Below are 53988 nucleotides of genomic sequence, written 5' to 3'. Positions count from 1 at the left end.
TTCGTGCTGCCAGACCTGTTCCTTGAATCCCGGTTGCGGCGCCGGCACCGTGCGGTAGCCGACCTTCTGCGCCTCATAGCGCTCGCCGGCATGGCCTGCCCAGACGACGTCGCGGATCGGCGCCAGGTAGCGCGATCCCTCGTCAAGCACCGGATGACTGACATTGATGTGATAGAAATACATATGAGGGGTCCGGTTGAAGCCGTGATTGACGACACGGTCCGAAAGCCGGATCTCGTTGCCGCCGACATCGGCCTCGATGCGCCGCAGCAGCTGCAGATCCTCGCCGAATACAGTCGATTGCTGGACGATGCCTTCGGCCCACAACACGCAGTGGTCGCCGTCCCAGGTCTCGCCGTAGCCGGTCAGCCGCGCCGGGATGGTGCTGACACGGCCATGCAGCGAGTGGCGCACCGTCTTCTTGGGCGGGTAGTTGTAGGTGTCGGCCGGTACCTCGTTCATGAACAATATATGGTCGAGGCCGCAGGTCAGCAGAAGGCCGGAAAACGACCGCGCCCAGGCCAGCCCCTCCTCGCCTTCGTATTCGTGCAGGCCGGGATGCCGAAAGCCGCTCGGCGAATGCCAGCCGATCGCCTGGCCCCTGAAGTCGCAATCGGCGATATCGAGCGCCCGGTCGACCAGTGCGGTGAAGCGCAGGCCGGAGCCGGTGCGGAATTCGAGCATACGGATGCCGCGCTCGACGCCGTCGCCAAGCGTCATCAGCCTCACGCCGGCGAATTGCGACAGCATGCCCGAGCGTTCCGAGACCTGCCGGCGCGACAGCGTCTTGCCGTAAAGCTCTACCATGTGACCGCCAGTTCTTTCACGTTGCTCCCGTCCATCACTTCGCTCTCGTCTCCTTCAGCAGGGCCGACATGTCGGCGCCGGTGATGATGCTTTCCACGGTCAGCAGATCGGTGCCGGCGACCGTCTGCTCGGCGACGATCTCGCCGCGGCGCATAACGATGATGCGATCGGCGACCTGGAAGACGTGATGGATGTTGTGGGTGATCAAAAGCACCGAGTGACCGGCATCGCGCACCTCCTTGACGAAGCGCAGTACGCCGTGTGTTTCCTCGACGCCGAGATTGTTGGTCGGCTCGTCGAGGATGATGACCTTGGCGGCGAACTGCATGGCGCGCGAGATGGCGATCGACTGACGCTCGCCGCCCGACAGCGTTGAGACCAGCGCATCGGCGTCGAGTTTCTTCGAGATGCCGACGCGCTTCAAAAGTGCCGAGGCGGCATCGCGCAATTGGGCGAGATCGAGCGGCGCGAACACGCCAAGCCATTTGAGATTGACCGGCTCGCGACCGAGGAAAAGATTGCGCGCGATGCTGAGATCGGGAGCCAACGAGGTGTCCTGGTGGATGGTCTCGATGCCGAGATCCATCGCGTCGCGCGTCGAGCGGATGGAGACCTTCTGGCCGCGCACATAGATGTCGCCGCGATCGACCGGAAAGACTCCGGAGATCGCCTTGATTAATGTCGATTTGCCGGCGCCGTTGTCGCCGAGCAAGGCCACCACTTCGCCCTCGTTGAGCGTGAAGGAGGCGCTCTTCAGGGCGCGGACGCTGCCGAAGGATTTTTGCAGGTTCTGCAGCCGAAGCACTTCCATGATCAGCTCCTGGCGGCGTTCTTCTGCAGCAAAGCGTGCAGGATGAGCATGGCAAGGATGATGACGCCGACGAAGATGTTGTAGGCGAGCCCTGGCACGCCGATCAGCACGATGCCGTTGCGGATGCTGCGCAGCATCAGCGCGCCGACGATGGTGCCGAAAATGGTGCCGCGCCCACCGGTCAGCGCCGTGCCGCCGACGACCACCATGGCGATCACTTCCAGCTCATAGCCGGTGCCGGCCACCGGCGATGCCGCCGAGATGCGGAAGGCGCTGATCATGCCGGCGAGACCGGCCAGCACCGAGGTCAGGATAAACAGCCAGATCTTGACCGCATCGGCCGGCACACCACGCGCTACGGCAGCGTTACGGTTCGAGCCGATAGCGCTGATCCAGTTGCCGAGCTTGGCGTAGCGCAGCACATAGACCGCCAGCAGAGACAGGCCGATGAACCACCACAGCGAGGTATAGAAACGGAACGTTCCGATACTAAAGCTGCCGGCCAGCAGCGTCACGAAGAAGCCTGGCTGGTCCCAGGACTTCAGCGGAAAGCCCTGGGTGATGTAGAGGGCCGCGCCTCGCACCACCAGCAGCATCGACAGCGTCACCAGGAAGGACGAAATGCCGATCTTGGTGACGATCAGTCCGTTGATCGCACCGATCGATATGCAGAGCACCAGTCCGGCCAGCAGCGCCACGCCGATATCGACCCCGCCGTTCTGCACCAGCAGCATGACCACGACCGGCGCCAGCCCGAATACGGCGCCGACCGAAAGGTCGAATTCGCCGGCCGTCAAAAGCAGCGTCATGCCGAGCGCGATGATGCCGAGCTCGGGCAGAAACGCCATCATGTTGGAGATGTTGAGCGGCGACAGGAAATTGGCGTCGGCGATCGCGAATACCGCCAGCAGGACAATCAGGATGACGAGCGAAGAGAACTGCGGCGAGCGCATCAGGCTCGACCTGCGTTTGGCACGCGGCATTTCCTCTTCTGCGGCAATTGTCATGACTGCTTCGACCATATCTCAGGGGGACGCCCGCCGCCTGCGCGGCGAGCGTCAGTTCCAATCACTTGTTGTAGAGTTTCAGGATCGGTTCGACGCTCGAGGCGTCGTAGAGGCTGAAGGTGCGGATGTCGTAGCCGATCGGTTCGCCAGCGGCGGCCAGCCCGAGCAGCGCCACCGGCATGAAGCCTTGCGCCGAGGGAAACTGCCAGGCAGCCGCGTTGATGAACCCAGACTTGACTGACTCGGCCGTTTCCTTCGAATTGCCCCAGCCGACGACCGGGATCTTGCCGGCCGGCACGCCGGCGCCGTCGAACACCCGCTTGACGCTGGCCGCAACGGAATCGCCGAGCGCGATGATTGCCGGCGGGTTGTTGGCGACCATGTAGTCGGTCATCTTGGCGATGATGCCGGCCGGATCGGTGCCGCAATCGACCACGTCATATTTGATGCCGAGCGGATCGAAGACGCTGGCAATGCCTTCGGTCTCGAGCTGCTGGTAGCTGGCGCCCGGCACTTCGACCGGCAGGAACACCTTGTCGCCTTGCTTCACCATCTTGTGGTCGACCAGATACTTCGCCCAGATGACACCGGCTTCCTTCAGGTCGGCGCCGACATAGGCCTGCCGGCCGGTCGCCGGATCGTCGGTGTTGAAGAACACGATCGGGATACCGGCAGCCTTTGCCGCCTTGACCTCCTCGGTCCACAGGCCGGGCTGCGCCGAGGTGGTGGCGATGCCGTCCGGCTTGGCGGCCAGTGCCGAGGTGAAGGCTTCCTTCTGCGCCGCCATGTCGCCGCCGCTGAACGAGATCTTGCAGGTCACCTTGAGCTGGTCGCACGCCTTGGTGGCACCGGCATTCCAGTCGATCCAGAAGGCGTCCGACGGGCCGCCATGCGACAACAGGTAGAACGTCTTCTGGGCATCCTGTGCCACCGCCGAGCCAGTGGTCACGCCGGCGAGCACGATCGCCGCAGCCGCGATTTTCAACGCGAGTTTCAACATTTCTCTTCCTCCCTTGTTTAGTAGCCGAACCGCTCCGTCACAGTCCGTTGGCGCGGAATTTCCCGTCGAGGAATTTCTTGGCGCGCGGCACGTCGTCTTCCGAAAGATGCTCGATGATGACCGGAATGTTCGGATGCTTTTCGGCCAGCCGCTTGAGATAGAGGTCGTAATTCAGCGAACCGAGGCCAGGCGCCGGCAGCTCGATCTCGCCGACGCCGCGGAAAGTGTGGCTCTCCAGCGCGTCCTCGTCGCCGATGTCGGCGTGCTTCTCCGACTTGTCGCCGCCAGAACGCTTGACGTCCTTGGCGTGGGCGATTTTGATCTTGTCGGTCAGCGTGTCGAACACCTGGTTCAGGATCTGGTCCATCCTGTCGATATTGTGCGTTTCGAAATAGTTGGTCGGGTCCATCAACAGGCCGAGGCCTGGGTGGTCGACCTGCGCGAACATTCTCACCGTCTCCTCGACCGAACCGACGACATTGTTGACATAGGTTTCGAGCAGGAACACCGCGCCGTGGTCATAGGCGGTCTGGGCAAGGTCGGCGATGACCTTGCGACATTCTTCAAAACCTTCCTCGGTCTTGTTCTTCGGGTGATGCACCCAGTCGGACTCGGTGTTGTAGGTACCGGTTTCCGAGATCACGTAAGGGGTGCCGAAATGGCGTGCGTTACGGATGATCTCCTTCAGATAGCCGACGCGCCGCTCGCGCTCGCCCAGGTCCGGATGGATGATGTTGGTGTAACCCGATACGCAGCAGATCGGCAGATTGTGGTCGCGAAACGTATCGCGGACGGTCTTGGCCTTGTCCCTGGTGATCTGTCCGGCCGACAGGTCGATGTCCCTAAAATGCAGGTCGAGCTGCACGGTGTTAAAATCGAGCGCACGGATCTTCTGTGCGGTTTCCTTGAGACCATACGGAAAATAACCCGTGAAAATACCTGCCTGCATCATGGTGTGAAGTCCTCCCTGTAAGTGGCTCAGTCAGTTGATATTTCGGAAAGTTTGACCGTCCGGCCCTTGTCGATGGAGCGGTAGCCGGCTTCGACCAGCGCCATGGTCTTGACGTTGTCGGCGACGGACAGCGCCGGCGGCTCGCCAGTCTTGACCGCGTGCTGGAGCTGCTCCATGACGCCGATAAAAGCATGCGGGAACCACTTCGTGTCCCAGCTGGGTGTCACCCATTCCCCACCGGTGGTCTCGGTCGAGGCATAGGTCAGCGTCGAGGCAGCGCCAGTCGGCCAGCCGATGGTGCCCTTGGCGACGCCCTTGGTGCCGTCGACGCGCCAGTTGATGTGCTGGTCGTCCTTGTAGCCCTCCTGGCGCGGCCCGGACCAGACATCCTCCAGCGATACGGCAAGTACACCGGATGGGAACTTGATCGTCGACACTGTGATGCCGTCCGAATGGTCGAACCGGGTGCGCGGGTCCTTGCGGGTCAGGGTGGTGATCTCTAGGGGATCGCCGAACAGGAAGCGTAGTACGTCGAGATGGTGGACGCTCATGTTGGCGAGCGTCAACCGGTCATAGTCCTCAAGGAAGCTCTGCCAGTGCGGGATCGCATGCATGTCGATCTGGGCAAAGACGATGTCGCCGAGCGCGCCGCTGTCGATGACCTGCTTCAAGACGCGCATCGACTGGTCGTAGCGCATGTTCTGGTTGACCGAGAGGATCTTGCCTGTCTTGGCCGCCTCGTCGCGCAGTTTGACGGCCTCTTCAAGGGACAGCGCCAATGGCTTCTGCGCCAGGATCGCCTTGATATGTGCCTGCTTCAGCGCATGGCGGATCAGCGCCGGCTGCTGGTCGGGCGGAAAGGCAAGGTCGATGATCTCGACGTTTTTATCCTCGATGAGCTGTTCCGGCGTGTCGTGGACGGCCGGGATATCCCAGCGTTTGGCGACCTTCTCGGCGCTGGCCTTGGTCCGCGAGGCAATCGCCACCACGGGGAAACCGGCTTCCTTGTAGGCGGCAAGGTGACATTCGGCCATGATCATACCCGCGCCGACGCAGCCGATCCTGTATTCCCTGGTGCGGACTTTAACGTCCGGCTCGAAGCCGTTGCCGACCATTTCTTGGCTTGCCATATGTTCCTCCCGAAGCTCGTTTCTTGCAGCCGCCGTCACCTTGCCAGCGCTCCCCCGCTTTGCCCGAAATAATGCACCCTGCCCGGCTCGCAGGATATCGCCACCATCGCGTCCGGCCTGATGTCCGGCTGGCCGCGCAACAGCGCCCGCAGACGCGCCTGCCCGGCGGCGAGCGTCACTACGGTGTAGCCGCCGAGCGGCTCGACCTCGAACACTCGCGCCGGGCGGCCCGCGCCCCCCTCCGACCAGGCCTTGACCTTGATGTCTTCCGGCCTGAGTCCGATCTCGACGGCATCGGCCGGCGCCGTCTTGTCCGCGATGCGGATCGTGCCTTCCGCCGCCTCCACGCCTTCAGCGCCGTGCACCGACTTCAGTATGTTCATCATCGGCGAGCCAAGCAGCCGCGCCACATAGGTGCTGGCCGGCCGGTCATAGATCTCGGCCGGCGCGCCGATCTGCCTGATCTTGCCGTTGTCCAGAATGGCCATTCGGTCGGCGACCGACATCGCTTCTTCTTGGTCGTGCGTGACATAGATCAGCGTCTTGCCGAGCTCGCGCTGGATGCGCTTCAGCTCGACCCGCGTCTCCTCGCGCAGCCGGGCGTCGAGCGCCGAAATCGGGTCGTCCATCAGATAGGCGGCGGGATCTCGTACCAGCGCGCGGGCAATCGCCACACGCTGCCGCTCGCCGCCTGAAAGCTGAGCTGGCGGCTTGTGCAGGATATGGCCGATATGCAGCTTGGCCGCGACGTCGGCGACGCGCTTTTCGATCTCGGCTTCGGCGACCCGGCGTTCGACCAGCGGAAAGCGGATGTTGTCGCGCGCGCTCATATGCGGAAACAGCGCCAGGTTCTGGAAGACCATCGCGACGTTGCGTTCGGCCGGCGACACCGCGTTGACCGGCTTGCCACCGATCAGGATCTCGCCCGTGTCCGGGGTTTCCAGCCCGAGCACCAGGCGCAGTACCGTCGACTTGCCGGAAAGCGGCGGGCCGAAGAAGCAGAAGAACTCATTGTCGTTGACAGTGAACGAGGCGTCATCGACGGCGAGCGTGTTGCCGTAGCGTTTGGTCACATTGCGGAAGACGATATCGGCCATGGTCTCAGCCCGCTCTCAAGGCAAGGCCGGTGGCGGCGTCGAAGACACGCACCGCCTCCACCGCAGGTGCGACGACGGCTGTCTGCCCGATCGCCAGCCCGACATCATTGTCGAACACCGCCTTAACCGCGGTTTCCCCGTCGCCAAGGTGGATGATGGTGCGCGCGCCGATCCGCTCGACGAAACTCACCGGCATCGACAGGCCACGGCCGCCTTCAGTCAGCGTCACCTGCTCCGGTCGAAAGCCATAAAACACCTCGCCGCGCATCCGGCGTGCGGCATCGGCGATCTCGACCGGCAGCGGCGGCGTCGCCCCCAGTGGGCCAAGATCGATGACTAGGCCACCGTCGCTTTCCGCCGGCCTGCCCTTGAGCAGGTTCATGCCCGGCGCGCCGATGAAGCGGGCGACGAAGACATTGGCCGGGTTGTTGTAGACTTCCAGTGGCGTGCCGACCTGCTGCAGCACGCCATGGTCCATCACCGCGATGCGATCGGCCATGGTCATCGCTTCGAGCTGATCGTGGGTGACATAGACCATGGTCTGCCGGAACTGCCGCTGCAGCTGCTTCAGTTCGGTCCGCATCACCGCCCGGAAGGCGGCATCGACATTGGAAAGCGGTTCGTCGAGCAGGAAGATCGCCGGCTCCATGATCGCCGAACGGCCGATCGCGACCCGCTGCAATATGTTGACCGACAGCCTGTCGGCCTTGCGGTCGAGCAGCGGCGTCAGTTGCAGCATCTCGGCAATGGCGCCGACACGGCGGTCGATATCGGCCTTTGCTGCGCCGCGCATTTTCGGCCCGTAGGCGAGGTTCTGCCGCACGCTCATATGAGTGAAGATCGCATAGTTCTGGAAGACGAAGCCGACGCCGCGCCGCCCCATCGGCACGCCGGCCATGTCGCGCTCGCCGAACAGGATCTTGCCGCTGGTCGGCTCTTCCATGCCGGCAATCATGTTCATCGTCGTCGACTTGCCGCAGCCGGACGGCCCGAGCAGCGCCATGAACTCGCCGTCGGCAATGGCCAGGTCCATCGTCTTCAGCGCGGTGAAGTCGCCGAATTTCTTGACCAGGTTCTGCAGATGGATGGTGCTCATGCCGTCACCTCGCGTACCTGGGCCATGCGTTTCATGGCAAACACCGCGGCAATGGACAGCACGATCAGTATGGCCAGCGCGATTGCCGCCACATAGCCCCAGATCAAGTCCTGGGTGGTGAGCTTGTAGATGTAGACGGAGATGGTTTCGGTAGCGACGCCGGGACCGCCGCCGGTCATGATGTAAAGCGTGTCGAAGATCTTGAAGTTCTCGATCACCCTGATCGCCAGCGCGATGACGATGATCGTCTTCATCTTCGGCAGCACGATGGTGACGAAGCGCTGCCACGGGTTGGCGCCGAGCAGCGTCGCCGCCTTGATCTGGTCCTCAGGCACGCCGACCAGGCCGGCAAGCAGGATCAGGAACATCAGCGGCGTCCACTGCCAGATGTCGGCGACCATGACGGCGATGAGTGCCAGCGTCGGGTCCGACAGCCAGGCGATGGTGACGGGAAAGCCTGAGATCGCCGACAGGATGTCGTTGACCGGGCCGCCTGATTGAAACAACATGAAGAACATGTAGCCGGCCACCGCCGGCACCACCATCATCGGCATCAAGAGGATCGAGTAGAAGATCCGTTTGCCCGGAAACTCGTCGGCAAACAGCGTCGCGAGCGCCAGCCCGAGCAGGACCTCCGTCGGCACGCAGACGATCATGACGATGGCCGTGCGCTTCAGCGCGCTCCAGAAGCGTGCGTCGACGGCAAGGTCGGTGTAATTGGCGAAACTGTTCCACATCGACCAGGCATTCCACCAACCGGTGCCCGACAGCGGCGACCAGTCGGTGAGGCTGATATAGAGCTGCATCAGGAGCGGGAAGACGGCGATGAACAGCACCAGGATCTGCGCCGGCAGGGTCAGCTGGAAGCCGAGCCGTGCGCCCTCGTCCGGCAACACCGACGCCGCTTTGGAGGCAAGCATGTCGCCCTCCGAAATCGTCGCTGCCACCGCGCTCATTGCTTGAGCGCCCCGAAGGTCAGCCCGCGCACCAGATGGCGCTGGATGGCGATGCCCATGATCACCGGCGGCACCGCGGCGATCAGGCCGAGAGCAGCCTTGGCGCCGTAGAGCTGTCCGGTCATCGAGGAGGACAGCGAGGCCATGTAGACAGGGACCGTCACCCATTCGCGCGTCGTCAAAAGCAACGCGATCAGATAGTCCGACCAGTTGAGGATGAAGACGAACAGCGCCGCACTGGCCAGCGGCGCGCGCATCATCGGCAGCGTGATGCGGGTGATGACGCGCCACCGCGAACAGCCCTCGACCAATGCCGCCTCCTCGATCTCGCGCGGCATGTCGTCGAAGAAGGTCTTCATCAGCCAGAAGGCGAAAGGCAGCGTGACGATGCCATAGATCAGCGACAGCCCCCACCAGCTGTCGGTGAAGTTGAGGAAAGCCCACATGATCATCACCGGGGTCATGACCGCCATCGGCGGAAACAGGCGAAGCTGGATCAGCGCCAGCGGCAGGTTCTGGCCAGAGCCGAAGCGCGACAGCCCGTAGGCCGCCGCGGTGCCCGCCGACATGGCGATTGCCGTGCCGAACGTGGCCGACAGCAGCGACGACAGGATCGGCTTGAGGGCGGTGCGGTCGAGCGCGACGATCAGATTGTTGGTCGATTCCCCGAAGACGAAGCGGAAATTGCTGAGCGTCGGGTTCTTCGGCCACCAGGTCAGGTCGGCGCCGGTCGCCGACCATTCGGCGATCGGCTTGAGCGCCATCGACACCATCCACAGGATCGGCACCAGCGTCACCGCCATCGCCGCAAGGATCGCGGCATAGCGGAATATCTCGAAAGGAACTGAACGCTTCATCTTGCGGCTTTGCTGGGTCCTTCGTTGGCGAGGGGAAGAGCGGCCGCTCCTCCCCTCCTTGGTAAGATCCTGCGAGGATCAGGCGATCGGATCGAGGACGGTCGGCCAGGCCTCCTTGTTGGTCTTGATGGCCTCGAGAAGCTTCTCCTCGCCGGTCCGGCGGGCAATCTTCTTCCACTCGGCCTCGGTGTCGGCCATCGCCTGCTCGGCTGTCTTGGCCTTGGTCAACGCGGCGACGAGGTTCTCGTCCAGCGCGTTGTGGAAGGCGGTGGCGCCGGGATAGTTGATGGTGGGCACGGTGCGGGCGACCGTCTCGCGCACCACGTCCATGTGGTAGGCGTGATAGGTCTGGCGAACCAGCGGATCGGAGAAATCCGACAGCCGGAACGGATCGAAATAGCCGCCCGGATTGGCGGTCATCCAGGCGTAGATGCGGCTTGAACCCAGCCATTGCAGGAACAGGTAGCAGGCTTCCGGGTTCTTGGCTTGCGAGGAAACCGACGCCGACAGGTTAAGCCACAGCACCGAACGGCTGACCAGTTTTCCGTCGATCTCGCGGCCGGGCGGCAGCATGGAGCCGATCTTTCCAGTGACAGCTGAATCCTTGTTGCCGGCATTGTCGAGAAATTTCGGCAGGTTGGAGAAGGCACAGGTCATGGCCGCACCGCCCTTGGCGAAATTGCCGTACTGCTCCGGCCAACCCCAGGAGATCGCATCCGGCGAATGATGCGAGAGCGACGCAATGTACTCGCTGGTCGCCGCGATACCTTGCTCCGAATTGATCAGCGGCTTGCCGGCATCGTCGAACAAGAACTGATTGGGCGAAGCCATTGAGACATAACGCTGATACCAATTGGTATAGCCCCAGCCCTGGTTGCGCAGATCGGTCGAGCCGAACAGGCCCTTGTCCGGGCGCTGGAAGAAGGCTGCGATCTCGTCATGCTGCTTCCACGTCTTCGGCGCCGCCAGTTCATACCCGTATTTGTCGGAGAAGGCCTTCTTCTCGGCTGCGTCGCCGAACAGATCGGTGCGGTAGACCCAGGTCTGGAAATCGCCATCCAGCGACACGCCGTAGGTCGAGCCGCGATACTGGTTGAGCAGCGACACGCCCTTGCCGCCGTTGACGTAGCCACGCTCGGGATCGTCCCATTCCGGCTTATATTGTGCAACGAAGTCGTCGAGCTTGAGGATGCCGCCGGTTTCGGCGAGGTCGCCAAGACGGTTCCATTCGACCGCGTAGATGTCGTAGGCTCCACCCTTGGTGGAGATGTCCTGCATCGTCTTGGTGAATTCCTGGCCGTTGGGCACACCGACGATCTCGAGCGGAATACCGGTTTCCTTCTCCCATAGATCCTTGATCGACGGCGCGCCCGCCGGAAACGGCTGCGTCAGCTGGCCGATCGAACCGTCGGACAGGCCGAGCACGATCTTCGTCGGCGCCTTGCCGGCGCCCTTCATCGCCTTGGCTGCCTCGATGGCGCGGCCCTCGGGTGTGTCGGCGCCATACTGATAGCGCTCCGAGCCGTCGAATCCCGTCGGGCCGCCGATCATGCCGGGCGCCAGGGCATCGGCCGCATAGGCACGGCTTGGGCGAATGAATTTCGGCGCGATACCTGCGGCGGCAACAAGGACTGCCGCCTTTCCACCGGACGCCAGCAAACGGCGCCGCGACACGCGGATCAAATTCGACATTGGAACTCCTCCCTCAGGGCCTTGTTCCTCCACGGCCCTTATGATGGATATTGACGGCACTACACGAACGCTGTCAACATCATAAATAATCAAGACACATCATAATATCTCAAGGGACGGGAAAAATGGCGTTTATCGAGGCTCTCGCACTGAAGCCGGTGCTTGAATTTGAGGGAACCAGGCTGCCCACCTCGCAGCTTTGGTCCGCTTCGGAATTTGGTCTAGCGCAGCGGCTTGCGGATCGGCCAAGGCCGGTTACATCATTTCCCATCAGAATCGCGAGCGGCGATGAGGCCGCTCTCCGACATCGGACCTATGAAATGCGTAATCTCGATGCGCCTTTGGCACATTTTGGAATGAGGTGATCGACAGTGCGGTCCACCCTGACAGACATAGCCCGGGAAGCTGGCGTTTCCGCCGCCACGGTCGACCGTGTGCTCAACAACCGCGCCGGGGTCAGGGCGCGCACTCGCGAGGTCGTGCTCGAAACGGCACAGCGGCTTGGCTATATCGCTGAAAATTCAAATCATCCGAGCTCGCTCAACGCGCTGCGCGGTGAGGTCATACGGCTCGATTTCGCCCTGCCCGCCGGCACCAATTCCTTCATCAAGATGCTGCACCGCCAGATCGAGGCGCAGGCGCAGTCGCGGCCTGACCTCGACGTCCGCGTCGCCACTATCGAAGGCTTCAATCCGGATCGGCTCGCCCGTCTGCTGCAGGAACTGCACGGGCAGACGCAAGGCGTCGGTGTGATCGCGCTCGACCATCCGACGGTGCGCGAGGCGATCCGCTCGCTTTCGGCCAGCGGCGTCAAGGTGGTCACCCTCGCTTCCGACATCCTGCATGTGCCGAGGGTTGCCTATATCGGCATCGACAACCGCGCCGCCGGCCGGCTCGCCGGCTACCTGCTCAACCGCTTCATGGGCGCAGGGTGTCCGGGCAAGGTCGCGCTGTTCGCCGGTTCGCTCTCCTACCGCGGCCACGAAGAGCGCGAGATGGGCTTCCGCCACATACTGACGGAAGAATCGCCCAATCTGCAGATCGTCGAGATGCGCGAAATGCTCGACGATCGGGAAAAAGCCTACTCTGAGGCCTCCGCCCTGCTGGACCGGCACCCGGACCTGGCCGCCATCTACAATGTCGGCGCTGGCAACACCGGCATCGCCCGCGCGCTGAAGGAACGTGGGCGCGCGCTGTCGACGGTCTTTCTCGGCCATGAGGTGACGGAAGGCACCAAGGAGCTTCTGCTCGACGGCACGCTCGACGCGGTCATCGACCAGAACCCGCGCGTCGAGGCCCGCGAGGCGCTCAACACCTTGACCCACGCGGTCAGGGGATTGCCTTACGAACTGCACCAGCCGAGGCTGCAAGTGATCTTCAGGGAGAGCATCCCGGAGATCTGAACCCAGGTGAATGGCTGGGTTTTGTGAATCTTGCCGGCGCGCTCATCGACGCCAAGATCGTCAGCGTCGTCTATTCCGGCCAGCCGCTGAACAACACGCCGCTCGACCGCTCGCGGCGACCGTCGGCTTCAGGATGTTGGAAGACCAGCTCACCGTTGGCGCGCAATATCCCAGCGTTGGCAAGATCACGCGCACCAACCGCAGCAAACCGGACGAACCGGCGCTCGTCGATGACGGCTTCGATCTGGTCAACGTCTTTGCCAACTGGCGCATCAACGGCCACGCCAAACTCGATTTCAGCGTCGACCTGGCGGCGGGGCGCGGCGGAACCGATGGCCGGCTAGAGCTTGCTCACCATCGCTTGCGCATCTTCGCCCAGACCGATGGCGATCCGGTCGCCGGAGGCAATGCCTGATATGTCGCAGACGACCAGCGGCATGCTGATTTCGTAGAGGAATTCGGCAACGATGGCGCCGACGGCAAGGATCGGGTCCGGCCGCTCCAGGATAATACCGGCCGGCGCCGTTCCTCTGCGGATCGCTTCGGCCAGAACCGAAGACGAGGACGACGACCCCCGCCCGCTCGGCATCACCAGGATCCTGCCGGCGATATTGCCGCCCAGGTCCGGATGCGAATGGTCGATGATGTCGCCCGTTTCGACGTCGATCCCGCCCCAGAAGCTGAGCGCCTGCGAAAGCACCAGCGCCGGGCCTTGTGCGGAGCCGGCAAGGTGGAATGTACCGGTTCTGGCCGGCGCCTTCATGGCGCGCCTCGCACGACGCGGCCGGCCGCGGCCGAGCGGACGCAGTCTTCCATGTCGCCGAAGGCCACCGAGACACCGATGTTGCCAGGTGCGTAATGCGCCCATTTGCCCGAATTGGTCATCACCACGCCGTCGAGACGCTCGAGGATCGACGTGACATAGGTGCAGGTGTCGGTGACCGGGACAAGGCCGAAGACTTCCATGCCGGCCAGTGCGCCTTCGTCCTGCAGTCGTGTCAGCGTGGCACGCCCTGTGTTGACATAGATCGGGACGCCCCTGCCCGGCGCAACTTCGCGCAGCAGCGGCAACAGGCGCATCCACTCTTCATGGGAGAAATGCGGCGTGCCTAACGACACGGCTGCAAGCTGCACGCCGTCGGGGACGCTCGACAGCCTGGCCAGCGCATGGCGGATATCAGCGCGAGAGATCCGGATTTTTTCCTCTGGCACCAGGCCGTGCAACGCCTCATCCAGCGTCGTCGCCTCCGGCGTAATGCCGACCGCATGAAACAGCGCCACAGCGCCCGTCGTTGCCGCCGCCGCCCCCAGCGCCTTCAGTTGGTCCTCGTCGCGCGGCTGCGGCAGGCCTGATATGACAGGAATGCGGTCGCCGCTCTTTTGCCCGACAAGTAGTCCGACACCCACGAACAGGGCGTCGCTGGGCTCGAGACCGCCAGTCAGCTCGAACAGGATCTGGCCTCGTCGATTTTCACTCAGATGCAGCCCCCAGGCCGGCGCGCGTCCGGTCATTGCGCAGCATAAATCGATGAAATCGCCATAGCGGTTGGTTCGCGCCCCGATCACCGAATTGGCAAAGACGATGGCATTGGACTCACCCCAGGCGATCTGCTCGCCGAACCTTGGCCGGAACCGAGTCTGATAGGGTGCGCAGGTGAAGGTCGCCTGGCAGCCGAGGTCCAGATGCGCCATCATCAGGCGTCGCGCCGGCGCTTCTTGCGACATCGGCATCTTCACCAATCTGGGATGGATGAGGTCGAACGAACCGACATTCAGCGTCGTCGGCACCCGAACGCGGCCGACGCCCTCGATCAGCCTTTCGACGAGATCGAGGCTGGCCTGGCCGTGATAGAGGCAGCCGTCGATATGGGCACCGGCAATATCCAACAACTTGCGCGCGCCGACCGCCTTCGCGAAGGCGACCAGGATCTTCATGGCGGCAGCCGCTGCCGAGCCTTGCTCGCCATGCAGCATCGACTGGTCACGGGCCGTCAATTCCAGCATCATCGGCAAATTCCCGAGCCCGCACTATGCCGATCAAGCACTCCCTGATTGCGGAGCGTCTGGCAAGACAGAGCTTCGGATCTCTTCTACTTCGCGGCGATCAGCAGACCAGACGTTCACAGCTCCTCGCAAAGCGAGAGAGACGCGAAGCACGGTCGGAGAGCGGGCGATCCACGGCGGAAACGGCGCTATTCCTTCTGGGACGGTCCGTCGGCCGTGCTGCGGTCGCCATCTGCAGAATGCGGCAGGATGCCGAAGTCGCGCGACTTGGTCCCATGCGCCGCCGTCAGGAAACCATCGGCTGTGAGACCTCGCCTCAAAAGCTCACGTACCGCGGCCGACCGGCTCGGCATGTGCTTTTCGAAGCGCCAGTTCTCCAATGCCGCCAGTTCATCGACAGTCAGCATGATCTGCAGTCGTTCCGGGCGTTCCAGTTCGGACATCTCGGCCTCCAGTCATACCAGCCTAGTTAGTATGTCCCTGATTTTGTGTAGAATTAGGTACATGAGCAGAGTACGTCAAGGCCTTCAGATGTGTGACTCATGCAGAAGTCTGATGAAGCGGATCAAGCATCAATTGGACAATCCACAAAATACGCTAACTATTTGACACGAAACGATTTTTCAATGGTCTTCGCTTGCCAATCACGAGCCCTGGGCGCATGGTAGAACACGAGGGACAAACCGCTCCTGAAAGGAAGGTTTTCCATGCGCTACGGATTTTCGGTTCGCCTGCACGAAGACGTCGGTTCCCGAGTTCGAGCTACATTGCGGTCCGGGATTGCCATCAATCTGACTGCTGTCGCCGAAGCCGTGCGACTGCAAAACCTCGCCGAGAATATTGCGCGCGAAGACATCGAATGGCTCGTCATGCAGGCAGCCCAGCTCCAAGGCGCAGCTATCGAGTTCGACGGCTTCGCGGAAGCCGATCTGGCGGAGTTTGCGTGCACTCAGCTGATGCAAAGCAGCCCCGCATTGGGCTGGGACGCCCTGGAAGGCGGGGGGGCCGTTTCGCCGGATCTTGGCCGTCAAACGCATTGAAGCGCGTGCTCCTGTGAGCCCAGCCATGCTGCCGCCACGTGCTCGGCAAAAAAGCCCGCCGCAATGGCGGGCTTTGGACTGCTGGAGGTCTGGTGGACGAAGGCCTCTCGGCCCGGTCCGACATTTCATTCCGATGTATTCGCCTTAGCGGCGCGCGATAAGCAGGCACAATTGGCGCAGATCGCTATCGTAAGTGCCTTCGCTACTCAGCACGTCGACGCAGCGCTTCTTCATCCTGGCCAACTTGTCGCTCGACATGTCTGCGACGACCTGGGGTAAGCTGGGATTGCTGGGATTGGACGGGCTGCCCGGGTTGGACAGATTGCTCGGATTGGTACCACCGATCCCGACACCGGCGCCGACATTGATGCCGCTGCCGACCCTGACCCCCGCGCCAGCCCCAACGCCGCTGCCGATACCTACCCCCGCGTCGGCGGCAATGCCGCTCGAACCGCCAACCGTTGCGCCGGCACCAGCGTTGATGCCGCTTCTGCCCCCAACCGACGCGCCGGCGCCTGCGGCGATGTCCCTGGAACCGCCAACCGTAGCACCGGCACCGGTGTTAATGCCGCTGCCGCCCACCAAGGCACCGAAGCCTGCCTTGATGCCGCCGCTGCCGCCAACCGTTGCGCCGGCACCGGCGTTGATGCCGCCGCGACCGCCAACCGTCGCGCCGAGGCCGGCATTGATGCCGCCGTTGCCGCCGATGGATGTTCCAACACCAACGGCAATTCCGTTCGCGGCATTCACGGGCATCGAGAGCATGAAAAGCGCTACGCTGCCCGCCACTGCACCGGTGATCGTTTTGATGTTGATGGTCATAACATTCTCCCTGCTGTAGTTTCGCTGAGCAACCCGCGAACTCGCCGGTTGCATTACGCCCTAAGTGCAAGGAAGAAGATCGGTTTCTTTACCGATCAACTTGCTGGTCCCATGGTGTATTTTCAAAGAACAGCCGCGTGAAATTTGTATTGAAATTTTCCGAAAGTTTGAAGCGATGCGAGAGTCGGCTGGTCGGCGCCGCAACAAACGAACGTCGCAACGGGTCGGCGGCCGAAAAGGCGAATTTCTAATCTGCAAACCACAACATCAAACCGACCCCTCGGCAATAGAACAATGGGCCGAGAATATCCGCGCTGCGCGGGTTGCTTCACCGTGCTGCGTCATTTTTGACCGATCTGGACTGTCTCTGCTGCCGACCGCGGACGAAAGTACAAAGCGCCGAACCGCGAGATCCAGCGATGGAATCAAATCCGCTCGAGTTCACGCTTTGCGTGGTCGCGCCTTGGATTTGGTTTCCTCCTTGGCGGCGGGCGCCGTCTTAGGCTGACGTGGTGATGGCTTCGGCCGGCTGGCGGTCTTCTCTTTCGTGGCGATTTCTGCGTCGATTTCGGCGGTAGCCTGATCCCAATGTTGCTGATGCGCCCCGTCGGGCCTGCCTGCCCGTTCCCAGATCGCGTGTGCACGCTGGCGAATCCGTTCCTGTCTGTCCCTCACCGTTGCCTCCGTCGGTTTATGCGTAAGCAACTTTGTTCTAGCTGAAATTTCGACCGGCGTCTTGATCCCCAGGCAACACCGTCATTGAACCTCTCTGTCACACAGGACGGCGACGCCGAGGAGCGCCGCCTTCTTGATGATCAGCCCTTCAAGGTCGGCGTCCGAGCGCTCGGTTCCGGTGCGTTCGCGCAACAGTGCAATCGCCGCCTTCATCGACAGCAGCCCATCGCCTCGTTCAGCAAGCAGTTTGTCGACGGCGGCGGCCACGTTGGCCCGCTCGACATGCGGCAGCATGGGAATGGCTCCTTTCCTTGTTTCGCGACGACAGCGGCTCCATCCCGATCGCTCGGGATGGAGCTCTTATTCGATAATTTAGACCGTGACCTTTCCAAATCCGGTTCGCGGTTTGGAACGCCGATCACTCGATGACGTGCACGATCTTGCGGGTGCCTGGGTCGACGAGCACGGTGCGATTGCCGACGACGACGTATCTGTACTTCACGTCGGGAACATCGATCGGTTGCAGCTCGACCGTATCTGGCACCGTGGAACCGATATTGAGCTCCACGCCCAGAAGATTGATCGACGCCAACGGGTGCTTATGGACGTATTCGCGGATGACCGTCTGCTGTTCGGGCGTGACAATCACCTGGTCCGCGGTGGCCACGCCGACGCCGGCGAGCAACACCAATCCCGCCGCAGCAGGAACAAGGTGGATTTTCATCGTCTACTCCTGTTGTTACGGGCCTCGCCCTTACAGTTGCGACGCGGCTTCCGGTCGAAGCGGCGAACCCTCTAGGCAAACGCCCACGCCACCTTGTTGTTCCGTAAGTGGCGGCTAATCGAATGGCGGTGAAGTGCCCGCGCGGTGCGGCGAATGAACTGCAAATGAGCTACGGTGGCCCGCGTCGCAAGACGCGGGCCGATCGGTTTCCCGATCAGCAGCGACACCGGAGGGGGATGATATCGGCTGCGTCTGAAACAACGTTTAGGACAAGCTAATGTTCCTGAGAGAGGGCAACAAACCTGCCGGTACAGCGCGACGTTACCGCCCATGGGCAAGCCCCTGTGGCCGCAAATGAAGCGGCTACTGCTTTGGCGGTTGTGGCGGCACCTCGCCGGGCTTGAGCACCGGGGTCTTGCCCTCGTCCGGCGGTGGCGCCGCCATGCCCTGATCGCCCGTTGGCGGCGGCTTCAGGACCCCACCGCATGGCTCGAGCGTGTCGGACAAATTGTTGCCGGCCGGCTTCTGCTGCTGGTTCTTCTGATCCTGCGGCTCGACCTTGCAGCGGTCGGATTGCGCCTGTTCGCCCGGCTGCGCGGCCGCCGGCGCCGCCAGCAGCGCACCTAGCATATACGGCAAGAAAATGAGCGGTCTCATGTCGAGCTCCTTTCGCGCCAGTATCTTCTGAATGTGAAGGCGGGCAGGCGCGATTGGTTCCGTCGTGCGGCAATGCGCCCAGACCGCAGCGGCCCGGAACCGGCTGCCAGACTTATGAGTTCAACCACTGAGCCAGTTCAGGGCTGCCGACATTATGGAGAACCAGCGATGGAACCGCGCAGGAAAGAACGAACCGACGACGAGACAGAGAGCCCGACCATCCAGCAACAGGACTGGGATGCCATCCGGAGTGGGAGAATCCTCCCAGACGGCGTGCCGCAAAACGGCGACATCCGTTACGACGTCGAGAAAGACGGCGAACTGCCGGAGGAGGACGACGACAACGCCTACCAGGACAGCGACGAGGCCTTGCCGGACGATACTGAGGAACGCGTTATTTCACGCGATCTCGCACGCGAAGGTGGTCCTTTCGACGAGGAATGAGCGACTGCCTTTCGCACTGCGCTCGCTATCCGGGTAGACGGTCGGATGAGCCTCTGCTTTCAATTCGGGAGGTCGAAGACCGGCTCCTGGCAGCGATAGACCAGACATTGACCATCACGCGTCTTGATATACGCGGAGCGCGGCACTTGCGGCCAGTCGCATTCATTGCCGAATTGGCGGACGTAACGGTCGTAGGTGTTCTGGCCGGTGGTCAGCACCACCGAGCGATGCCTCTGGATCAGAAGCTGCGTCTGTTCGCATGTCATCGCGCGGCTGTCCGGCCGGGCGTCGGCCGTCGCGGCAGACAGAAGCGCCCCGGCTGTAAGGACTGCCGCTTGTGTCAGGACTCTGCCAAGCATGAGACCATCTCCCGTGAAGCCTAACGCGCATCTTGGTTTCGCAAGCGCCGGATCGAGCCGCCCTCGCAAAGAAAAGATCGTACAGATTGCCAGGAAAAATGCAAAAGCCCGCCGCACCTTTCGGCGCGGCGGGCTTCAACTGAACGTCACTCTTAGTCAGGCTTGGGCGGCTTACTCCTCCTTCACCGGCCCGAACCGGCGCACGATCATTTCGAAGACGATATCCGAGATCCACATCGCCGATACGCCAATCAGAAAGGCCGCGGCCAGCGTCGTGGTGTCGTCGTCCGGCGAAGGAAAGGGCAGGCCGGCGGCGCGGAAATAATGCACGACCGGCAGCGTCAGATAGGCCGCCGCCAGCGCGCCGCAGATCGGCGAGGCCACCATTTCGCGGACCTTGTAGCGGTGACGTGACAAGGCCCGCAAAATGCCGCCGGACAGGCCGGCGACCAATACCGGCGCCTTGATGCCCAGAACGTCGAGCAGCTCATGCATCATGGCGTCCACCCGCACCATCTGGCGCCCTGCCCGTTGAAGGCGTTCATCTCGTCGAGCTCGGGCCGGGTCATGGCGGCGACGACCGGGGCGGATGGCCGGCGTGGCTGACTTTGGTCGCACCAGACTTGCCGCGGATTGCCGGCCGGCGCGGTTGTCGTGCAGCCGGCCAGCACCAGGCAGAGGATCAGCGCCTTGCCCATTTCTCAGCCTCCGCTCTTGCTGCCGCATCGATCATGCCGGCGGCCTTCCGCCCTTCGGCGGAAGCCTCGCGGTTCATTTCGAGGCGGTCCTCGGCGGCCGCGATTTTTGCCTCGACCTGTTTGACCGCCTCCTTCTTCGCCCGGTTGAAGCCGCCTGCAATGTAAAGGCCGATGCCGCCGGCCACAGCAGCGAATACCGTCATGACGACCTTGTTGCCGATGATGGTGCTGAGAATGGCGAGGAGCGCGGTCATCACAAATCCTCGGCGCGGCGGCGGCGCAGGAACTCGGTCAAGACGCCGTTGATCACAAGAAACCAGGGGAACCATTCCCCTGGGATGACCGGCGAAAGAACCTGCGGGTCGACATAGGTGACGATGCTCGCGATGATGCCGATAGCCGCCTGAAGCCGCGCCCAGACAATTGTTTCGCTGTCGCGGAAGAAGCTCTTGATCCGGGTCCACATGTCATTTCCTTCCGAATAGTTTGAGGATTGCTGATAATTTGAGGATGGTGGCGATCAGCGCTGCCCAGAAGCCGGGCTTGGCGGCAGGCACAGGAGGCCCAGGAGGCGCGTGCGTGGCGGCCGCTTGTGGAACGGGAATTGGGCTGGCTGGCTCTGGCGGAGTTGCAGGGACGACCGCCGACGACAGCGGGCCGGCAGACGGCCAAGGCGTGTCCTTGATGCGCGACCATTTGCGATAGGCCTCTGCGAGCCTGGTATCGTAGGCGTTCTTGCGATAGCCGGCGCCGTTGTAGCCCTTGGCGAAGCCTGCCCAGTCATGGTTGCGCAGATTGTCGTCGAGCTTGTTCGTCTTGATGAAGTTGATCGCGGCCTCAAGCTGGGCTTCCTCGTCGGCCATCATGGCTTCCACCATGGCCTGCACTGTCGCGAACCCGGCGGCGGCGTGGTTTTCGCCGAGAACCTGGCCAAGACCCCATGACGCGGATTTGAGCGCCGCGGTTTCGTCGATCGCACAAGCTGCCTTGAGCCGTGGGTAGCCATCCCTGGGATAGGGCTTCTCGCCCCACTTCGAATAGGCGAGGCCAGCGGCTACCGCTCTTGCCCGCTTGGCACCCGACAGGTTGCGATAGAAGACGTGCGGCTCGAACAGGATGACCGGCCGGCCAAGGGCGTCGAAGCCGTGCCCGCTCGTTTCAACATCGAGGAACGCGTGCATCTCGTCCTCGCCGACGCCGATCCGGGCGCCGAGTTTCGGCAAGTCCATATCATCGAGGCGCCTGGCGGCGCCCTTGAACAAACGGTCCATAGGTTTCCTTTCCGCCCTCGCGGGCAGAGTTTTGAGCTTGAAACGGCACGTGCGTGGCGGCAGAGCAGAATTGGGCGGCAGCGCGCGCCGATGTGGCAAGCAAGGTTGATGTTTTCGACCCGCCATGTGAAATGGCCGCGGGATGGTGCACATGTCTGATGACGAACAAACCGCTGCGGCGCGCTGGACGGTGAAGTCCGAACTCCGCGCCGTCGGTCGCGACAAGCCGCTGCTGCTGGTGCTGGCGGCGATCCTCTGCCTCTATTGTGCGTTTATCGCCGGACCGATCGTCTACGCGGTGCTGGCCATCAACGGCATTGCGAATTTCTTCAAATGAAGCCGGTTCCGGCGATCTCGCTCCGGTCCCGGTTCCTGCGTCCACCGCGCCCGAAATTGCTCGACCTGGATGAAATTGCTTAGCCGGGATGAAACCGTTCCCGTCTATCGTTCGTACCTGTAGCGGGTACGGGAGGACACGTGACGATAAGAATCAGGCTTCCAGGCGGGACTTTGAAGATCAAGAAAAGGGACGAGCTGCGGCGGCGCGAGCAGAAGCGCGAGGTGCCGGTTTGGCAGGTCGGCAATTATTTCGTCATCTGGTGCCCGAGCGGCATGTCCGATCGCCCATCGTCGCCCAACAAGTCCTCGCCCAGGAAATAGCCCGGGCACCCGACGATCCCGACCCGGCACTGATGCCTCGGTGCCGGATCAGGAACCGCCGTGCGCGCCAAACTTCCGAGACCGCTCGACAAATCCCAGAAAAAGTCAGCGGACAGGCGTTGACTCTTCCGCCACGGAAGGTTTTGATGCTGCATTGCACAATCAGGCGGGGGCCGATGGCAGTACGTATCAGAATGCCCGGCGGCACGCTGAAGGTGAAAGTGTACCGCGAATTGCGCGATCGCGAGCGCGCCCGCCGCATACCTGTCGTCAAGATCGGCCGGGTTTATTTCACCTGGTGGTCGAACCGCCAGCGACTCATTGACGACCAGTCGCCACGGTGAACGTCCCAATTCTTCCGACCTGGCATGCGCCTGGGAAGCCCGCTCAGCCTCCGCAGGCGAGCTCGCAAGATAAGTTGATGAGGCTGCTGTTGACTCTTCCGTGACGGAAGGTCTCTACTTACCGCATTGCACGAAAATTGCTGCGTTGCACAACGGGAGTTGGACCGATGGCAGTGCGTATCAGGTTGCCTGGCGGCACTCTGAAGATGAAGACCTATCGTGAGTTGCGAGCCCGGGAACGCGACCGCCGCGTGCCTGTGATGAAGATGGGTTCGCTTTATTTTGTCTGGTGGTCGAAACGCCAGGAACCTCACCAGAAGCCGCAGGACAGCAGACGGTAGCGGCTCCGCCGGCGACGGGTCCGCGTCAGCGATGAACCCTGAGAATTCCGAAATACAACTCCAGCTATAGGATTTCTGGTCGGCCGGGTGTGCCATTGTTGGTGCGCACAGCATCCAGAGCGGCCCTCGCAGAGCAATTCTTCCGACGTCTTTTCGGCGATTTTCAAACGGCGTCCAGACTGGCGGGCGCGGGTGTTTGCAACTTGCAAACCGTCGCCGCTTGTCGCAATAGCTAGGTCGTAAAGAGACGCATGGATGATGGAGGCTGACCTGTCTATTGCGAACAGCCAATTTCGGTTGTCGGCTCAGTTAGCCGACGAGCCACCAATCCGACGTGCAATTATTGATTCGGACCTCGAAGATATTGATTCGGACCTCGAAGACGCGGCGCGGACATTCTTCGAAGGGGTATCTGAACACCAACATTGGAAGCATTTCTTCGAGCGATCGCAGCTTTTCGCAGAGAGGGTGCGAAAGTCGCGCTTCGGCCGCAACTGATATGCCATTCGTTCCACCATTCCTCTACCGCCTAGCCGGCATCAACTCCGGCCCCGAAACGAAGCTAAGTTTGCGGAGCGTCCGCAGTTTGCGGCGAGGCAAGCATGCGATCGGCGAAGAATGCATCATCAACGGCGTCTTTTCCTTCGATCGCGCCGATGCAAAGATCACCGTTGGAAAAAGATCCTATATCGGCAAGAGCCACCTCGTGGCGGCTGAGAAGATCGAAATCGGAGATGACGTGATCATTAGTTGGGGTACCACAGTCGTCGATCACAACTCACACGCGACGGGTTGGCAAGACCGCAAGGAAGATGTCGCCGACTGGCATCAGGGAAAAAAGGACTGGTCAAAGATCACCATTGCGCCAGTGAAGATTGAAGACAGCGTCTTTATCGGCTTCAACGTCATTATTCTCAAGGGCGTAACGATCGGCAAGGGATCGGTCGTTGGTGCGGGGTCTGTCGTCACGAAAGACGTGCCGCCCTTTAGTATGGTCGGCGGTAATCCTGCAAAGCAAATCGGCGGCGCTGCTGCTAGATCATTGACTTGAGCACAGAGCTCCGGCCATGTAGGCCATGCTGCGCATCGCCGTCTTGGGTGCAAACCTTAGAAATTCGGTCCGCAGTCTGTGTTTTACCCATCCTTTTTTTTCGCCAGCCAAATGCTGTTCATAGGCGAGGTCGTGCGCAAAAACCTTTAGCCGTTCTACCTTTAGCCCGGACGTTTTGAGAAGGTTTTCAAACGTTTGGGTCGTGTAAAAGTTGATATGCCCATACGGCCCTGACATTCGAATGGCCTTGCTGAGATCTCGCGTATGCTCCAAAGGCACTTCAATATAGAGCTTCTTGCAGACCCGAGCTGCCTCCCTCAGAAACATCCGTTCGTGCTCGACGTGTTCGACGACGTGAATGGCAAGCCCGAGATCGAACGACTTGTCGGGATGAGGGATGTGATAGCCGTCGAATACGTCGATGCTGTCCAGTTTGGCGATTTTTCTTGCCTTGATGGCCTCGACGCCGCTCTTCGAAATCTCGACGGCGCCAAGCTTCTTACCGAGCCCCTTCCTGTTCAGCTTATCCAGCACCGCACCTTCGCCCGCCCCGATGTCAAGAATCCTGTCGAAGAATTGGCCTTGAATGACCGCTTCGATGTGCCCGACCGACTGGTTTGAAGCTATGTCCCGTTTTGCGGCTACTTTTCCATCGGCGTAATAGTCGTCATAGATGTCGATGATGCTGCCGGCATGCGCCATGAGACAATCCTCCAAGGATAGCCCCCGCCGACCTCATCCTGCCGTTGCCTGCGAATGGCGTCCAGCGTCGACTACGCCGCCTACCCAGACCTCAACGAGACCCTCAATGTCGCCGTCAGGAACCGGGATTTCGCGGCTGTGTGCCGGATCCTTCGGCTTTGCGACCATGATCATTGCGCCCACCACCAGCCATTCCTCGCCCTCCTCGAGCTCGGTGATGATTTCGCCCTTATGCTGAATAGCGAATGCCATTGCTTATCCCCTTTCCGCGACTTGTTCGATGAAGCGCAGCGCATTGCCGTCATGGCCGGCATCGTTGAAATGCAAGCCCTCTTGATAGTTTCCCGAATTGATGTAGTCGAAGCCGTCGATCGGGATGGTCAGCACATTGCGCGATCGATAGGTTTGACGGATTGCGCCAAGGGCGGCATCATAGCTCCGACCGCCCGTGTAGCTTGCATCCCATGCGGCTGACGGCCGCGTCGGCGGCATCACAAGGATACGCGGTGCAGCGGCCGCTTCCAGCGTGTTGATGATTGTTGCGATGTTTGCCGATATCGTGGCCGGCGGCGTGCCAAAGCTGTCATTGATGCCGAGCGCCAGGATGGGCACGATCTTGCCGCCGGCGTAGCCGCATTGAGCGGCGGCCGATGTAAGACGCGCGGTGTTGAATGACGAGAAGGCATAGCTGCCGTGTGCCGCGCGCAAGGTGCGCAGGCGCGGACGCGAGCCGGCCGCCTTGACGCCAAGCCTGATGAGCCCGGTAATCTCGACAGGACCGCCGACAGCCGTAAGAGTGTAATTGCCGCTTGCCGCCTGCCCGGTGAGCGACGGCCCCGAATACCTATCAAGCGCCAGGGCGCCGGCGCAGTTGACGGTTTTGTACGCCGCGCCGCCGTTGAAGACAAAGGCAAGCGATCCCTGAGCGGCGTCCTGAGTGTAGTGGACGTCGACCTGTTCATAGGTGCCGGTAAACGCCAAGGAAGCGCCGGCGGCGAGGATGATGCTCTCGCCGATCGGCCCGCGCGACCCTGTCGACACGCTCCCGGCGACGGTAACGCCATAGAAAGTCGGAAGGTAGGTAGAGCTTGGCCGCAAAGCAGTCATGCCCGGTTCATCGTCGGCAATGCCGATATTGGCAAAACGCGTAACCAGGTTGAACCAGTGTTTCGGCCCGTCGCTGGCAAGCGCCCAATGGCCGATGCTATCGGCGATCAGGCAGAGCACATCGTTGTTGGCGATGTGTTCGGCCATCGTCGCGCGAAAGCCGTCATAGAGATTTTGCAGCGACGGCCGGCGCGGAATGAAGAAGCGCTTACTGTTGACGGCCGGCTTGCCAGGTCCCCAAAAACCGTCGCCAGATGCGGGAATGGCCGTCAAGGCGAAATTTCCAGGCGGCACATAGGGATTGGGATGAGCGCTCGCCGCGGACGCAAACAGCGCGGTCGCATCGACGACGCCGTTAGGATCGGCGCCAGCCAGCAGGTTCATGCCGGTATTGCTAGCGCCGCCGGTCAAGGCCCGGTCGGCATCGGCGAGCAGACCGGTCTTGATCGTAAAGCGGACCTCGTACCGATGCTGGGCGGACGATGCTACGGTCGCGCCATTCGACAGCGCGCCTGATTTGATCCATGCCGGGATGCCTTGCGGGTTGACGTTGTTTTGAAATTTGTAGGCGCCACCGCTGATCGCCGGATATTTGCCGGCTGGGATTGGGATACCCAGCGGGATATGAACGACCCCGTTGACCAGCGTCACCGCATATGTGCTTAGGATGTTGACCACCAACCCGCCGAGATAGTCCACTACATGAATGAGCGCAGCGCCGGCGCCAGCGCCAGCGCCAACGTCCACCGCTGTAATATGGCCGTCGGCCGGCGCTGGCGTCTGCATGATGACGCTGTAGCTGCCCGGAACGTCCGACCCCGTGTTGACCAGCGTCGGCCAGCCGATTTCCTGGCTAACGCCGACAGCGGAAACGAGACCGTTTGCCGTGGTATAGGCAGCACGCGCCTTGACGGCGACTTCGCCGGTGAAGGTCGCCTTCCACTGCGGACCATTTACAGCGCCTATAGTCTTGGCAGTGTGCGAGGCCGGAACCGCCGCCGTGAACCACTCGACTTCGCCGTTCGGAATTGCCCCGGCAGTGTAGTACCAGCTACCAGCGCCAGTGCGCTGGACGCCCATGACGCTGCCGGCAGGCTTCAGGATCGAAAGCCCTGAAACAACAGACGACGGGCCGGCTGGAACGGACATTGTCTGCTCGGAAACCAGGCTAAGCGTCCCGTCGCCCTCGACGTGGGCAATAAGGATGTGGGCTGTTCCCGGCACGATGCCAAATCCAAGCTCCAAGGTCGACAGATATTCATCGACCGTCGACAGCGATCCAGGCCAGAAATAGACGCTGTCGTTCGTAATCACCGTGCCGCCGACGGAACCCGTGATCGGAACGGGTCCGACGATCCTTGAGCTGATCAGGCCAATTTCCGCCGTTGCCGCCCGGACGCCCGTATCAACTGCTACCGGTCCGGCCCCAACATTGAACAACCCCAAAGAACCTGTCGAAACTTCGGTCCAGAAATACTCACCGACATCGACATTCCTGCCCAGCACCGCCGCGGCGGCGGCGCCGGCCAGTCCTGCCGACGCCGCAAAGCTGAACGTCGGCGCCACTGTGTAGGAGCCCGGCGCCGTGATCAGTATCTGCGTCAGCACCCCGCCCGCCACCACGAAGCGGCCGGCAGCGCCCGACCCGGTGCCGCCGGTAAACGCCAGGTCGAACATGCCGTTGGCGCCGCCCGAGCCTGGCGTGATCGCTCCGTTGCCGGCAACGCCGAAGCCGATTGCGGCGGCAGTCGTCGGGAAAATGCCCTTGCCGTAAAGCGATGCGTCGCGTGCGGCCTGAGCGCTGATGACGGCCGCCGCGGCCGCGACGGAATCGGAATTGGTCGCAGCCCGGTCGGCAGTGGTTTGGCCGGCATTCGCGGCGGAAGCGGCGGCGCTGGCGGATGCCTGGCCGGCGCTGGCTTCGGCAGCATCCTTCAGCGCCTGGGTTTCATCGCGCAGCGCTTCGACCTCATCGACCATGTCCGCGATGTCGGGCGGAACGGATGCGGCGACGGTGATGGCATCGGCGCCGACGGCCGGCTCGTCGGCCGTGAACTCGAACACGCGGCCGGCATTGACCGATCCGATCTGGGTATGGACGGTGGTGCCCTTCTGCAGGGTGCGCGTAGTGCGGGCATCGGCGGCGCGGAACCATTCGCCTGCGCTCGCGGTGTAGATGCCGTTTTGCGTCGGGTCGGCCTGGTCCTTGACCAGCACGCGGTCGCCGACCTCGGCCGGCACGCCGTCGATCGCCTGCAGGCCATGCAGGAGGATGTCGGCCGTGGTCGCGAGGCGCACGGGTTCGCGTTCGCCGGTCAGGAGACGAACGGCGGCAGTTGCAGGTCGGGACATGAGGGCTTGCTCCATAAAAAAAGCCCCGCACAAGCGAGGCTGGAAGGGGTTCAGTGCTGTCGGTGGGAAACTTAGGCTACGCGGCCGGACACCGCCCTATCCGGCGCAGCCGGCGATTTTCCGGACAGAGAGCGGCAACGGGCTACAGCAATCCGCCAATGAGCCTTCTTGTGCCGCCCATTGCCGCCAGTCCGCAGGCCATGCCGGCGCAGTCGGCGACCCAGTCGAGGATATCCATATCGCGCGCGATCAGTTGGGCGCCCTGAAGAAGCTCGATCGCCGCGCCGGTGATGGCGAGGAGCAGGACCAGTCTCGTCTTGTGTTCCGGCCAGCCGAGGCTTCCAAGCGCCGCCAGCACCGCGAATGCCGCGGCGTGGTTGAGCTTGTCGTGGTGGAAGGTGAAGCCCAGGTCCAACTCCTGCAGGAAGCGCACCGGCGAAAGCGCGAGCAGGAGAACGCCGGCCAAGGTGAGCAGAAAAACGATCCTTGCCATGGTCGAAAAAGAGTCAGTGCGCAACAGGTCAATCCTTCGTCTGAAATGGGAGGCGATCCAGAAGGCACCACCGACTGGGATCGCTCTGCGGTTATCAGGCCATAAGCCAGCATCGTGACCACAATCAGACCGCTGGCCCGGTTGCGGCACGCTCTACTCGGGCCGTCCGGCCACAAAACCGATAGCGCGCATCACAGACCGCGGGGGGTTGCACCCCTTCAGACCAGAGGCAAATACCGCCTCTAGCCAAGCTTCGAACGGGAGTTCCCCAGTGGCAGATCAGCGGAAACCCTGTTTTAGAGAAGGTCTCGGATATTGACAGGTGTTCCCGGTGGCAGGTCTTTCACCTTCGCAATAAGTTGGCCCATTATGTGCCAATAGACTTCCAGGTCCGACAGCTCCTGGTTTTTGATTTCGTCCTTCCCGTTGAGAAACAGCGGTATCTTATAGCCGACGCACTGGTTAAAGGCTGGCTCGGCGCCGCCGGCCTCACGCCAATCTGAGTAGAGATTGGCGGCCAATGCTGCATCTTCGTCCTCGATGACATCGACTTCGTGGAAGGTCCGGATGTTGGCGGGCACCTGAAGAGCCTCGCCCATGCCCGGCTCGAACATCACGACACCAGGTTCCCCTTGTTCCAGCCTTTGGCTATCGACTGCAAGCGCCGTCCCCAGCCAATCATAACCAAAGCAGGTGATCCGGCCGGTGAATTCCGGAAAACCCAGGCAGACACGTGCGTTCCAACGTGCCACGTCCTGCGCCCGGATTATCCTGTACAAACCGTGCTTGAACGAAGCACCGCCGAAGCTGGTCAGCAACTCGGCTAACCCAGGCACTTTCGTATCCAGGGAGAAATTGCCGGTGTCCGCGGGCACCCTGCTATCCACCGGGAAGTTTTGGCGAAATGTCTCGAACATTGCGATCTCCAATCTACCAGCCCGATCAATCTGACGGTGCCTAACCTACTCTTGCGGAACGTGGAACGGTTTGATCGTAGCGGAAGGGAGACCTCGTTCATCAAACACATCGAAGACTCGCTCCGATAAGACGAGGTTAAAATTCTTGGCGATGCCGAAGTCATCGTGACCCGCTTTCCCGCTCACCTTCAGCCACACGAAAGATGGAAGCTCTACCTCGGGCTGCTGTTCGCGGAAATCTTCGGACGTTATGACTTCAACAGGGGCGAATGCCGCTCCGGTGAAGCCGATTTTTGATAATGCGTGCGCGGCCTCTTCCGTCACGAGAAAACATGGAAAGCTTGTTATAAGAACATCACCGATCCATCCCTCCATCTGGTACACAAGCTTGCTCACGATAGGAGGGTGGACACTGGTATCCATGATAGTGCCGTCACCCAATCCACCGGCCACATCGGGCAGAATGTCATAGTATCTCATCAGTCACCTATTGGTGGATCGAACAAATGTCCATACTTCTTGTCGATTTCAGTAACATAGTCAAGGACCTTCTGGCGGGTAGCGTGAGGGTTGTTCTTGTAGAAATATTCCCACTCGTTCCGAATTACCTTCTGGTGCAAATTTATGTCGAACTCTTTCCGGATTCCGCGAAGATTCTCGATTGAATGCAGCTCTTGCTCTGTAAAAAGCCCGGGATACCTTTTAAAAACTCCCTGCTCGACGCCATGATGCACTATGTAGTCGCTTTTGTTGAGACTAGGATTCGCGTCGAAAAAGGTTTTTCGATAGTCCTTGAATGGAGACCACCCAACCTTCGCCTCGGCATGTTTAACTTTGGACGTATCCCTAGCAAGCATCGCACCTAGTAACGCGGTATCAAAGGCACTATCGGACATTTCACCGGCTCGCGCCTTCCGGCGTGGGCTTGGTGGCGAGACCGAGCGCGCAAGCGCTTGCTGATGTCTAAGGGTTTCGGCATCTACACCATGAACAAGCGCCTCGCCGCCTTCGGCTAGGCCAGTTGGCAGCCTCGAAAATATTGGGAGTTTCTCTACCCATGGCTTGGCAATCTTCGCGGCAGCGCGTTCCAGGGCCACCGCCGCCAACCTATTGCCAGGAATTGCGCCCGCGGCATTGAGCAGTATTTCGTCGTAGTTGCCCTCCAGCGCTGCATTTCCAGCCTTCTCCAGTGCAAATGACGTCCCCAACGGCGTGAAGTCGGCCACCGAGATGCTGTCTTCGCCAAGCCCATCGGAGCCCACGAGTTTTTGCGCGAGAAGACGCCCTAGGCTCCCCCGCTCACTGTCGCCGGCTATCAATTTCCCGAGCCACTCTTGATTCGTCGGGAGGTAGTTGGTGAGTTCCGCGTTTGCTCCCGATCGTCCTGGCTCGACAGTGTTGGCCAAATCGAGCAGCATCATCGGGTCGACTACAGCTGCCCGGAACGACCTGTCCGCGATGCTGTTGTCCGTTTGGGATACGCTGGTCTGAAGCAGGTGGTTCAGTACCGCTTCGCGCGCGACTTGATTCGGTAGTGCGGCGAACACATTGCGCAGCTCTGCGGTCTGGTCTTGCGGCTGGGCCTTGAGTCTGCCGACAATGTCCTCAGCAACGGAGTTGGGTAGCGGCTGGGCGGTCTCAAAACCCAACTGTTGCTGGGCGGCGAGGGAGCCAATGATCGCCGCCTGATAGTCTCCCGGCGTCGACAGGTTGCTCCAGGCCGCATCAAGGTTCGCGAATGCCTCCCGGACATAGCCGCCGGGGTCGGCCCGCCTGGCCTTGAACGTCAGGTCCGCGGCGGTGGCGATAGCGTCGTGCCGCGCCTTGTCCTCTTCCGGCGCTGCACTGTCTGCCGCGGGGTCGGCGTCCTTGACCATGGCTCGCACGGCGTTGTTCGCAACGTCGCGCATGTCGTGGAAATGACGACTGACGTCGATGGTCCTGTTGAACGCCTCGAAGCGCCTGGCGCCCTCGGTGGCGCCATAGAGAGCGACGAACTGTTCCGACGTTGGGATCGGGCCGGAATAGGTTCCGGTGTCCCTGATGGCGACCGGCGCATTCTGCTCGGCTAGGCCAATGCTGATACGTGTGCCGATTTGCCGTGTCGCATCGGCAGCGTGGGCTCGCCGCACCAAGGCTGGCCGCTCTTCGGACGGAATGTCGTCCCGAAAAGCCTGCGCGACTCTTTCGTTCGGCGTAAGCTTGCCTACGCGGTCACGGGACGTAACCGGTGTGGCAGACCCACTCGCCCGAGGCCCACCCACAGCCTCGATGGTATCGTCCTTGGTCCTGCCGTCCGTTGAGACCGGCCCAGTCCCCAGCATCCCGGCAACGCGCTTCGGGTCTTGGGCGATCATCGCCTGGGCGAGCGCCTTTGCCGTGTTGGCGCGCCAGGCGGCCTCGGCCGCCTGCCGGGCCGCCGCGTTGCCCATCTTGCCGATCAGGTCGAGCCCGCTCTGCCTGATCGCCTCGAATGTTTCTATGTCGTTCGGGTCGCTTTGCGCGATCGAGCCGGTATAGATTTGCTCGACCTTGCTCCACTCGGTCTGTTCATAGCTCTGGCGCCGCGCGTGCTGCTGCGCGGCCATGCGCGCCGAGCCGGCCAGCCGCAACGCCTGCTTTTGCGCGAGGAAGTTGGCGCGTTCGCCCTCCGGCACTTTCGCCGCGGTGTCGTCGAAGATCTGGTCGAACAGGCCGGGCTTGACGACGCCGTCGCTGCGCGGATCGAGCTGGCCATACATGAAGTCGTGCAGGCCGCCGCCGTCGGCCGGCGCGGTCTGCACCGCCACGGCCTCGGCGTGCGCTATGCGTGCGTTCAGCTCGCGGCCGATAATGCCGGCGTCGAACGCATCCTGCTGCTGCTTCTGCTGCCGGAAGCGTTCGGCAATCGCCGACAACTCGTCGCCAAAGCCTTGCATGGCGGCGCCCACCGGCGAGCCGTTGGGATAGGAGGCCACAGTGCCGGTGTCGAGGCGGCGCTGGGCAAGCTGGAGCGGGATGGTGGCCATCAGTAGAGGCCTCCACCCGGCGCCGGCGGGAAGGCGCTTCTGCCGAACGTCACCGTCTTGGCCGGGTCGTAGAGGCCGGAGATGCCCGACACGAGGCTGCCGCCGGCCTTGAAGATCGAGGCGCCCACCGCCTGCTTGCCGGAAAAGCGCGCGATCGCCGCTTGCGTGGCGAGACCGTTCTGGCGCAGCTGCGAGCCGTACTGGATCGCCTTGAGGTCGAGCTGGCCCTGCCTGGCATTGGCCGTCAGCACCTCGGTCGGAGAACCAGAAATGGCGACGCCCGAAGTGCCGGCCTGGGCACGCGCCTGAGCCTGGAGGAGATCCTGTTTGTGGCGCTCCTGGCCCTGCTCGAAGACCGAGCTTTGGGCGTCGGCCCGCGCCTGCTGTTCATAGGCCTTGGCCTGGTAGTCGGCCATCTGCTTGGACTGCTGGCCTTCCGCCAGCGCGCCGCCGACGGAAAGCGCCGTACCGATAAGAGCTAGTGTGCACATGGTCAGCCTCGTTCGCCGGCGGGAATGAATTTGCTGTTGATGCCGTCGACCGGTGCGCCGATCGCGGGGCGCCGGTCGAGCACGCCGCCGGGGCTGAGGAAGGACAAAAGCAGTCGGTCCGCCTGGATCGCCGGACGGCTGAGACGCGATGGTGTGGTGGCGCGAGGACCGGCCATGGCGGTGCGCCGGATGGTGGTCAGGTTGACCTTCAGGTCGACGGCGCCGTCGGCATCGAAAAGGCCGTTGGCGGCGGTGACGGCTCGGCTCAAGGCATCGGCCGCGAACAGCTCCTGGCGCAGCTGCTCGATCAGCTCGTGAACGCTCTTCCAGCGCTCACCGAGGGAAGCCGCCTTTGTTCGGATCTCGGCGCCAAGCGCTTCAATGTCGACGCGGGCTTCGCTTCGGGCGGCGGCGATGCGGCGCTTGTCTGCTGCCGCGATGGTCTGCTCGATCAGCGCAATTGCATCGTTGCAGTCGTCAGGGGCGGCACGGGCTGCTGCCAAGTCGCCCTCGCCGAAAATCGCGCGATCCTCGGCCTGTTGCAGCTCCTGCTTGCGGGCGATCGCATCATTGAGGTCGGTATCGAGCAAGGCGATGACGGCCGCGAAATCGGCAGCCGTCCGCGCCTTGCCGAGTTGCTCGGCATGGGGGATTTGAGTCACGGTAGGTTCCTTGGTTGGGGAAGCGATGGAGGACAGAGAGGTGATCTCCCCCCTCGAGGGGGAGATGGCCGGTAGGCCAGAGGGGGTCGTCTCGCGTGGAGCGCCGGCGTCTTTATCTGCAATGGATTCGATAGGAGGCCGCGTCAGGACGAACCGCCCCCTTCGGTCGCCCTCGGCGACATCTCCCCTTCGAGAGGAGAGATCAGCAGTTCCTAAGGCTCGGCGTCGAACACCGGCGTCATCGCCCTGATCGTGCAGGGCGTCGGGCTGGTATGGCGAATGCGCACCCGCCCCTGCCCTTCCCAGCTATCGTCGATCGGCACCTCGACATTGCCGGTGAACAATTTCGCCATGCCGTCGGGTGCAATCACGGAGGGGATGCGAACCTGCTCCCAGCGGCCCCGGATGAACGACTGGACCTGAAGCCCGGTTGTGTCGGTTTCCAGCAGCGAAAGAATGAGCTTGGCCACCTTCTTGCGCCGGCCGACGATCGATCCGTCGCGGCCGCCGACATCGAGCTCCAGCGTGTTGGCTTCGGACTGGTAGCCGAGCCCGACCTGCCATTTGGCTGCCGTAGCTCCACCGGGCAGCGAAACCGCGCCAGCGGCCACAGCAAGGCCCATGTAGACCTTGCCATCGGCCAGGACGTCGACTGTTTCGCCGTTGAGATGATCAAGCCCTGAGACCGTGCCCACAGCGACGCCATCATAGGTGAGGCCGCAGTCGACTTCGAATGCATCGCCGATCCTGCCATACTCGAACGGCGCGGTCTTTATTTCGATATAGCGCCTGGTCACGCCGCCGATCGTGCGCTTGACGATCAGCCAGAGATCGTCGTTGCCGTCCTGGCCGGGCGTCACCACGGCGCTTTCGACAACGGCCCAGTTCGATCCTGCGAAGCTTCCGGCGATCTTGTGGACATGCATGCCGCGAACGTCTTGCGACGGCTGGTGCGTGTAGCCGCCGAGTTCGCCATTTCCGAGCGGGAACCACAGCAGTGGGTCGGGGTCGGTCTGGAAGGCGAGTTCAACGACGCCTTTCTTCGGAATGTGCTCGGAAATCTGCCCGACATCATCCGAGGTGAAGCGGCCGGTGGCGTTTTGCGTCAGCTCGGCAATCGATTTGCGGGAGCGGGTCACATAGAGGAACGACTGCCCGGCATCGACGGGACGCAGCGGGGCACAACCGAAAGTCCGGGACCGGCGGTTCTTGAACGAGGACGGCGTCAGCGCCTCGTCGATGCCGGAGCCCGACAGCGCCCTCACCCCGCCAAGCGTTCCGATGATCAGCGCACCGTCCGATTCCGCCACCCACGTAATGTCATTGGCCTGGCCGCCACCTGCCTGCACGAATTCCAGCGCGTCGGTGTCTTTCTCACCGGTGGCGAAGTTATCGAAATCGCCGGTTTGCGAGGCATAGACCGAGAATTTTCGGCTGAACGCCAGGCGCTCCTCGTAAAGCGAACCGCTCTGGACGTACTTGCCGGGCACGAACGTGCCGAGACGCCAGCGGATGATCGGGCTGAGATCGGGCAGAGCGTGCCCGTATAACTGGACCGTGACTACCGTCGTGCTGGGCCGGCCAACGACCTTGGCCCAGCGCCAGAAGCCATCCGCGCCAAGCAGACGAATGGCGCGACCGATATCGCTGGTCTGGAAGCCGATGCCGTCATTGATGCCGACGATCGAGGATGCCGAAAGATCGAACGGCGTTTGCGACGGCGCGTATTCGTGCAGGGCCAGTTCGGCGATAGCGGTTCCGTCGCTGCCGCCACCTGAAAACAGCAGCTGATAATATTCGTAGGCAACCGTGTTGTTGAAGCCGTCGAAGAAGCGGGTTTCCGACTTGGACCAGCCGGTCTCTCCGTCCCGGCTGTCGAGCGTCGTCCAGTCGGTGCCGTTGTGCGAGGCCTGGAATTGCCACTGGGTCGGCGATGCAGTGTCTGAGTGATCATTCGTGGCGGTAATCCAGTAGGCGTCGACCGTCTTGGTCCCGCCGCCGCCGAACTGGTAGCGCAGATACCCGCTCGGAAAACCCGCTATATTCTCTCCCTTCTGCTTGTCGCCATCGAACACCTGCCACACGTCGGATGAGCCGTTGCTGTTGCTGACCGTGCCGCTTGGCAGCGTATTCGAGGCCATGACCGGCATGGCGTTGCCGGTTGCGGCCGGTGTCAACGTCGTGGCGGTGGTGTTGATCTTGTCGTATGGGCCGTCGAGAAAGACGAAATCGGCGAGCGTCCAGGTCGTGTGCGCGGTGCGCGTCAGCACTTTGACCGGATGATCCTTGTGGGTGATCCACATCTGGTCTGCCGACTGGACGAATTGCAGGTCGAACAGATCGGCCTCGAGATAAGGCGAAACGACTTCGACCGTGCCGACACGCGCACCATAGGCATAGACGCGGATGTAGAGATCGCCGAATTCGAGCGCATAGGCCTGGTCGGCCGAGAAGATGAACGGGATCAGCCGTGTCGCCTTTGACGGAGCCTTCACCTCAGCGCAAAAATACGTGCCGCCGCGCTTCCTGATGCCGCCATGCGGCAGCGTGACGAAATTGGTGCATTTCGACAGCGCCGCCCGGTAAAGCTCGAGCGAGGCGCGAGCATGCAAGCGGGGAGAAATCTCACCGCGGATGAAAGCGTCCTGGACCGGATAGAGCGTGGTCATCGGCCGACGAACCTGTTGTCGCCGCGCTGGAGAGCCCAGGAGGATCTGCAAAATCTGCCCCCGCGCTGGATGGCATTGGCCGAGTAGGCGGCATCCAGCGCCCTCTCATAGGCGCTGCGGGCGACGTCGATCATGCCGGCCTTGTGGGTCAAGGGATGCGCGATCTTGACGGCGAGCGCCGCCACCATCACTTCGCTGAACAGCGCATTCCAGTCGTTCGGGTCGGTCAGGTTGGCGACATAGCGGATGATGCGCGGGCCGGCCTGATCGGAATAGATCAGCCCGGCCTCCTGCCGCCATGAGAGCGGAACGCCGTCCGGCTCGCCATTCCCCGTCAGCGGCAAGGGCCGCAGGCAATCGGCGGGAAGCTCATAGGCAAAGTTCAGCGTGCCAGCACCGCTGCCGGTGTCGAAGCCGGCGACCGAGGCTGCCAGGATGGCGAAGACAAAGGCATGTTTGGTCAATTCGGCCTCGCGGGTCAGGTCGAAATGCAGATTGAGCAGGCGCGCCGCCTTGGCGTCCTGGTCGAGGCTGTCGATCGGCGCCTCGTCGAGCACGGCGAGCGCCATGTTGGCGATGTCGAGCGGGGTGATGGCCATGGCTCAGGCCTCCGGCTGTGTGATTGGTCGGGGAAAACGGGACATGGTGCCTCCACGGCAAAAAGGCCGCTTCGAGGCGGCTGGGGATTTCTTGTGATTTGTGGCTTGGGCAGATGTTGCACGTCTCGTGCATGAGGCCGTCACGCCACCAACCGCCCATCAGGAAATGGCGTGGCAGACGCTTCGTCAGTCGTCTTTTCCCATCGAGCAAGGAAGACGGCAATGCTTGGGCTATTGCAGTTTCACGACACCGCCGCGCAACGCGGCGATGTCTTGCCTTGATTGTGTCAGCCGACGCGTGCGCTGGTCGCGATCCACTGCCCTGTTTCGGCTGACTTGACAAAGGCGCCTGATTTCACCCTTCCGGCACCTCCTGCCATGGCCAAGCCCTTGTCCAGGGCATTCTGAAGACTTGGTGTGTAGTAGGCGGTGTTTTCCAGACCGCTGAAGAAGTTTATGCGATGAACGTTCCCCTTCTTGCTCATGACAATGCCCGCTTTTCGGAGCACTTCCTGAACTGTCTTGTACTTCATGTTCATAGTTACCTCCCTTGCCGAGACAGGCAGCATCGCCCTTTCTTGTAACTGTTTGGTGCCGTCGATTGACCAGAGGGCAACATGAATGTTGTAGCGAACCCCAAATTCACATCACTCTGACGCAGCGCGGCGGGTGAACTTGGGATTCGCCACAGTGGCCGACCTGGCGTCCCGAAGGGGCGAGACGTCGGACGCCCGCCCCTTCGCCGATCAGGACTCGGTCGTCTTCAGCGCGATGAACGTCATGTGCTTGACGCTCGAGGCCGTGCGGTCCCAGTTTGCCGCCAGTGCCAACTCGACATCGGTGGCGAATTCGCCGGCCGAGGACGCGTCGAGAAAGCGGGTGCCCGGCACATGCGGCACGAAATGCCGGCGGCCGACCATTTCAGTGACGCCGCCGCCATGGCCCTGCCGCGGCTTGCGGTCGAACTCGAGCGGCCCGCCTTCGGTGTTTACCGGCAGCTCGTTCCACAGAATCGCCTTGTCCTTGAACATGAACGCGGTGTAGACGCCGCCGGCAACCGGAATGTCGTCATCGACGACGGCCCTCAGCCCCATGTAATAGGGGATCAGCGGCCCGCCCTGCTCGGACGACGGCACATAGTCGATGAGGTCGGCGAGTTTCAGCGCCTTCATCTGTTTCGAATGCATCCAGATCGTCTTGAACTTGTCGGCGCGGTCGCCCATCAGATAGGCGGCCTCGATGATGTCGGTGTCGACGATGGAGGCGCCGGTGACGCGCACCAGGTCGCCGGCGTCATTGGCGATGTTGTCGGCCAGCACGCCTTTCAGGATGCCGAGCAGCGTCAGCTTGTTGGCGCGCTGCCAGTAGTCGGTCTGGCGACGCACGATGAGCTTCTGCGGATCGTCACCGGCAAGGATCGAGGTCAGGTCCGGGATGCCCCAGGCCTGCGCACGCACATTGCGGGCCGCGACTTCGCGGCGCGCGCCGATCTTCTTCATCTCCATCGAGTCGGCCGGGTCGTCATTGACCGGCTCGGAGGGATCGTTGCCGAGGTCCTTCCAGCCGGGCATGTCGACCGAACGACCGCCCAGGCTGAGCTTCGAGGCGATCGACGGGTCGGAAAACAGGATCCCGGCCTGGTAAATCTCCAGCGACTGGACGTGCTCCTCGAACGAGTATTGCGCGTAGACGGACGGAACGATCGCGTCCGCGATACGGGTGTAGGCGTCTGCCATTTTTGTCTTCCTTCAGGTTTGGGGTCAAAGAGGGTTGTTGGGCATCCACAGGTCGGGGTTTTCGCCGGCCTCGCGTGCCAGCCGCCGGGCGCGGGCGGGGTCGCTTTTGACCAGGGCCGAGATGCCAGTCAGGTTGCGCTCGCCGGCGGCATTGCGCTTGAAGGGGTTGCCTCCGCTCAAGGCAGCATTGCCGTCGATCGTGTCTTCGCGGAACATCGCCTCGCCGATAGCGTGGAACGCCTTGGCGATCTGCGGGTCGGTCAAGGCGCCGTCCGGCAGAAGGATGCCCTTCGCCTTGTAGGCATTGACCAGGCCGAGCTTCTTCATCGCCCGGTTGGCGACCTCGAGCTTCTGGCGAAAGCCATCGCTCCCGGTCGGTCCCCAATCCCGCACGAGGTCGTCGTGCGTAGTCTCGACCGAGCGGGCAACGGCGATTTGCTGTGCCTTGGCCTGCTCGGCCATGTAGCCGACGAAGCGGTCGTGATAGGCCTGTGCAACCTTCGGGGTAGCACCTGCCTCGACCGCCCAGGCCTTGGACGCATTGGCGAGCTCGTCCGAATAGGCGAAGTTTTCGGGGAGCCCGTCGGGGCGCCGGTACTCGACCTTGTCGGGCGAGGTCAGCGGACGCATCGCCTCGGGCAGCCGGGCATGGAACCTGTTCCAGTCTTCCGCGGCTGCATCGGCTGCCGGAACGCGCAGGCTCTCACCCTGCTGCCGCTCCAGCTCCGCATAGGAGGCGAAAACCCGATCGAGGCTTTCAGGCTTGGTCCAGCCCTTGGTTTCAGCGAGCTTGCGGTTGCCTTCGGAAAGACCGTCAAACCAGCTTGCGGCCTTAGGCGGGGCGGACCCGTTGTCCCCGTTGGCCGGTGGCCGTGCAAGGTTGCCCGCCGGTGGCGCCGCCACCACGGACCCGGCGTCTACCAGATCTGTCATGAGAAGATTCCTTTTGCTGAGAGTTTGAAGGCCGGTGATGAGAGCACTGGCGGTGAAACTTGGTATCTCCGCCCTCGAGGGGGAGATGGCCGGCAGGCCAGAGGGGGTAGCCGCGCGTGGAGCGCCGACCTCATCTGTCGCCGGGGGTCGCGCCCGGTCGAACCGACCCCCTCTGTCGCCTTCGGCGACATCTCCCCCTCGAGGGGGGAGATTAGCGCCTACGCATTGTCGCCCCAGTTCTCCCAGAGCAGCGTGATCGTGCCGGTAACGGCAATCGTGCCGTCGGCATCGATGTCGGTGCCGGTGGCAAACGCCAGATTGAGATAGAGGTCGACCGGCGTCACGGTGCCGTCGAGCGTCAAGGCTGCGGCAACATCGGCAATCGACGCGCTCGACGGCGCGGCACCGGCGCCATCCAGCGTGCGGCCGGTCGCGCCCAGCACATTGACCATGGTTCCGGCAAGCACAGCGCTCGACCCTGCCGCCGAGCCGAGCGACCAGGTCAGCGCGGCATTGTCGTTGATGGTCGACGCGCGGGTAGTCAGCACCGCAAACTGCAGCCGGGCCGTACCGCCCTTGATACGGATCTTGCCATCGATGAAATCGAACAGCTTCTGGCTGGCAAAGGCCTGCGCATCGGTGACCGGCACCGGCATGGCATTGAATGAAAAGACCGTGCGGTAGGTGCCGCCCTGTCCGCTCGTCCTGGCGGAAAGTCCGGCCCTGGGCGGGGCAAGGCCGGCTTCTCTGGCGGCGGCACGCGAAAGCGTCCGGGCAAGACCTCGGGTCATTTGGTTTCTCCATTTTTGGGATTTGAGGAAGAGTTAGCCGCTGCGTAGAAAAAGCAGATCGGGCACATGGGCCGTCAAAGATTAGTCTCGTTTGGGCATCGTCTTGCCGAGCCGTCGTCTCCGGCCGTCAGACAAAAACAACCATGTCTTTATTCGTGAGGCACGGTGCCTATGTTCCGCCGCAAATGCCACCGCACTTGGCAAAATCGGCCCGTGTATTAGTTCATAGACTTCAAGGGAGTACCAGACGATGACCATGTCCAGAGCCATTGCCGCCATGCTCGTGACTGCCGCATTGGCAGGCTGTGCGCAGACCGAAGCACAGCAGAGAACCAGCACCGGCGCGCTCCTCGGCGCCGGTGCCGGCGCGCTCGCCGGCCAGGCCATAGGCGGCAACACCAAAAGCACGGTTATCGGCGCAGCCAGCGGCGCCCTGCTCGGTGCGGTCGTCGGCAACGCCACCACCCCGCAACCGCGCGGCCAACAGCTCTGCCGCTATCAGGATCGCTACGGCCGCATCTACACCGCCCCCTGCGACGACCGGTATTATAACGGCGATTATTGAGCGTAGCGAAAGCCCCGGCGACAGCCAATCTCCCCCCTCGTGGGCGAGATGTCCGGCAGGACTGCGGGGCGCCGTAGAGCGCCAGCCATAACAGCAATTCCAATCAATGCAGAATATTCAATCCACGAAATTTTCGTCCACGAACATCTCGGCAAATTTCTGGGGTGGGAGGGTTACACCATTGACGCGGGCGATCTCGAGATTCCTTGCCCACATATCCCGGATTGCTGCCGGCATTCCCTCGGGCATGTGCATAGAGTGGGCTATTGCGTCATGCCATTTGTCCGTCGCCGCCATAGATAGATCGCAGTTTGGGGGCCATCCTTTTCAAGCCATCCTCCGACTCTTGAGAAAGTTCTCCGATCGCCCAGAGCACATAAACATCGAGCAGCCTAAGCAGCGGCTGTCCATCATAACGTGGGTTAGTCAACATTTAACCTCTCACGCATCATAGGTGGCATAATAAATAACGCGTTCGCAGATGGCGGAAATGCTTGGCTTTTCTTTCTGCGATGCAACCAAAGCCTCGGTAATCTCGATCGCAAGGTTGATTTCGAGAAAGTATGCCAGGCCCTCTTTAGCTGCCTCGGGTGGTACCAACACCCCATCCTGCTGAGGCAAAACCATCGCGTCTGAATCCTCTGTCCAAGGCTCCGCCGCGTAGATTGTGGGCTCCGCTGCGTAGACCGGGTCCTCCTCGTCAAATTCCGACAACCGCCCAACGATATCCAGCAACTTCATTTTTTTCCCCATAGGGAAAATCCTCCTCGGCCATTCGGATGCAGTGCTTTCTGGAAGATACTCCCTCGATCATGTTGAGATCTAGGGACGAGTTGCATTACACCGGGTTCGTAAACTTGCACAATGATCGGCCGAAAGCGTCATGGCCTCCGCAAGGTCAGTGCTCCCCGCACCCTACCCATCCGCCGGTGCCGCTTTCTCCGGCGCCGCCTTAAGCAGAATCCCGATAGCTCGATTCCAGTAGCGCACCGCCTCAAAATGCCCTTGTCTGGTCAACCAGATCTTATTCTCCAAACTGACTGGATCGCCGATCTCAAACAGCTCCATGCCCTTGGGGCGCAAATATCTATTTTGGTCGGGCATTTTCAGTCCACCAACCGAGCAAATAGATCGGCGAGGTCACGCGCTATCGTCTCAGCGGATTGCCGATTCATACCTATGAATGGGATGCGTACGATTGGCATGGCCGCATCTTCAGTGTCGAAGCCATAGCCTTCACCTCCTCCGTCAGATGCGAATAAGAAGATGCCTGGCGCATATTTTTCAACCTCATATCCGCGGTTGAAGTCAGCCAGTTCTTCGGCTTTAAAAAAATAGTATAGTAATTGCCGATGAAACCTTCGCCTCCATTATGCTCTTTGAGGAAATCATGTAATCCTTGGCAGCACGACTCCCAACCGTGCGGACAGGCCGTCGACGACTGCGGATTCAGCCGGTGCGTCGAATGTCCCTCAGTTAAATATGTCCCATTGCTATCGTCCCAGGTCGCTCAGCAACTGGTTCCACCACGGCATACCCCTGTTGTCGGTGAACTGCCGCCAAACTTCACTGGATTGATTTCATGCACATCCACTACGGCGCGAACTATGGCAACAATAGCACTACCGACCGTCGTAGGGCTCAATCGTCGCTGACGGAATACCAAAGCGGTCGAGTAGATTCAGCACACGCTCTATATGACCACACGCAGATCGCCAGCAATGATAACATCGCCGAACCATCCTTCCATCTGGTAGGTGAGTTTGCTCACAACAGGGGGTGAACGCTTGTGTCCATGATGGTGCCACGGCCTATTCCGCCGGCGACATTGGGCTTTATGTAAAAATAGTCCACCATTCACCTAATGAGGATCAAAAAAATGAAAGCCCAACCTCATTGCTACTTACCATCGTAAGGCTCGATGACAGCAAACGGTATTCCCAATGATTCCAGCAAATCAAGAATGCGTTTCGAGATGACGAGGCGATAGTCCGCTGCGATCCCGAAATCGTCCCGGCCGGCCTTGCCATTCACTTTAAGCCAGACGAAGGGTGGAAGTTCCTGCCCAGGTTGATCCTCATGAAACTCTTCGGATGTTGTCACTTCGGCGTCGGCGAACGTCGCGCCTGAAAAACCCATCTTTTGCAGTGCGCGCTGGGTGTCTTCGGTGACGAGATAACACGGGAACGTCGTAACGATCACATCGCCAAACCAGCCCTCTATAACGTAGTGAAGCTTGGTCACGATTGGCGGATGGACACTCGAGTCAAGAACGGTGTTTTCACCAAGTCCACCAGCGACGTTCGGCCATATGTAAAAATATTGCATCACTCACCTATTGGAGGATTGAACAGATGTCCGTATTGTTTGTCGATATAAGTCACGTAGTCCAGCACCTGCTGACGCGTTGGCTGGGGGTGCGACGCATAAAATTTATCCCATTCGAATCGGAAAACGATCTTGTGCAAAAGGTTATCTAATCCTTTTGGTATGCCGCGAAGATTTTGAAGAGAGTGCATCTCATCTTCAGCAACAAGGCTTGGATATCTGGTCCATATCTGTTGCTCTGCAGCGTGATGGACGACAACCTCTCCCTTTAGATTCGGGTTCGCATCAAGAAATGTTTTGCGGTAATTTTTTGAAAGAGCTTTGCCAAACGATGCTCCCGGATGCCTAATCTTAGAGGGGTCTCTGGCGATCGACTTTATTATCGCAAGAAGCTCAGCCTTGTCAGGCTTGACGCCGGTGCTCAAGAGGTAAGCGGCCTCTTTTGCTGCATTTATTGCACGAGACTCAACCTCGGTCGTCTGGCGAACCGCCGCTCCCTCAACGGCGAGTTCTGATGTGGCCCGCGACCCACTGGCCGTAAGCTCCTCTAACGGCTTGGCAAACTTGCCCGTCCCGGCGCGGACAATGGCCAGTCCTTTTGCAACGGCTTGGCCGAGTGACTCGAACGCCAGGCTGCCCTCTGCAGCTAATCCGGAGGCAGAAGTGACCGGCAGTTGACTGAGCGCGTCCAAAGGATCGTCGCGCAGATCCTGAAGAAACAGCCCAATGTCGTGCGGGGCTCGGCCTAGGCCTTCAAAACCTTCGGTGAGGTAGTTGCCGAAGTCCTCCGCGGCGAGTTCCAGTTTCGATTGAGGTTTCCTGCGGTTTGAAGGAGCAGGCGGTTGATTCTGCTTCCCGGCGATCACAGGTGCAACAACGGGCCTAGCCGGTTGGCTTTCGACCGATTGAGGAAGCCCGGCTTGGACGAGCTGTTGGGATAAGGCTGCTCGGACCTCTGGATCGGACGCCCCACCAACGAGGCTGTACAGGATGGTGTGCTTGTCCGCCTGTGGCACGCTCCCGTCTTTGAATGTCGTGGCGATGTTCTTGAGAACAGACCATGGGAAAGGTTGATAGTTCTCGATGCCCAGTTGCTTTTGTGCTGCAACTGAAGCGGCGATTGCTCGGACATAAGTTCCTCGGTCGTAGGTGTCCGGCCCTCCTTCACGATTCCATGACTCGCTGTCGGGAGTGGTGATCTCGCTCCAGGCTGCGTCGACGCTCGGAAAGACCTTGCGAACGTATGCGGCAGGGTCCGTCCGCCTGGCGTCCAGCGTCTGAAGCGCGGCGGCGGCCGTGACGTGATACCGCGCCTGCTCCCCTTGGGAACCTGCAGGACCAGGTTCGGCATCGCGTAGCGCCGCATGGATTGCTTGGTTCGGCATGGTGCGCATGCCGAAGGCCTGACGACCAACATCAATCTTTCTGGCAAAATCCCCGTACTGCTTGCCGCCCTCCTCGACGCCATAGACAGCGATGAAGGCGTCCCGACCAGGCATCTTGCCGGAATAGGCGCCAGTCTGTGCGATGGCGCCCGGCGCGTTCTGCTCGGCGAGACCAATGTTGGTGCGAAGCTCAACCTGCTGAGCAGTGTTGGCCGCCTGCGCCTGTCGGATCAGCGCTGCCTGTTCCTGTTGCGGAAGGTCGTCCCTGAACGCCTGCGCCACCCTTTCATCAGGCGTCTGCTTGCCGACGCGATCACCCTTCGCTGCCGCCGCATTGGGCGCACCAAAGGCGCTGGAGCCGCCAACGACTTCGGTGGTGTCGTCCTTAGTTCGGTTTCCAGCCTGCGCGGCACCCAGCATCTCTGCAGCACGTTTCGGGTCCTGGGCGATCATCGCCTGGATCAGCGCCTTGGCCGTGTTGCCGCGCCAGGCGACTGCCGCCGCTTGCCGGGCAAGCGGGTTGCCGATCTTGGCAATCAGGTCAAAGCCGTTCTGCCGGATCGTGTCGAAGTTCTCGGTGTCCTTCGGGTTGCTTTGCGCGATGGCACTGGTTGAGATGTTGTCGACCTTGGTCCACTCGGCCTGCTCATACTCGTCGCGCCGCTGAAGCTGCCTCGCCGCCATCCGTAGTGAGCCGGCCTCGCGCAATGCCTCCTTCTGCCTGGCGAAATTGGCGCGCTGGCTTTCGGGCATTTTCGGCAGGGCATCGGCGAACAGCGTGTCGAAAAGGCCGGTCTTGATCATCCGGCCGGTGCGCGGATCGACCTGGCCATACATCGTGTCATGCAGGCCGCTGCCGTCGGCCGGCGCATTCGCCACCACCTCGTCTTCCGCCTGCCCGATCTGGCCGTTGAACCGACGGCGCGCGAGGTCGGCGTCGAACGCCGCCTCCTGCTGCTTCTGCTGCTGGTAGCGTTCGGCGACGGCAGAGAGCTCGTCGCCAAAACCCTGCATCGCCCTGCCGACCGGCGATCCTTCGGGATAGGAGAGCACATTGCCGGCATCGAGCCGGCGCTGGGCAAGCTGGAGAGGTATGGTCGCCATCTATTTGTGTCCTGCCATGAGCGCGCCGGGGATCGTGGCGCGGCGCTGCCGCGCGCCGGCCCCGTGCCGCCGCCTTCGTCGGGTCATGAATTTTGGAGAGGTCGCCAATGAGAGTGTCGCCGGCACTGAAGATGCTGGCGGTCTGCGCCGTCGGCTAAATGGCCTCGGCAAAATATTGTCATTCCCTTATGAGTTGGCCGGGCTCGCGGACTCCCGCGAACGATCGGTCGGAGCAGGCCATGACTGTGGCAAGGCCGCCGGTCCTAAGCCCGCTACCCTTCCAACCGCGCCGCCTTCTCCAGCGCCGCCAGCTGCGCTTCGTCCAGCGTCAGGAACCCCATAATGTGCTGCACCACTTCGGCCCGCGCGTTGCTGAGCGCGCTGTGCAGCTCGAAGCCGTTCGGCGTCTTGGTCTTGGCCAGCCATTCACCGTAGGACGGGCGGCGGTAATAGCCGGTCGCAGCCGTCAGGTCGGCCAGCACCATCTCGCCGTCCTGGCCCGAGAATACCCTGAAATAGGCTTTGGCCAGCGCATCCCGCGCCTTGGCCGGGCCGCCGGCCTGGCTGGAATGGGCGAAGCGTTTGCCACTCATGCCCCGCCACCCTGTACGTCGCCACCCTGTACGCCGTTGCCCTGCGGCATCAGCCCGCCGAGCCCATCGAGCAGGCCGCTGTCGCGCGCCTGCACGGCCGCCGGTACGGCATCCCTGGCCAGCTTGCCGGCAGAAACGATCGAAGCCATGCCTGCTTGTGCGGTTTGAGCCTTGGCTCTGGCATCGCGGATGCCCGCCACTTCATCCTGGCGGCGGAAGATGCGTTGTGGGCTGCGGCCGGCGCCCTGCACGATCTTCAGCGCCTCGTCGCCGTCGATATTGTCCATGACGCCGGGGTCGAACTGCGCCATCTGCATGGCGGTGGTGACCACCTGGATGGTGTCGCGCGCTTCGGCCGAGCGGCGCAGCACGTCGAGCGGGCCGGTGAAGGTCGGCCGCAGCGCCTTGCCGGCAAGGCTCGCCGGCGGCAGGAAGCGGCTGTCTTCCTCGTAAAGTCCCTTGTCTTCCAGAATACCCAGCTCGCGGTCGAGATTCGAGGCAAAGCCGGCCTGGATAATCGAGCCGGAGGGGCCGAGCAGAGCACCCTTTTCCTCTTGCCGGATCAAGGCCTCGGTCGCCGTCATCTGCGGGTTCTGTACCAGCGTCTGGAACAGATTGACGAACATCATGTCGCGGATCTCCTCGGCCCGGCTGTCGGCGTAATTGAAGGCATAGGTCGGGTTCTGGCCGGTGGCGATCGGCGCGATCAGCGGCCGGCCGGCATCGTCGATCAGGCCGGGATAGTTCTCGCCGGGATTGAGCACCGGCACATAATCGAGCCTGGCCTTCGAGGCGGTCGCCGGATCGGTGATCTGCTGAAGTGCGCGCAGGCCGGAGCGCCGCACGGCGTTCTCTTCGCGCACCGTCGTCAATGCCTCGATGGTTGGCGAGATGCCGTAGGGATCGCCCTCGTAGCGGCGCCAGTTGAAGCACGATACCGGGAAGGAGCGAAAACCGCTTTCCCTGACGATCGCCTCCTCGTCCTCGATCACATGATAGGACGCGAACGCGGTGTCGAGATACTGGTAGGAGCCGCTCAGGCTGTACATCTTGCGCTCGTCGCGCGGCTGGATGCACTGGATCAGCGAGATTTTTGTCTCGCATTTGGCGGGGTCGTCGACCAGAACTTTGATCCGCGCCGGCAGTCTGTCGTAGCCGAGCAATTGCGCCGCCTGTCTTGCGGTGCGCTCGTAGCGGCGGTGGAAGATATCGACCTGGCCCCAGCGGTTGCGCGAGAGATAGCCTTCGACCACCGGGATCGAGGCATAGCGGATCAGCGTGCTGCCAAAACCCTCCTCGGCGTAGAGATAGGCCGGGCCGTAGCGCACGACATTGCGCAGGCAGGCTTGCGTTGCCGGCACGAAATTCGAATTGGCGGAGTAGCGCAGCGAAAACAGGAAATCGCGCAGCGCTTCCGCCCATTCCTTCTCCTCGTCGGTTTCCTCGTCATTGATTGCCGCGGTCGACAGCCCATGCCATTTCTCCGACTGCGGGATGATCAGGCTTTCCAGCCCCGCGGCCAGCCGGTTGGCGGCCGAGTTGATGGTATTGGCGTAGACACGCGCACCGCGCCGCTCCTGCCGCTCGGACTGCGAGTCCGCGCCGGCCTGCCGGCCGCCGCTCCACATGTCGGGCGCATCGGGATCGCAGAATTCGGACACCGCCTCCCAGACATGCTCATACTGGCTGCGTTCGCTCTCCAGTTCAGCCTGTCGCGACAGAATATCGCGAGCACGGGAATCGCTCATGGTCAGCCTCGCTTGATGAAATTGATTGAAAAAGAAAACGGCGGGACGCCGAAGCTGCCAATCTCCCCACTTGAGGGGGAGATGTCCGGTAGGACAGAGGGGGTCGTCTCGCGTGGATCGGCGACCCCCTCTGTCGCCTTCGGCGACATCTCCCCCTCAAGCGGAGAGATTGGAAGCGCCTTATTCCGCCGGCGTCGTCTCCAGCGCGGCTTTGCGCCCAAAGCGCTGCACCACGAAACGTCCCATCTTCTGGCCGGGCACTTCGATCAGCGTATAGGTGATCCAGGACAGCAGGCACACCACCGGCAAGACGAGGACAACAACGATCGCGAAGCGCAGCGGCGCCGACAATTCGTGGCCGAACTGGGTGATAACCAGAGCCGCCGCCGGCTGGAGAACCAGCAGATGGATCAAATAGATGCTGAAGGAAAGCTCACCCATCAGATGAAAGAACCGGTTGGCGAGCGTCATGGCGATCTTTCTGGCCATGATGCCCGCTATTCCCGGCAGCATCTGGTAGAGAACCAGCGCAAAGAAACCCACGACGAGCGCTTCGCGCATCAAAAACTTGCCAAGCCCGTAGCCGCCGCCGAAGGGCAGCGCGGCCAGAGCCATGGCCAATGTCAGATGCACGAAAGGCCGCTTTTGCCTTTGATGGACGACGCCCGCCAGCAGCATCCCGCACAGGAAAATCTGCATCTTCAGCGGCAGGAACGACGGCATCGGAAAATGCACCGACAATTGTCCCATCAACAACACGATCGCGCTGCCGATCGCCGCGACCAGGATACCGCTCCATATCCAGTCAAGCCTGCGCACCAGCAGCATAATCGCCGGGAACACTGCATAGAACTGCATCTCCAAGCCAAGGCTCCAGTCGGGCAGCGGCGTGCGATAGGCGAAATTCGGCACCAGGCCGAACAGGAACAGCAGATGGGCGCCGATGTTTTTCAAGCCGCCGTCGAGATAACGCTCGGGCGCCTGCGGCGACCGCAGCAGGAACTCGTCGATGACCATCCTGGACTGGTAGAGATAAGGGCCAAGCGCCAGGGCAGCGAACAGCATGACGTAGAACAGCGGCGCAATCCTGAAATAGCGGCGGGTCCAGAACTTCAGCCAGGTTTCCGGCCTTTGCCAGGGCTCCTTGTCCTGGCGCAGCTGGTAGTGGAACACCATCAGGAAACCGGACAGCATGATGAAGAGGTCGACGCCGAGATCCGGTTCGCCGAGAATAGGAATATGCCAGCCGGTCAACAGCACGCAGTGTCCGATGAGCACCCAGATCGCGGCGAGCGCCCGAAGCCCGTCCAGGCACTCGATGCGCGATGACCGGGCTTCTGTCATGCCGGACTCCTCGATGGCCATGTTGCATTGCAGCATGGCGGCTGAGGAAGGAATGTCAACCGTGCGGAAGGAACACGAATTGCGCTCGGCTGTTACGGAAAATGCGGAAGCTGCCGATCTCCCCACTCGTGGCGGAGATGGCCGGCAGGCCAGAGGGGGGCGCGAAGGAACGCCAAGCTCAGTTTCGTTCCCACCGGAATGAGCCGATGGCGGTAATTGCAAATTGATCACCGAGGCGGCGGGATAGCGCCCCCTCTGCCCTGCCGGGCATCTCCCCCACGAGTGGGGAGATTGGCAGCATCACCGCTTCTTCGCCAACCTTGCGTGCCGGCGCCAGTACCACCACGCCAGCACCCGGTTGCGGAACACTCTTCTCATGGCGCCCATGTCAAACCCCCAGCAGCACGCGGCGCTGGCCGGTGAGGTCGCCGGGCGACAAATCGGTCTTCACGGTTCCTGCAGTGCCATCATTGGCCGCAAGCTGAGCCCGTAAAGCGGCTTCGCGCGCCTGCACGTCCTTGTCGGCAATGGTCGGTGTCGGCGCCAACGGCTTCAGCGCCGGCGGCTTTTGAAAAAGGCACATGGTTTTCTCCAAAGTGAGAGCTTCTTGTCCAGTCGTAGAGCAGAAAGTCCTCGCCGTTCCGGCCATAGCCCGGCAGGCGGCAGCGTTGCGTCGCGCCCAGCCTTGCAAGCCAGCGCAGCGCCAAACCGTTGGCGGCCAAGGCGCGGGCCTCGACCCGCCAGGCGCCGCGTGCCGCAACCTCCGGCCCGAGCACCGCGTGAAAGAACTCCGTAATAGCAGGCACGCAGCGCCGCATGCGGCGCGTGCCCCAACTCCAGGCGATCCACAATCCGCTGCGCTGCTCGGCAGCACCGAAGCCGGCCTCCGGATTGCCATCGAGCTCGGCGACATAAGCAAAGCCCTGCAGCGCCGTCAGTGCCAGCAAAGCCGGCGACCATGCGTCGAACTGGCAGTCGATCTCGGCCCGGTCTTCGGGCCGGAGGTTGGCAGCGATATAGGAGAGATCGCGCAAAGTGGCGGGAATGATGCGGAGGGTCACCGAAACGCCCCCAGCGGATCGGCCTGCCCGGCCTTCCGCCGCGCCGCCTTGAATACCGCCGGATCGACCACCGCTTCCCGCAGCATCATCACGCCATAACGGGTCGCGGCCATCAGATCGTCGCGCAGCTTCACCACCTGGCCGTCCCTGCGGTGATAGAGCCGGAACTCCTCGAACCAGGGCAGAAGCGTCGAAAACACCTTGAAGCGGCCGGATTGCATGCGGTCGAGCATGTCCATCAGCCCGGCCTCGACCGATACGGAACCGTCGGCGAACTGCGCATGGCTGGCGAGCATGTTCAGCCCATGCGCGGAATATTGCTTCGCAAGCGCGGTGCCCGCACCCTCCAGCGTCTCGCGCCGGCCGTCGCGCGGCCATGCCCATGGCAGCCAATCGCCCCACGGTTTCAGCGTCAGCGCCTGCATGGCGGGAGTCTGCTGCGAGGCACGGCAGGCCTTCGTGACATAGACGACATCGGCTTCCGTATCCCAGGCAAGCTCGACCGCGGCCGAGGGATGGTCCCAACCGAAATCGAGCGCGCCGAGCCGCGGCCAATAGCGCGGCAGCCGGAACGGCTCGCAGGCGATCAGCTCCTCGGCCACCGGAAAGATGCGGCCGGAGCCGAGCACCGGAATGCCCTTGGCCCGCGCCTCGCGCTCATGCGCCGGATAGGCGGCAATGATCTCGGCGCGCTGCTGCGGCGTGTAGTGCTCGGCGTCGTCGATGGTCATGAAGGTGACGTGACGGGTCATTGTTTTCACCCTCGCGGCATTGAATCATGGTGGCAGGTGTTGGACGTATGCTGCTGTTCGGTAAGATGTTTTCATGATGGCGGGACAGCGCCCCCCTCTGTCCTGCCGGACATCTCCCCTCAAGGGGGGAGATGGCAGCTTCAGCGTCTCGCTTATCCGCAAGCATTGGAGATTGGCGAAAGCCAATGCGACATCCAATCTCCCCACTAGAGGGGGAGATGTCCGGCAGGACAGAGGGGGGCGCGAAGGAACGCGAGTTGCGCGATTTCGCAGCCCTGTCATCCCCTCCCCATCCCTCCCACCTGCTCCGCGGACAAAAACAGCAGCACCACGTCCGACATGCCGAGCAGCGGCGTGAAGGTGACGATGGTGATGCCGCCGGTGGCGTTGGTGCGGGTCAGCCCTTCGGAATAGATGTCGAGCGGCGGCTCCTCGTCGAACCAGACGCCGTGCAGCGTCTCGCCCTGCCACTTCTCGCGGCCCTTCTCGTAACTCTTGAACGACAGCACGGATTCGCCGGCCTGCACGTCGCCACCGCCGCCCCAGGCCACCACGACGCTGTCGAGCGCGCCCGGCGCCCGCCCCGCCATCGTGCTGAGGATCGCGTCGGCCGGGATCATACCGGTGCCCCACGCCGCCTGCTGCTGCGGCGGGCCGATCAGGATGCGCTGCGGGTTGTCGCGCGTGCTTTCGCCGGTGACGCCGGCCGCCCACATCCGAACCGGACAGTCGAAAACCTTGCCTTGCCACCAATCTGGATAGCGGCCGGTGAGGTGCATCGCCCATTCGGCGCCGCCGGCCCTGGTCTTGCCGAGCTGGTTGCCGGCCATGAACAGGCGCTCGCGATTGGTCGCGCCGGCTGCATGGAACTCAGCCTGCCTGGGATAGGGCCGATAGGCGGCAAGCTGGTTAGTGCGGCGCCTGCGGTCCAGCTCCGCCAGCAGGCTGAGATATTCTGTCCTTGCCGCCCGGGTCTGCGAGGCCTTTTGCGAAGCCCGGCTTCTCGAGGAACGGCCTAAGGACGGCTTCGAGGCCGCGGATGCGCTGCCTGATTTCGTCATCGCTCAATGCATCCAGATTGTTAATGTTGACATTAAGATCCTTGGGCAGCACCGACAGCACGAGCTTCAGATACTGATCGGGCTTTTCGACGCGCACCTCGGCGATGACGCCGGCGCCATGGGCGCGAAAATCGGCGCGGATCGCTTCGAGAAAGCCGTCGGCCAGCGTCTTCTTCGGCCGCCTGGTTCGGCCGAGCTTGCCGGGTGCTTGATCGTGCGGCTGCGGATCGCCGGCGGAAGGAGCTTTGGCCATGCCCTACTCCGCCGTCCCGGCGGAGATCGCCGGCTTCTTGTTGCCTGGCCGCACGATGCGCTTGCGCGGCTTCGCTTTCTTGCCGGCGCGCGCCGACTTCGGTTTCGGCGGCTGGCTTGCCGATTTCGCATCGGTCGTCGTGCCAGGCCCCAACGTACCGGCGTCGGGCAACGCATTCAGCCTTGCCCTTAGAATTGCCACCGCCTTGCCGTCGAGTGCTGCCGACGGGAAGCCGAAGCCCCCGACCGCGTCGACGGTACCGCCACGCACCATGCCGATCCGCACGCCGGCGGCTATCAGTTCGAAGCGGCCGATGCGTGCATAGGGTGCGGCTCCGGCGAACTCGCCAATGGCACTGACGACCTCTTGGCCGTCATCGTCGGTGATCATGGTGGCGTAACGGTTGGACATGGTGCTTTTCCTGGGATGGGGCGCACGGCGGCGCGTTAATTTGAGGATCCTCGAGGTCGCGTTCCGTCGCGCCCCCCTCTGTCCTGCCGGACATCTCCCCCACAAGGAGGGAGATTGGCTGTCATCACCGCTTTCGCCAATTTTGTAGGATGCAAAAAAGGTGCTGTCGCCCAAGCTGCCAATCTCCCCACTAGAGGGGGAGATGTCCGGCAGGACAGAGGGGGGCGCTGTCCCGCCAACTTCACAGCCGGCAGCACGCACATCATTCGATCGAAAGATAAAGCCTGAAACAAAAAACCCGCCTCGGCGGGCGGGTCGTTGGAGCCAATTAGCACCATACGCAGATTAGTAGCATAGCTGCCGGCACAAAGCAAGAACAAAATGTGGCAGGGTGGAAAAAAAGCGATTTCCTTTGCCCGCCGCGAGGTTGTGCTCAAGAAACGGTCGCCAAGGTTGTGTTCATTCGCGCCCCCTCTGTCCTGCCGGACATCTCCCCCTCTAGTGGGGAGATCGGCAGTTCCAGCGCCTCGCTGCGTCCGCCCACTTCACAGCCGGCAGATCACGTAACGTTTGGTCGAAAGGGAGCCTGAAACAAAAAACCCGCCTCGGCGGGCGGGTCGTTGGAGCCAATTAGCACCATACTCAGATCAGTAGCATAGCTGCCGGCACAAAGCAAGAACAAAATGTGCCATCGGCGGCAAAAAATGGGAACTTCCCTCGGTGCCTCGGCTGTCAGCCGGCAAGCTTGCGTTCCTTCGCGCCCCCCTCTGTCCTGCCGGACATCTCCCCCACGAGGGGGGAGATCGGCAGCTTTGGCGGCAGCGCCTTTTTGCACCTACAAAATTGGCGAAAGCGGCAATGACAGCCAATCTCCCCACTAGAGGGGGAGATGTCCGGCAGGACAGAGGGGGGACGCTGTCCCGCCGACTTCATAGCCAGCTCACGTAACGTCTGATCGAAAAAGAAGCCTGAAACAAAAACCCGCCTCGGCGGGCGGGTCGTTGGAGCCAATTAGCACCATACCC

The 53988-nt window shown here is 61.9% G+C and carries 61 protein-coding genes and 2 pseudogenes (1 of these 63 only partly in view); 11 read left to right on the top strand and 52 right to left on the bottom strand.

The window, feature by feature from the left end; translation table 11 throughout:
• The 11 genes from NKJ13_RS27890 to NKJ13_RS27840 all read right to left on the bottom strand — a co-directional run.
• Positions 1–807: the 5' portion of an aldose 1-epimerase family protein gene (locus NKJ13_RS27890; protein ID WP_352778893.1), read on the bottom strand. Its footprint begins 375 nt before the window's first position; 807 of the gene's 1182 nt are visible here — the first part of the coding sequence; its start codon is at positions 805–807; its stop codon lies off the left edge, out of view.
• 34 nt (positions 808–841) lie between these two features.
• Positions 842–1624: an ATP-binding cassette domain-containing protein gene (locus tag NKJ13_RS27885; protein ID WP_352740656.1), complete on the bottom strand. Its 783-nt coding sequence runs from the start codon at positions 1622–1624 to the stop codon at positions 842–844.
• Positions 1621–2625, bottom strand: coding sequence for an ABC transporter permease (locus tag NKJ13_RS27880; protein ID WP_352740617.1), 1005 nt, complete (start codon positions 2623–2625; stop codon positions 1621–1623). Before NKJ13_RS27880 ends, NKJ13_RS27885 begins: the two co-directional genes overlap by 4 nt.
• A gap of 61 nt (positions 2626–2686) precedes the next feature.
• Positions 2687–3625, bottom strand: a complete 939-nt coding sequence (locus NKJ13_RS27875) for a sugar ABC transporter substrate-binding protein (RefSeq protein ID WP_352778891.1) — start codon at positions 3623–3625, stop codon at positions 2687–2689.
• Between the two features lie 37 nt (positions 3626–3662).
• On the bottom strand, positions 3663–4577 hold the full coding sequence (locus tag NKJ13_RS27870; protein ID WP_352475473.1) for a sugar phosphate isomerase/epimerase family protein: 915 nt from the start codon (positions 4575–4577) through the stop codon (positions 3663–3665).
• 26 nt (positions 4578–4603) lie between these two features.
• A complete protein-coding gene (locus NKJ13_RS27865; protein WP_352740658.1) occupies positions 4604–5692 on the bottom strand; it encodes a Gfo/Idh/MocA family protein in 1089 nt (362 codons plus the stop codon).
• Positions 5693–5742: 50 nt separating this feature from the next.
• Positions 5743–6804, bottom strand: a complete 1062-nt coding sequence (locus NKJ13_RS27860) for an ABC transporter ATP-binding protein (protein WP_352740621.1) — start codon at positions 6802–6804, stop codon at positions 5743–5745.
• A gap of 4 nt (positions 6805–6808) precedes the next feature.
• Positions 6809–7900, bottom strand: a complete 1092-nt coding sequence (locus tag NKJ13_RS27855) for an ABC transporter ATP-binding protein (protein WP_352740623.1) — start codon at positions 7898–7900, stop codon at positions 6809–6811.
• On the bottom strand, positions 7897–8856 hold the full coding sequence (locus NKJ13_RS27850; protein WP_352705191.1) for a carbohydrate ABC transporter permease: 960 nt from the start codon (positions 8854–8856) through the stop codon (positions 7897–7899). Before NKJ13_RS27850 ends, NKJ13_RS27855 begins: the two co-directional genes overlap by 4 nt.
• On the bottom strand, positions 8853–9713 hold the full coding sequence (locus tag NKJ13_RS27845) for a carbohydrate ABC transporter permease (RefSeq protein WP_352740625.1): 861 nt from the start codon (positions 9711–9713) through the stop codon (positions 8853–8855). Before NKJ13_RS27845 ends, NKJ13_RS27850 begins: the two co-directional genes overlap by 4 nt.
• A 78-nt stretch (positions 9714–9791) precedes the next feature.
• The gene (locus NKJ13_RS27840; protein ID WP_352705195.1) at positions 9792–11405 is read right to left on the bottom strand and encodes an extracellular solute-binding protein; all 1614 of its coding nucleotides are present in this window, start codon (positions 11403–11405) and stop codon (positions 9792–9794) included.
• A 371-nt stretch (positions 11406–11776) separates the two neighbouring features.
• Here NKJ13_RS27840 and NKJ13_RS27835 point away from each other — a divergent pair, with 371 nt between their 5' ends.
• Positions 11777–12808: a LacI family DNA-binding transcriptional regulator gene (locus NKJ13_RS27835; protein WP_352778888.1), complete on the top strand. Its 1032-nt coding sequence runs from the start codon at positions 11777–11779 to the stop codon at positions 12806–12808.
• Between the two features lie 10 nt (positions 12809–12818).
• Positions 12819–13223, top strand: coding sequence for a hypothetical protein (locus NKJ13_RS27830; RefSeq protein WP_352778886.1), 405 nt, complete (start codon positions 12819–12821; stop codon positions 13221–13223).
• Here the strand turns inward: NKJ13_RS27830 and NKJ13_RS27825 are convergent.
• From NKJ13_RS27825 to NKJ13_RS27815, 3 genes are all read right to left on the bottom strand, one after another.
• Positions 13149–13571 (bottom strand): aconitase X swivel domain-containing protein, encoded by a 423-nt coding sequence (locus NKJ13_RS27825; RefSeq protein ID WP_352778883.1) that lies wholly within the window; start codon positions 13569–13571, stop codon positions 13149–13151. The two genes, NKJ13_RS27830 and NKJ13_RS27825, sit on opposite strands and share 75 nt — an antisense overlap.
• Positions 13568–14815, bottom strand: a complete 1248-nt coding sequence (locus NKJ13_RS27820; protein ID WP_352778881.1) for an aconitase X — start codon at positions 14813–14815, stop codon at positions 13568–13570. The genes NKJ13_RS27825 and NKJ13_RS27820 overlap by 4 nt, the downstream gene beginning before the upstream one ends.
• A gap of 185 nt (positions 14816–15000) precedes the next feature.
• Positions 15001–15255, bottom strand: coding sequence for a hypothetical protein (locus NKJ13_RS27815; protein WP_254820505.1), 255 nt, complete (start codon positions 15253–15255; stop codon positions 15001–15003).
• A gap of 264 nt (positions 15256–15519) precedes the next feature.
• Here NKJ13_RS27815 and NKJ13_RS27810 point away from each other — a divergent pair, with 264 nt between their 5' ends.
• On the top strand, positions 15520–15852 hold the full coding sequence (locus NKJ13_RS27810) for a hypothetical protein (protein ID WP_352687451.1): 333 nt from the start codon (positions 15520–15522) through the stop codon (positions 15850–15852).
• A 144-nt stretch (positions 15853–15996) separates the two neighbouring features.
• Here NKJ13_RS27810 and NKJ13_RS27805 read toward each other — a convergent pair whose 3' ends face one another.
• The 5 genes from NKJ13_RS27805 to NKJ13_RS27785 all read right to left on the bottom strand — a co-directional run bounded on the left by NKJ13_RS27805 (position 15997) and on the right by NKJ13_RS27785 (position 18730).
• Complete coding sequence (locus tag NKJ13_RS27805; RefSeq protein WP_352778879.1) at positions 15997–16674, bottom strand: hypothetical protein; 678 nt, start codon at positions 16672–16674, stop codon at positions 15997–15999.
• 441 nt (positions 16675–17115) lie between these two features.
• Positions 17116–17349 (bottom strand): DUF2934 domain-containing protein, encoded by a 234-nt coding sequence (locus tag NKJ13_RS27800; RefSeq protein ID WP_352740636.1) that lies wholly within the window; start codon positions 17347–17349, stop codon positions 17116–17118.
• A gap of 81 nt (positions 17350–17430) precedes the next feature.
• On the bottom strand, positions 17431–17643 hold the full coding sequence (locus NKJ13_RS27795; RefSeq protein ID WP_254820502.1) for a hypothetical protein: 213 nt from the start codon (positions 17641–17643) through the stop codon (positions 17431–17433).
• 124 nt (positions 17644–17767) lie between these two features.
• On the bottom strand, positions 17768–18073 hold the full coding sequence (locus NKJ13_RS27790) for a DUF1236 domain-containing protein (protein ID WP_352475486.1): 306 nt from the start codon (positions 18071–18073) through the stop codon (positions 17768–17770).
• 363 nt (positions 18074–18436) lie between these two features.
• Positions 18437–18730: a hypothetical protein gene (locus NKJ13_RS27785; RefSeq protein WP_352644917.1), complete on the bottom strand. Its 294-nt coding sequence runs from the start codon at positions 18728–18730 to the stop codon at positions 18437–18439.
• 168 nt (positions 18731–18898) lie between these two features.
• On the opposite strand from NKJ13_RS27785, the gene NKJ13_RS27780 reads away from it, so the two are divergent.
• Positions 18899–19174, top strand: coding sequence for a hypothetical protein (locus tag NKJ13_RS27780; RefSeq protein ID WP_254820499.1), 276 nt, complete (start codon positions 18899–18901; stop codon positions 19172–19174).
• Positions 19175–19233: 59 nt separating this feature from the next.
• Here NKJ13_RS27780 and NKJ13_RS27775 read toward each other — a convergent pair whose 3' ends face one another.
• From NKJ13_RS27775 to NKJ13_RS27750, 6 genes are all read right to left on the bottom strand, one after another.
• Positions 19234–19533, bottom strand: a complete 300-nt coding sequence (locus tag NKJ13_RS27775) for a hypothetical protein (RefSeq protein ID WP_352740638.1) — start codon at positions 19531–19533, stop codon at positions 19234–19236.
• A 171-nt stretch (positions 19534–19704) separates the two neighbouring features.
• The gene (locus tag NKJ13_RS27770; protein WP_352505661.1) at positions 19705–20028 is read right to left on the bottom strand and encodes a hypothetical protein; all 324 of its coding nucleotides are present in this window, start codon (positions 20026–20028) and stop codon (positions 19705–19707) included.
• Positions 20028–20231 (bottom strand): hypothetical protein, encoded by a 204-nt coding sequence (locus NKJ13_RS27765; RefSeq protein WP_254820497.1) that lies wholly within the window; start codon positions 20229–20231, stop codon positions 20028–20030. Before NKJ13_RS27765 ends, NKJ13_RS27770 begins: the two co-directional genes overlap by 1 nt.
• Positions 20216–20485: a hypothetical protein gene (locus NKJ13_RS27760; protein ID WP_352505491.1), complete on the bottom strand. Its 270-nt coding sequence runs from the start codon at positions 20483–20485 to the stop codon at positions 20216–20218. Before NKJ13_RS27760 ends, NKJ13_RS27765 begins: the two co-directional genes overlap by 16 nt.
• Positions 20485–20697: a hypothetical protein gene (locus tag NKJ13_RS27755; RefSeq protein WP_352740641.1), complete on the bottom strand. Its 213-nt coding sequence runs from the start codon at positions 20695–20697 to the stop codon at positions 20485–20487. The genes NKJ13_RS27760 and NKJ13_RS27755 overlap by 1 nt, the downstream gene beginning before the upstream one ends.
• A 1-nt stretch (position 20698) precedes the next feature.
• Positions 20699–21502 carry an N-acetylmuramidase family protein gene (locus NKJ13_RS27750; RefSeq protein WP_352740643.1) on the bottom strand — a complete coding sequence of 268 codons (804 nt, stop codon included), beginning with the start codon at positions 21500–21502 and terminating at the stop codon, positions 20699–20701.
• A 151-nt stretch (positions 21503–21653) separates the two neighbouring features.
• Between NKJ13_RS27750 and NKJ13_RS27745 the strand changes: the two genes are divergently transcribed.
• The 6 genes from NKJ13_RS27745 (at position 21654) to NKJ13_RS27720 (ending at position 23898) form a co-directional block, all read left to right on the top strand.
• Positions 21654–21839 carry a hypothetical protein gene (locus NKJ13_RS27745; protein ID WP_352740644.1) on the top strand — a complete coding sequence of 62 codons (186 nt, stop codon included), beginning with the start codon at positions 21654–21656 and terminating at the stop codon, positions 21837–21839.
• 173 nt (positions 21840–22012) lie between these two features.
• Positions 22013–22162, top strand: a complete 150-nt coding sequence (locus tag NKJ13_RS27740; RefSeq protein ID WP_352740646.1) for a hypothetical protein — start codon at positions 22013–22015, stop codon at positions 22160–22162.
• Between the two features lie 176 nt (positions 22163–22338).
• Positions 22339–22506, top strand: a complete 168-nt coding sequence (locus NKJ13_RS27735) for a hypothetical protein (protein WP_254820491.1) — start codon at positions 22339–22341, stop codon at positions 22504–22506.
• Positions 22507–22673: 167 nt separating this feature from the next.
• Positions 22674–22847 (top strand): hypothetical protein, encoded by a 174-nt coding sequence (locus tag NKJ13_RS27730; protein WP_352740647.1) that lies wholly within the window; start codon positions 22674–22676, stop codon positions 22845–22847.
• 255 nt (positions 22848–23102) lie between these two features.
• Positions 23103–23345 carry a hypothetical protein gene (locus NKJ13_RS27725; protein ID WP_352705211.1) on the top strand — a complete coding sequence of 81 codons (243 nt, stop codon included), beginning with the start codon at positions 23103–23105 and terminating at the stop codon, positions 23343–23345.
• A gap of 1 nt (position 23346) precedes the next feature.
• Entirely contained in the window at positions 23347–23898 is a 552-nt protein-coding gene (locus NKJ13_RS27720) for an acyltransferase (protein WP_352705213.1), read from the top strand.
• Here NKJ13_RS27720 and NKJ13_RS27715 read toward each other — a convergent pair.
• The 15 genes from NKJ13_RS27715 to NKJ13_RS27645 form a co-directional block, all read right to left on the bottom strand.
• Positions 23887–24600: a class I SAM-dependent methyltransferase gene (locus NKJ13_RS27715; RefSeq protein WP_352705215.1), complete on the bottom strand. Its 714-nt coding sequence runs from the start codon at positions 24598–24600 to the stop codon at positions 23887–23889. The two genes, NKJ13_RS27720 and NKJ13_RS27715, sit on opposite strands and share 12 nt — an antisense overlap.
• Positions 24601–24633: 33 nt before the next feature.
• Positions 24634–24852 (bottom strand): hypothetical protein, encoded by a 219-nt coding sequence (locus NKJ13_RS27710; protein ID WP_352740649.1) that lies wholly within the window; start codon positions 24850–24852, stop codon positions 24634–24636.
• A gap of 3 nt (positions 24853–24855) precedes the next feature.
• Positions 24856–28059 carry an SGNH/GDSL hydrolase family protein gene (locus NKJ13_RS27705; protein ID WP_352778877.1) on the bottom strand — a complete coding sequence of 1068 codons (3204 nt, stop codon included), beginning with the start codon at positions 28057–28059 and terminating at the stop codon, positions 24856–24858.
• A gap of 142 nt (positions 28060–28201) precedes the next feature.
• On the bottom strand, positions 28202–28576 hold the full coding sequence (locus NKJ13_RS27700) for a hypothetical protein (protein WP_352705219.1): 375 nt from the start codon (positions 28574–28576) through the stop codon (positions 28202–28204).
• 272 nt (positions 28577–28848) lie between these two features.
• A complete protein-coding gene (locus NKJ13_RS27695) occupies positions 28849–29469 on the bottom strand; it encodes a DUF1851 domain-containing protein (protein ID WP_352687438.1) in 621 nt (206 codons plus the stop codon).
• Between the two features lie 45 nt (positions 29470–29514).
• Positions 29515–29949, bottom strand: coding sequence for a hypothetical protein (locus NKJ13_RS27690; RefSeq protein ID WP_352475500.1), 435 nt, complete (start codon positions 29947–29949; stop codon positions 29515–29517).
• A complete protein-coding gene (locus NKJ13_RS27685) occupies positions 29949–32477 on the bottom strand; it encodes a hypothetical protein (RefSeq protein ID WP_352687436.1) in 2529 nt (842 codons plus the stop codon). The genes NKJ13_RS27690 and NKJ13_RS27685 overlap by 1 nt, the downstream gene beginning before the upstream one ends.
• Positions 32477–32968, bottom strand: a complete 492-nt coding sequence (locus NKJ13_RS27680) for a hypothetical protein (protein ID WP_352740099.1) — start codon at positions 32966–32968, stop codon at positions 32477–32479. The genes NKJ13_RS27685 and NKJ13_RS27680 overlap by 1 nt, the downstream gene beginning before the upstream one ends.
• A 2-nt stretch (positions 32969–32970) precedes the next feature.
• Positions 32971–33630, bottom strand: coding sequence for a hypothetical protein (locus NKJ13_RS27675; RefSeq protein ID WP_352687434.1), 660 nt, complete (start codon positions 33628–33630; stop codon positions 32971–32973).
• Positions 33631–33842: 212 nt separating this feature from the next.
• Positions 33843–36299, bottom strand: coding sequence for a phage tail protein (locus tag NKJ13_RS27670; RefSeq protein WP_352778874.1), 2457 nt, complete (start codon positions 36297–36299; stop codon positions 33843–33845).
• Positions 36296–36898, bottom strand: coding sequence for a phage connector family protein (locus NKJ13_RS27665; RefSeq protein WP_352740095.1), 603 nt, complete (start codon positions 36896–36898; stop codon positions 36296–36298). The genes NKJ13_RS27670 and NKJ13_RS27665 overlap by 4 nt, the downstream gene beginning before the upstream one ends.
• Before the next feature lie 287 nt (positions 36899–37185).
• Positions 37186–37437 (bottom strand): hypothetical protein, encoded by a 252-nt coding sequence (locus NKJ13_RS27660; RefSeq protein WP_352687429.1) that lies wholly within the window; start codon positions 37435–37437, stop codon positions 37186–37188.
• 207 nt (positions 37438–37644) lie between these two features.
• The gene (locus NKJ13_RS27655; protein WP_352778872.1) at positions 37645–38634 is read right to left on the bottom strand and encodes a Coat protein; all 990 of its coding nucleotides are present in this window, start codon (positions 38632–38634) and stop codon (positions 37645–37647) included.
• 24 nt (positions 38635–38658) lie between these two features.
• Positions 38659–39567 carry a hypothetical protein gene (locus NKJ13_RS27650; RefSeq protein ID WP_352740093.1) on the bottom strand — a complete coding sequence of 303 codons (909 nt, stop codon included), beginning with the start codon at positions 39565–39567 and terminating at the stop codon, positions 38659–38661.
• A 218-nt stretch (positions 39568–39785) separates the two neighbouring features.
• Positions 39786–40358 (bottom strand): hypothetical protein, encoded by a 573-nt coding sequence (locus NKJ13_RS27645; protein WP_352705229.1) that lies wholly within the window; start codon positions 40356–40358, stop codon positions 39786–39788.
• A 250-nt stretch (positions 40359–40608) separates the two neighbouring features.
• Here NKJ13_RS27645 and NKJ13_RS27640 point away from each other — a divergent pair, with 250 nt between their 5' ends.
• The gene (locus NKJ13_RS27640; protein WP_352740091.1) at positions 40609–40923 is read left to right on the top strand and encodes a YMGG-like glycine zipper-containing protein; all 315 of its coding nucleotides are present in this window, start codon (positions 40609–40611) and stop codon (positions 40921–40923) included.
• 441 nt (positions 40924–41364) lie between these two features.
• Here the strand turns inward: NKJ13_RS27640 and NKJ13_RS27635 are convergent, their stop codons facing one another.
• The 12 genes and pseudogenes from NKJ13_RS27635 to NKJ13_RS27580 form a co-directional block, all read right to left on the bottom strand.
• Positions 41365–41664, bottom strand: coding sequence for a DUF7716 domain-containing protein (locus NKJ13_RS27635; protein WP_164759187.1), 300 nt, complete (start codon positions 41662–41664; stop codon positions 41365–41367).
• Positions 41665–41838: 174 nt separating this feature from the next.
• Complete coding sequence (locus tag NKJ13_RS27630; protein ID WP_352475512.1) at positions 41839–42027, bottom strand: hypothetical protein; 189 nt, start codon at positions 42025–42027, stop codon at positions 41839–41841.
• Between the two features lie 795 nt (positions 42028–42822).
• Entirely contained in the window at positions 42823–43251 is a 429-nt protein-coding gene (locus NKJ13_RS27625; protein ID WP_352475513.1) for a hypothetical protein, read from the bottom strand.
• A complete protein-coding gene (locus NKJ13_RS27620; RefSeq protein ID WP_352778871.1) occupies positions 43251–45740 on the bottom strand; it encodes a hypothetical protein in 2490 nt (829 codons plus the stop codon). The genes NKJ13_RS27625 and NKJ13_RS27620 overlap by 1 nt, the downstream gene beginning before the upstream one ends.
• Positions 45741–46012: 272 nt before the next feature.
• Positions 46013–46333 (bottom strand): Bbp19 family protein, encoded by a 321-nt coding sequence (locus NKJ13_RS27615; RefSeq protein ID WP_352509923.1) that lies wholly within the window; start codon positions 46331–46333, stop codon positions 46013–46015.
• Positions 46330–48081 (bottom strand): portal protein, encoded by a 1752-nt coding sequence (locus NKJ13_RS27610; RefSeq protein WP_352509924.1) that lies wholly within the window; start codon positions 48079–48081, stop codon positions 46330–46332. The genes NKJ13_RS27615 and NKJ13_RS27610 overlap by 4 nt, the downstream gene beginning before the upstream one ends.
• Before the next feature lie 180 nt (positions 48082–48261).
• Positions 48262–49425: an acyltransferase family protein gene (locus NKJ13_RS27605; RefSeq protein ID WP_352740087.1), complete on the bottom strand. Its 1164-nt coding sequence runs from the start codon at positions 49423–49425 to the stop codon at positions 48262–48264.
• Between the two features lie 467 nt (positions 49426–49892).
• Positions 49893–50486 carry a hypothetical protein gene (locus NKJ13_RS27600; RefSeq protein WP_352740086.1) on the bottom strand — a complete coding sequence of 198 codons (594 nt, stop codon included), beginning with the start codon at positions 50484–50486 and terminating at the stop codon, positions 49893–49895.
• Positions 50483–51244, bottom strand: a pseudogene (locus NKJ13_RS27595) (phage terminase large subunit family protein); the annotation flags it as partial. The pseudogene NKJ13_RS27595 and the gene NKJ13_RS27600, both read right to left, overlap by 4 nt.
• Positions 51245–51542: 298 nt before the next feature.
• A pseudogene (locus NKJ13_RS27590) lies at positions 51543–52182 on the bottom strand (terminase large subunit domain-containing protein); the annotation flags it as partial.
• Positions 52148–52552: a hypothetical protein gene (locus NKJ13_RS27585; protein ID WP_352645407.1), complete on the bottom strand. Its 405-nt coding sequence runs from the start codon at positions 52550–52552 to the stop codon at positions 52148–52150. The gene NKJ13_RS27585 and the pseudogene NKJ13_RS27590, both read right to left, overlap by 35 nt.
• Positions 52553–52555: 3 nt before the next feature.
• Positions 52556–52963: a hypothetical protein gene (locus tag NKJ13_RS27580; RefSeq protein WP_352740085.1), complete on the bottom strand. Its 408-nt coding sequence runs from the start codon at positions 52961–52963 to the stop codon at positions 52556–52558.
• Positions 52964–53988: the final 1025 nt, after the last annotated feature.

This window comes from Mesorhizobium sp. M0174, from assembly GCF_040322275.1.
Classification (GTDB): domain Bacteria; phylum Pseudomonadota; class Alphaproteobacteria; order Rhizobiales; family Rhizobiaceae; genus Mesorhizobium.
The sequence above is the reverse complement of the archived record's forward strand: the minus strand, read 5'-3'. Positions and strand labels throughout refer to the sequence as shown.

What these genes read in the sequence shown, in the direction of transcription:
- NKJ13_RS27855 (WP_352740623.1), bottom strand. Translation starts at nt 7,900, where the DNA reads ATGAGCACCATCCATCTGCAGAACCTGGTCAAGAAATTCGGCGACTTC.
- NKJ13_RS27830 (WP_352778886.1), top strand. Translation starts at nt 12,819, where the DNA reads ATGGCTGGGTTTTGTGAATCTTGCCGGCGCGCTCATCGACGCCAAGAT.
- NKJ13_RS27660 (WP_352687429.1), bottom strand. Translation starts at nt 37,437, where the DNA reads ATGAACATGAAGTACAAGACAGTTCAGGAAGTGCTCCGAAAAGCGGGC.
- NKJ13_RS27775 (WP_352740638.1), bottom strand. Translation starts at nt 19,533, where the DNA reads ATGCTTGGCAGAGTCCTGACACAAGCGGCAGTCCTTACAGCCGGGGCG.
- NKJ13_RS27810 (WP_352687451.1), top strand. Translation starts at nt 15,520, where the DNA reads ATGCGCTACGGATTTTCGGTTCGCCTGCACGAAGACGTCGGTTCCCGA.
- NKJ13_RS27685 (WP_352687436.1), bottom strand. Translation starts at nt 32,477, where the DNA reads ATGGCCACCATCCCGCTCCAGCTTGCCCAGCGCCGCCTCGACACCGGC.
- NKJ13_RS27670 (WP_352778874.1), bottom strand. Translation starts at nt 36,299, where the DNA reads ATGACCACGCTCTATCCGGTCCAGGACGCTTTCATCCGCGGTGAGATT.
- NKJ13_RS27825 (WP_352778883.1), bottom strand. Translation starts at nt 13,571, where the DNA reads ATGAAGGCGCCGGCCAGAACCGGTACATTCCACCTTGCCGGCTCCGCA.
- NKJ13_RS27770 (WP_352505661.1), bottom strand. Translation starts at nt 20,028, where the DNA reads ATGCATGAGCTGCTCGACGTTCTGGGCATCAAGGCGCCGGTATTGGTC.
- NKJ13_RS27655 (WP_352778872.1), bottom strand. Translation starts at nt 38,634, where the DNA reads ATGGCAGACGCCTACACCCGTATCGCGGACGCGATCGTTCCGTCCGTC.
- NKJ13_RS27870 (WP_352475473.1), bottom strand. Translation starts at nt 4,577, where the DNA reads ATGATGCAGGCAGGTATTTTCACGGGTTATTTTCCGTATGGTCTCAAG.
- NKJ13_RS27730 (WP_352740647.1), top strand. Translation starts at nt 22,674, where the DNA reads ATGGCAGTGCGTATCAGGTTGCCTGGCGGCACTCTGAAGATGAAGACC.
- NKJ13_RS27625 (WP_352475513.1), bottom strand. Translation starts at nt 43,251, where the DNA reads ATGCAATATTTTTACATATGGCCGAACGTCGCTGGTGGACTTGGTGAA.
- NKJ13_RS27815 (WP_254820505.1), bottom strand. Translation starts at nt 15,255, where the DNA reads ATGTCCGAACTGGAACGCCCGGAACGACTGCAGATCATGCTGACTGTC.
- NKJ13_RS27605 (WP_352740087.1), bottom strand. Translation starts at nt 49,425, where the DNA reads ATGACAGAAGCCCGGTCATCGCGCATCGAGTGCCTGGACGGGCTTCGG.
- NKJ13_RS27820 (WP_352778881.1), bottom strand. Translation starts at nt 14,815, where the DNA reads ATGATGCTGGAATTGACGGCCCGTGACCAGTCGATGCTGCATGGCGAG.
- NKJ13_RS27840 (WP_352705195.1), bottom strand. Translation starts at nt 11,405, where the DNA reads ATGTCGAATTTGATCCGCGTGTCGCGGCGCCGTTTGCTGGCGTCCGGT.
- NKJ13_RS27635 (WP_164759187.1), bottom strand. Translation starts at nt 41,664, where the DNA reads ATGAAGTTGCTGGATATCGTTGGGCGGTTGTCGGAATTTGACGAGGAG.
- NKJ13_RS27690 (WP_352475500.1), bottom strand. Translation starts at nt 29,949, where the DNA reads ATGAGATACTATGACATTCTGCCCGATGTGGCCGGTGGATTGGGTGAC.
- NKJ13_RS27710 (WP_352740649.1), bottom strand. Translation starts at nt 24,852, where the DNA reads ATGGCATTCGCTATTCAGCATAAGGGCGAAATCATCACCGAGCTCGAG.
- NKJ13_RS27585 (WP_352645407.1), bottom strand. Translation starts at nt 52,552, where the DNA reads ATGGCCAAAGCTCCTTCCGCCGGCGATCCGCAGCCGCACGATCAAGCA.
- NKJ13_RS27680 (WP_352740099.1), bottom strand. Translation starts at nt 32,968, where the DNA reads ATGTGCACACTAGCTCTTATCGGTACGGCGCTTTCCGTCGGCGGCGCG.
- NKJ13_RS27640 (WP_352740091.1), top strand. Translation starts at nt 40,609, where the DNA reads ATGACCATGTCCAGAGCCATTGCCGCCATGCTCGTGACTGCCGCATTG.
- NKJ13_RS27880 (WP_352740617.1), bottom strand. Translation starts at nt 2,625, where the DNA reads ATGACAATTGCCGCAGAAGAGGAAATGCCGCGTGCCAAACGCAGGTCG.
- NKJ13_RS27715 (WP_352705215.1), bottom strand. Translation starts at nt 24,600, where the DNA reads ATGGCGCATGCCGGCAGCATCATCGACATCTATGACGACTATTACGCC.
- NKJ13_RS27735 (WP_254820491.1), top strand. Translation starts at nt 22,339, where the DNA reads ATGGCAGTACGTATCAGAATGCCCGGCGGCACGCTGAAGGTGAAAGTG.
- NKJ13_RS27865 (WP_352740658.1), bottom strand. Translation starts at nt 5,692, where the DNA reads ATGGTCGGCAACGGCTTCGAGCCGGACGTTAAAGTCCGCACCAGGGAA.
- NKJ13_RS27850 (WP_352705191.1), bottom strand. Translation starts at nt 8,856, where the DNA reads ATGAGCGCGGTGGCAGCGACGATTTCGGAGGGCGACATGCTTGCCTCC.
- NKJ13_RS27705 (WP_352778877.1), bottom strand. Translation starts at nt 28,059, where the DNA reads ATGTCCCGACCTGCAACTGCCGCCGTTCGTCTCCTGACCGGCGAACGC.
- NKJ13_RS27645 (WP_352705229.1), bottom strand. Translation starts at nt 40,358, where the DNA reads ATGACCCGAGGTCTTGCCCGGACGCTTTCGCGTGCCGCCGCCAGAGAA.
- NKJ13_RS27805 (WP_352778879.1), bottom strand. Translation starts at nt 16,674, where the DNA reads ATGACCATCAACATCAAAACGATCACCGGTGCAGTGGCGGGCAGCGTA.
- NKJ13_RS27630 (WP_352475512.1), bottom strand. Translation starts at nt 42,027, where the DNA reads ATGCCCGACCAAAATAGATATTTGCGCCCCAAGGGCATGGAGCTGTTT.
- NKJ13_RS27745 (WP_352740644.1), top strand. Translation starts at nt 21,654, where the DNA reads ATGTCTGATGACGAACAAACCGCTGCGGCGCGCTGGACGGTGAAGTCC.
- NKJ13_RS27720 (WP_352705213.1), top strand. Translation starts at nt 23,347, where the DNA reads ATGCCATTCGTTCCACCATTCCTCTACCGCCTAGCCGGCATCAACTCC.
- NKJ13_RS27875 (WP_352778891.1), bottom strand. Translation starts at nt 3,625, where the DNA reads ATGTTGAAACTCGCGTTGAAAATCGCGGCTGCGGCGATCGTGCTCGCC.
- NKJ13_RS27790 (WP_352475486.1), bottom strand. Translation starts at nt 18,073, where the DNA reads ATGAAAATCCACCTTGTTCCTGCTGCGGCGGGATTGGTGTTGCTCGCC.
- NKJ13_RS27845 (WP_352740625.1), bottom strand. Translation starts at nt 9,713, where the DNA reads ATGAAGCGTTCAGTTCCTTTCGAGATATTCCGCTATGCCGCGATCCTT.
- NKJ13_RS27620 (WP_352778871.1), bottom strand. Translation starts at nt 45,740, where the DNA reads ATGGCGACCATACCTCTCCAGCTTGCCCAGCGCCGGCTCGATGCCGGC.
- NKJ13_RS27725 (WP_352705211.1), top strand. Translation starts at nt 23,103, where the DNA reads ATGATGGAGGCTGACCTGTCTATTGCGAACAGCCAATTTCGGTTGTCG.
- NKJ13_RS27695 (WP_352687438.1), bottom strand. Translation starts at nt 29,469, where the DNA reads ATGTTCGAGACATTTCGCCAAAACTTCCCGGTGGATAGCAGGGTGCCC.
- NKJ13_RS27785 (WP_352644917.1), bottom strand. Translation starts at nt 18,730, where the DNA reads ATGAGACCGCTCATTTTCTTGCCGTATATGCTAGGTGCGCTGCTGGCG.
- NKJ13_RS27795 (WP_254820502.1), bottom strand. Translation starts at nt 17,643, where the DNA reads ATGCTGCCGCATGTCGAGCGGGCCAACGTGGCCGCCGCCGTCGACAAA.
- NKJ13_RS27580 (WP_352740085.1), bottom strand. Translation starts at nt 52,963, where the DNA reads ATGTCCAACCGTTACGCCACCATGATCACCGACGATGACGGCCAAGAG.
- NKJ13_RS27610 (WP_352509924.1), bottom strand. Translation starts at nt 48,081, where the DNA reads ATGAGCGATTCCCGTGCTCGCGATATTCTGTCGCGACAGGCTGAACTG.
- NKJ13_RS27765 (WP_254820497.1), bottom strand. Translation starts at nt 20,231, where the DNA reads ATGGGCAAGGCGCTGATCCTCTGCCTGGTGCTGGCCGGCTGCACGACA.
- NKJ13_RS27750 (WP_352740643.1), bottom strand. Translation starts at nt 21,502, where the DNA reads ATGGACCGTTTGTTCAAGGGCGCCGCCAGGCGCCTCGATGATATGGAC.
- NKJ13_RS27860 (WP_352740621.1), bottom strand. Translation starts at nt 6,804, where the DNA reads ATGGCCGATATCGTCTTCCGCAATGTGACCAAACGCTACGGCAACACG.
- NKJ13_RS27760 (WP_352505491.1), bottom strand. Translation starts at nt 20,485, where the DNA reads ATGACCGCGCTCCTCGCCATTCTCAGCACCATCATCGGCAACAAGGTC.
- NKJ13_RS27665 (WP_352740095.1), bottom strand. Translation starts at nt 36,898, where the DNA reads ATGGCCATCACCCCGCTCGACATCGCCAACATGGCGCTCGCCGTGCTC.
- NKJ13_RS27755 (WP_352740641.1), bottom strand. Translation starts at nt 20,697, where the DNA reads ATGTGGACCCGGATCAAGAGCTTCTTCCGCGACAGCGAAACAATTGTC.
- NKJ13_RS27780 (WP_254820499.1), top strand. Translation starts at nt 18,899, where the DNA reads ATGGAACCGCGCAGGAAAGAACGAACCGACGACGAGACAGAGAGCCCG.
- NKJ13_RS27650 (WP_352740093.1), bottom strand. Translation starts at nt 39,567, where the DNA reads ATGACAGATCTGGTAGACGCCGGGTCCGTGGTGGCGGCGCCACCGGCG.
- NKJ13_RS27615 (WP_352509923.1), bottom strand. Translation starts at nt 46,333, where the DNA reads ATGAGTGGCAAACGCTTCGCCCATTCCAGCCAGGCCGGCGGCCCGGCC.